At 65.6% G+C, this 54,427-nt stretch carries 49 protein-coding genes and 1 pseudogene; 29 read left to right on the plus strand and 21 right to left on the minus strand.

Annotation, left to right across the window (positions count from 1 at the left end):
* Nucleotides 1-62 precede the first annotated feature (62 nt).
* Nucleotides 63-770, minus strand: a complete 708-nt coding sequence (locus ACEQZD_RS00250; protein WP_370183290.1) for a cation:proton antiporter — start codon at nt 768-770, stop codon at nt 63-65.
* 143 nt (nt 771-913) lie between these two features.
* Here ACEQZD_RS00250 and ACEQZD_RS00255 point away from each other — a divergent pair, with 143 nt between their 5' ends.
* On the plus strand, nt 914-2,107 hold the full coding sequence (locus ACEQZD_RS00255) for a multidrug effflux MFS transporter (RefSeq protein ID WP_194855934.1): 1,194 nt from the start codon (nt 914-916) through the stop codon (nt 2,105-2,107).
* A 3-nt stretch (nt 2,108-2,110) separates the two neighbouring features.
* Here the strand turns inward: ACEQZD_RS00255 and ACEQZD_RS00260 are convergent, their stop codons facing one another.
* Together ACEQZD_RS00260 and ACEQZD_RS00265 are read right to left on the minus strand one after the other, a co-directional pair.
* Complete coding sequence (locus tag ACEQZD_RS00260) at nt 2,111-4,564, minus strand: ABC transporter permease (RefSeq protein ID WP_370183293.1); 2,454 nt, start codon at nt 4,562-4,564, stop codon at nt 2,111-2,113.
* Nucleotides 4,557-5,231, minus strand: a complete 675-nt coding sequence (locus tag ACEQZD_RS00265; RefSeq protein ID WP_370183295.1) for an ABC transporter ATP-binding protein — start codon at nt 5,229-5,231, stop codon at nt 4,557-4,559. The genes ACEQZD_RS00260 and ACEQZD_RS00265 overlap by 8 nt, the downstream gene beginning before the upstream one ends.
* On the opposite strand from ACEQZD_RS00265, the gene ACEQZD_RS00270 reads away from it, so the two are divergent.
* Nucleotides 5,232-5,846, plus strand: a complete 615-nt coding sequence (locus tag ACEQZD_RS00270; RefSeq protein ID WP_335628864.1) for an arylesterase — start codon at nt 5,232-5,234, stop codon at nt 5,844-5,846. It begins immediately after the preceding gene.
* A gap of 12 nt (nt 5,847-5,858) precedes the next feature.
* Entirely contained in the window at nt 5,859-6,494 is a 636-nt protein-coding gene (locus tag ACEQZD_RS00275) for a DUF924 family protein (protein WP_142949740.1), read from the plus strand.
* Nucleotides 6,495-6,648: 154 nt separating this feature from the next.
* Here the strand turns inward: ACEQZD_RS00275 and ACEQZD_RS00280 are convergent, their stop codons facing one another.
* Both ACEQZD_RS00280 and ACEQZD_RS00285 read right to left on the minus strand, forming a co-directional pair.
* Nucleotides 6,649-9,267: a DUF349 domain-containing protein gene (locus ACEQZD_RS00280; RefSeq protein WP_370183297.1), complete on the minus strand. Its 2,619-nt coding sequence runs from the start codon at nt 9,265-9,267 to the stop codon at nt 6,649-6,651.
* 81 nt (nt 9,268-9,348) lie between these two features.
* Nucleotides 9,349-10,233 carry an acyltransferase gene (locus ACEQZD_RS00285; protein WP_335628861.1) on the minus strand — a complete coding sequence of 295 codons (885 nt, stop codon included), beginning with the start codon at nt 10,231-10,233 and terminating at the stop codon, nt 9,349-9,351.
* 153 nt (nt 10,234-10,386) lie between these two features.
* Between ACEQZD_RS00285 and ACEQZD_RS00290 the strand changes: the two genes are divergently transcribed.
* Nucleotides 10,387-11,568: a CaiB/BaiF CoA-transferase family protein gene (locus ACEQZD_RS00290; RefSeq protein WP_335628860.1), complete on the plus strand. Its 1,182-nt coding sequence runs from the start codon at nt 10,387-10,389 to the stop codon at nt 11,566-11,568.
* A gap of 156 nt (nt 11,569-11,724) precedes the next feature.
* Nucleotides 11,725-12,588 (plus strand): hypothetical protein, encoded by an 864-nt coding sequence (locus tag ACEQZD_RS00295; protein ID WP_335628859.1) that lies wholly within the window; start codon nt 11,725-11,727, stop codon nt 12,586-12,588.
* 6 nt (nt 12,589-12,594) lie between these two features.
* Here ACEQZD_RS00295 and ACEQZD_RS00300 read toward each other — a convergent pair whose 3' ends face one another.
* The 3 genes from ACEQZD_RS00300 to ACEQZD_RS00310 all read right to left on the minus strand — a co-directional run bounded on the left by ACEQZD_RS00300 (nt 12,595) and on the right by ACEQZD_RS00310 (nt 14,282).
* Nucleotides 12,595-13,254 (minus strand): TIGR04211 family SH3 domain-containing protein, encoded by a 660-nt coding sequence (locus ACEQZD_RS00300; protein WP_142949735.1) that lies wholly within the window; start codon nt 13,252-13,254, stop codon nt 12,595-12,597.
* A 109-nt stretch (nt 13,255-13,363) separates the two neighbouring features.
* Nucleotides 13,364-13,663 carry a YciI family protein gene (locus tag ACEQZD_RS00305; RefSeq protein WP_142949734.1) on the minus strand — a complete coding sequence of 100 codons (300 nt, stop codon included), beginning with the start codon at nt 13,661-13,663 and terminating at the stop codon, nt 13,364-13,366.
* Nucleotides 13,641-14,282 carry an inner membrane-spanning protein YciB gene (locus tag ACEQZD_RS00310; RefSeq protein WP_335628858.1) on the minus strand — a complete coding sequence of 214 codons (642 nt, stop codon included), beginning with the start codon at nt 14,280-14,282 and terminating at the stop codon, nt 13,641-13,643. The genes ACEQZD_RS00305 and ACEQZD_RS00310 overlap by 23 nt, the downstream gene beginning before the upstream one ends.
* Nucleotides 14,283-14,373: 91 nt before the next feature.
* Here ACEQZD_RS00310 and ACEQZD_RS00315 point away from each other — a divergent pair, with 91 nt between their 5' ends.
* The 6 genes from ACEQZD_RS00315 to rluB all read left to right on the plus strand — a co-directional run bounded on the left by ACEQZD_RS00315 (nt 14,374) and on the right by rluB (nt 19,811).
* Nucleotides 14,374-15,270, plus strand: coding sequence for a PHP domain-containing protein (locus ACEQZD_RS00315; protein ID WP_370183299.1), 897 nt, complete (start codon nt 14,374-14,376; stop codon nt 15,268-15,270).
* A complete protein-coding gene (locus ACEQZD_RS00320; protein ID WP_370183301.1) occupies nt 15,267-15,890 on the plus strand; it encodes an L-threonylcarbamoyladenylate synthase in 624 nt (207 codons plus the stop codon). Before ACEQZD_RS00315 ends, ACEQZD_RS00320 begins: the two co-directional genes overlap by 4 nt.
* A gap of 82 nt (nt 15,891-15,972) precedes the next feature.
* Entirely contained in the window at nt 15,973-17,187 is a 1,215-nt protein-coding gene (locus tag ACEQZD_RS00325) for a tryptophan--tRNA ligase (RefSeq protein WP_335628856.1), read from the plus strand.
* 26 nt (nt 17,188-17,213) lie between these two features.
* Nucleotides 17,214-18,134: a ScpA family protein gene (locus ACEQZD_RS00330; protein ID WP_370183303.1), complete on the plus strand. Its 921-nt coding sequence runs from the start codon at nt 17,214-17,216 to the stop codon at nt 18,132-18,134.
* A 2-nt stretch (nt 18,135-18,136) separates the two neighbouring features.
* Nucleotides 18,137-18,979 (plus strand): SMC-Scp complex subunit ScpB, encoded by an 843-nt coding sequence (gene scpB, locus ACEQZD_RS00335; protein WP_370183304.1) that lies wholly within the window; start codon nt 18,137-18,139, stop codon nt 18,977-18,979.
* Nucleotides 18,972-19,811 (plus strand): 23S rRNA pseudouridine(2605) synthase RluB, encoded by an 840-nt coding sequence (rluB, locus tag ACEQZD_RS00340; protein ID WP_370183306.1) that lies wholly within the window; start codon nt 18,972-18,974, stop codon nt 19,809-19,811. Before scpB ends, rluB begins: the two co-directional genes overlap by 8 nt.
* On the opposite strand, the gene ACEQZD_RS00345 is transcribed toward rluB, so the two are convergent.
* On the minus strand, nt 19,808-20,524 hold the full coding sequence (locus ACEQZD_RS00345) for a 16S rRNA (uracil(1498)-N(3))-methyltransferase (protein WP_370183308.1): 717 nt from the start codon (nt 20,522-20,524) through the stop codon (nt 19,808-19,810). The two genes, rluB and ACEQZD_RS00345, sit on opposite strands and share 4 nt — an antisense overlap.
* 135 nt (nt 20,525-20,659) lie before the next feature.
* Between ACEQZD_RS00345 and ACEQZD_RS00350 the strand changes: the two genes are divergently transcribed.
* A complete protein-coding gene (locus ACEQZD_RS00350) occupies nt 20,660-21,502 on the plus strand; it encodes a MoxR family ATPase (protein WP_142949727.1) in 843 nt (280 codons plus the stop codon).
* A gap of 24 nt (nt 21,503-21,526) precedes the next feature.
* Complete coding sequence (locus tag ACEQZD_RS00355) at nt 21,527-22,705, plus strand: VWA domain-containing protein (protein WP_067612281.1); 1,179 nt, start codon at nt 21,527-21,529, stop codon at nt 22,703-22,705.
* A gap of 35 nt (nt 22,706-22,740) precedes the next feature.
* Here the strand turns inward: ACEQZD_RS00355 and ACEQZD_RS00360 are convergent, their stop codons facing one another.
* Both ACEQZD_RS00360 and ACEQZD_RS00365 read right to left on the minus strand, forming a co-directional pair.
* Nucleotides 22,741-23,490, minus strand: a complete 750-nt coding sequence (locus tag ACEQZD_RS00360; RefSeq protein WP_142949726.1) for a slipin family protein — start codon at nt 23,488-23,490, stop codon at nt 22,741-22,743.
* Entirely contained in the window at nt 23,487-24,926 is a 1,440-nt protein-coding gene (locus ACEQZD_RS00365) for a nodulation protein NfeD (RefSeq protein ID WP_142949725.1), read from the minus strand. Before ACEQZD_RS00365 ends, ACEQZD_RS00360 begins: the two co-directional genes overlap by 4 nt.
* Before the next feature lie 168 nt (nt 24,927-25,094).
* On the opposite strand from ACEQZD_RS00365, the gene ACEQZD_RS00370 reads away from it, so the two are divergent.
* The gene (locus ACEQZD_RS00370; RefSeq protein WP_142949724.1) at nt 25,095-26,006 is read left to right on the plus strand and encodes a hypothetical protein; all 912 of its coding nucleotides are present in this window, start codon (nt 25,095-25,097) and stop codon (nt 26,004-26,006) included.
* Here the strand turns inward: ACEQZD_RS00370 and ACEQZD_RS00375 are convergent.
* Nucleotides 26,003-27,559: a methyl-accepting chemotaxis protein gene (locus ACEQZD_RS00375; protein ID WP_142949723.1), complete on the minus strand. Its 1,557-nt coding sequence runs from the start codon at nt 27,557-27,559 to the stop codon at nt 26,003-26,005. The genes ACEQZD_RS00370 and ACEQZD_RS00375 overlap by 4 nt on opposite strands.
* A gap of 150 nt (nt 27,560-27,709) precedes the next feature.
* Here ACEQZD_RS00375 and bioA point away from each other — a divergent pair, with 150 nt between their 5' ends.
* The 5 genes and pseudogenes from bioA to ACEQZD_RS00400 all read left to right on the plus strand — a co-directional run.
* Nucleotides 27,710-28,981 (plus strand): adenosylmethionine--8-amino-7-oxononanoate transaminase, encoded by a 1,272-nt coding sequence (gene bioA / locus ACEQZD_RS00380; RefSeq protein ID WP_142949722.1) that lies wholly within the window; start codon nt 27,710-27,712, stop codon nt 28,979-28,981.
* Between the two features lie 28 nt (nt 28,982-29,009).
* Entirely contained in the window at nt 29,010-29,915 is a 906-nt protein-coding gene (locus ACEQZD_RS00385; RefSeq protein WP_142949721.1) for an alpha/beta hydrolase, read from the plus strand.
* A 523-nt stretch (nt 29,916-30,438) separates the two neighbouring features.
* A complete protein-coding gene (locus ACEQZD_RS00390) occupies nt 30,439-31,536 on the plus strand; it encodes an efflux RND transporter periplasmic adaptor subunit (RefSeq protein WP_370183315.1) in 1,098 nt (365 codons plus the stop codon).
* A 9-nt stretch (nt 31,537-31,545) separates the two neighbouring features.
* On the plus strand, nt 31,546-34,686 hold the full coding sequence (locus tag ACEQZD_RS00395) for an efflux RND transporter permease subunit (protein WP_370183316.1): 3,141 nt from the start codon (nt 31,546-31,548) through the stop codon (nt 34,684-34,686).
* A gap of 69 nt (nt 34,687-34,755) precedes the next feature.
* Nucleotides 34,756-35,076: pseudogene (locus ACEQZD_RS00400) on the plus strand (cbb3-type cytochrome c oxidase subunit I); the annotation flags it as partial.
* Here ACEQZD_RS00400 and ACEQZD_RS00405 read toward each other — a convergent pair.
* From ACEQZD_RS00405 to ACEQZD_RS00415, 3 genes are all read right to left on the minus strand, one after another.
* Nucleotides 35,077-36,003, minus strand: coding sequence for a DUF1259 domain-containing protein (locus ACEQZD_RS00405; protein ID WP_370183318.1), 927 nt, complete (start codon nt 36,001-36,003; stop codon nt 35,077-35,079).
* Between the two features lie 97 nt (nt 36,004-36,100).
* Entirely contained in the window at nt 36,101-37,555 is a 1,455-nt protein-coding gene (gene chrA / locus ACEQZD_RS00410; protein ID WP_370183320.1) for a chromate efflux transporter, read from the minus strand.
* A gap of 2 nt (nt 37,556-37,557) precedes the next feature.
* Nucleotides 37,558-38,433 carry a chromate resistance protein ChrB domain-containing protein gene (locus ACEQZD_RS00415; RefSeq protein WP_370183321.1) on the minus strand — a complete coding sequence of 292 codons (876 nt, stop codon included), beginning with the start codon at nt 38,431-38,433 and terminating at the stop codon, nt 37,558-37,560.
* Between the two features lie 120 nt (nt 38,434-38,553).
* On the opposite strand from ACEQZD_RS00415, the gene ACEQZD_RS00420 reads away from it, so the two are divergent.
* The gene (locus tag ACEQZD_RS00420; RefSeq protein WP_370183323.1) at nt 38,554-38,766 is read left to right on the plus strand and encodes a hypothetical protein; all 213 of its coding nucleotides are present in this window, start codon (nt 38,554-38,556) and stop codon (nt 38,764-38,766) included.
* Nucleotides 38,767-38,851: 85 nt separating this feature from the next.
* Complete coding sequence (locus ACEQZD_RS00425) at nt 38,852-39,784, plus strand: universal stress protein (protein WP_370183325.1); 933 nt, start codon at nt 38,852-38,854, stop codon at nt 39,782-39,784.
* Between the two features lie 24 nt (nt 39,785-39,808).
* Here the strand turns inward: ACEQZD_RS00425 and yaaA are convergent, their stop codons facing one another.
* The gene (yaaA, locus tag ACEQZD_RS00430; protein ID WP_335628840.1) at nt 39,809-40,588 is read right to left on the minus strand and encodes a peroxide stress protein YaaA; all 780 of its coding nucleotides are present in this window, start codon (nt 40,586-40,588) and stop codon (nt 39,809-39,811) included.
* A 154-nt stretch (nt 40,589-40,742) separates the two neighbouring features.
* Between yaaA and ACEQZD_RS00435 the strand changes: the two genes are divergently transcribed.
* Both ACEQZD_RS00435 and ACEQZD_RS00440 read left to right on the plus strand, forming a co-directional pair.
* Complete coding sequence (locus ACEQZD_RS00435) at nt 40,743-41,195, plus strand: hypothetical protein (protein ID WP_142950198.1); 453 nt, start codon at nt 40,743-40,745, stop codon at nt 41,193-41,195.
* Nucleotides 41,196-41,288: 93 nt separating this feature from the next.
* The gene (locus ACEQZD_RS00440) at nt 41,289-42,122 is read left to right on the plus strand and encodes an MBL fold metallo-hydrolase (protein WP_142950197.1); all 834 of its coding nucleotides are present in this window, start codon (nt 41,289-41,291) and stop codon (nt 42,120-42,122) included.
* Between the two features lie 172 nt (nt 42,123-42,294).
* Here ACEQZD_RS00440 and corA read toward each other — a convergent pair whose 3' ends face one another.
* Nucleotides 42,295-43,245 (minus strand): magnesium/cobalt transporter CorA, encoded by a 951-nt coding sequence (corA, locus tag ACEQZD_RS00445; RefSeq protein ID WP_335628838.1) that lies wholly within the window; start codon nt 43,243-43,245, stop codon nt 42,295-42,297.
* 65 nt (nt 43,246-43,310) lie between these two features.
* Here corA and ACEQZD_RS00450 point away from each other — a divergent pair, with 65 nt between their 5' ends.
* Nucleotides 43,311-43,931 carry an alpha-ketoglutarate-dependent dioxygenase AlkB gene (locus ACEQZD_RS00450; protein WP_335628837.1) on the plus strand — a complete coding sequence of 207 codons (621 nt, stop codon included), beginning with the start codon at nt 43,311-43,313 and terminating at the stop codon, nt 43,929-43,931.
* A gap of 24 nt (nt 43,932-43,955) precedes the next feature.
* On the opposite strand, the gene ACEQZD_RS00455 is transcribed toward ACEQZD_RS00450, so the two are convergent.
* Nucleotides 43,956-45,179, minus strand: a complete 1,224-nt coding sequence (locus ACEQZD_RS00455; RefSeq protein ID WP_370183329.1) for a nucleoside recognition domain-containing protein — start codon at nt 45,177-45,179, stop codon at nt 43,956-43,958.
* Between the two features lie 147 nt (nt 45,180-45,326).
* Here ACEQZD_RS00455 and ACEQZD_RS00460 point away from each other — a divergent pair, with 147 nt between their 5' ends.
* A complete protein-coding gene (locus ACEQZD_RS00460) occupies nt 45,327-47,456 on the plus strand; it encodes a carboxy terminal-processing peptidase (protein WP_370233185.1) in 2,130 nt (709 codons plus the stop codon).
* A gap of 21 nt (nt 47,457-47,477) precedes the next feature.
* Here the strand turns inward: ACEQZD_RS00460 and ACEQZD_RS00465 are convergent, their stop codons facing one another.
* Both ACEQZD_RS00465 and ACEQZD_RS00470 read right to left on the minus strand, forming a co-directional pair.
* Nucleotides 47,478-48,620: an oxygenase MpaB family protein gene (locus tag ACEQZD_RS00465; protein ID WP_142949851.1), complete on the minus strand. Its 1,143-nt coding sequence runs from the start codon at nt 48,618-48,620 to the stop codon at nt 47,478-47,480.
* Nucleotides 48,621-48,693: 73 nt separating this feature from the next.
* The gene (locus ACEQZD_RS00470) at nt 48,694-49,494 is read right to left on the minus strand and encodes an alpha/beta fold hydrolase (RefSeq protein WP_370183333.1); all 801 of its coding nucleotides are present in this window, start codon (nt 49,492-49,494) and stop codon (nt 48,694-48,696) included.
* A gap of 60 nt (nt 49,495-49,554) precedes the next feature.
* On the opposite strand from ACEQZD_RS00470, the gene ACEQZD_RS00475 reads away from it, so the two are divergent.
* From ACEQZD_RS00475 to ACEQZD_RS00490, 4 genes are all read left to right on the plus strand, one after another.
* A complete protein-coding gene (locus tag ACEQZD_RS00475) occupies nt 49,555-50,985 on the plus strand; it encodes an AarF/ABC1/UbiB kinase family protein (RefSeq protein WP_370183336.1) in 1,431 nt (476 codons plus the stop codon).
* Nucleotides 50,986-51,190: 205 nt separating this feature from the next.
* Nucleotides 51,191-52,414 (plus strand): Re/Si-specific NAD(P)(+) transhydrogenase subunit alpha, encoded by a 1,224-nt coding sequence (locus tag ACEQZD_RS00480; RefSeq protein WP_142949889.1) that lies wholly within the window; start codon nt 51,191-51,193, stop codon nt 52,412-52,414.
* The gene (locus tag ACEQZD_RS00485; protein WP_067611132.1) at nt 52,414-52,689 is read left to right on the plus strand and encodes an NAD(P) transhydrogenase subunit alpha; all 276 of its coding nucleotides are present in this window, start codon (nt 52,414-52,416) and stop codon (nt 52,687-52,689) included. The genes ACEQZD_RS00480 and ACEQZD_RS00485 overlap by 1 nt, the downstream gene beginning before the upstream one ends.
* A 3-nt stretch (nt 52,690-52,692) precedes the next feature.
* Entirely contained in the window at nt 52,693-54,075 is a 1,383-nt protein-coding gene (locus ACEQZD_RS00490; protein WP_194855889.1) for an NAD(P)(+) transhydrogenase (Re/Si-specific) subunit beta, read from the plus strand.
* Nucleotides 54,076-54,156: 81 nt separating this feature from the next.
* Here ACEQZD_RS00490 and ACEQZD_RS00495 read toward each other — a convergent pair whose 3' ends face one another.
* Nucleotides 54,157-54,375, minus strand: coding sequence for a hypothetical protein (locus ACEQZD_RS00495; RefSeq protein WP_194855888.1), 219 nt, complete (start codon nt 54,373-54,375; stop codon nt 54,157-54,159).
* Nucleotides 54,376-54,427 lie beyond the last annotated feature (52 nt).

The following is a 54,427-nucleotide window of genomic DNA, read 5'->3' on the forward strand; positions in this document are numbered from 1 at the left end:
ATTGTTCCAGACCCGAGCGTTGATCGGCGGTGAGGGCGGCATCGTCGCCGTTCAGCCATGCGTCAAACGGGGCGGGGGTGATCAACCGAGGACAGCACCAGGAAACTGCGCAGATACTCCGGCACCAGGTGGCGGCTCAGCAGGGCGCTCAGCGCCAGCGCCACGGCGCCGCCCATGGCGGCGCCCACGGCGATCGCCTGGAAGAACAGCCACAGCCCGTGCAGCAGGGCACCCTGCTGGCCGGTGGCCACCACCAGCTCGTAGGCCAGTACCGCCAGGATCGCGCCCAGCGGGTCAATCACGATGCCTTCCCAGCGCAGCAGCCGCGCCACGCTCGCCTTGGGGCGCACGCTGCGCAGCAACGGCACGATCACCGTGGGGCCGGTGACCACCACCAGGGCGCCGAACAGCAGCGCCAGCTCCAAGGGCAGATTCAGCAGGCCCCAGGCGGACAGCGTCACCACGCCCCAGGTGATCAGCGCCCCCCAGGTGACCAGCCGGCGCACGGTTTTTTCCAGGCCGCGGATCTCGCTGAAGCGAAGGGTGAGGGCGCCCTCGAACAGAATGATCGACACCGCCAGGGACACCCCGGGCAGCAGCAGATCTCCGAATAACTGCTTGGGTTGGATCAGACCGGCCACCGAGCCCAACAACAGGCCGGACAGCAGCAACGGTAAAATGGCGGGCAGCTTGATGCGCCAGGAGGCCCACTGGCAGACAAACGCCACCACGGTGATCAGGGCCAACTGCAAAGGTACGGAGAGTTCCATGGGCTTCCTTGTCTGAGAGTGCGGCTATAGTCCCAGCGAACCCGGAGCGTCGCAAGCCCGATTTTTTTCATCCCGCTAACGGCAAAAACGACGGTGATAATGATAGGCTTGCCGACCTCCGTTGTACCGCCCAGGGATTCCCGATGCCTACCGTTTCCCCCGTACGCCTGGCGATCATGCTCGGCACTCTGGTGGCCCTCGGGCCGCTCGCCATCGACACCTACCTGCCGGCGCTGCCGACCATGGCCGACGACTTCGGCGTGGCGGTGCACCGCATTGAACTGTCGGTGAGCGTCTATGTGCTGGGCGTGGCGCTGGGCCAGTGGCTGGGCGGCCCGCTGTCGGATCATTTCGGCCGCAAACCGGTGGCCTATGTGGGCCTGTCCGTTTTTATCGTCGCCAGCCTGGCGATCACGGTGTGCTCGCAGGTGGGCTGGCTGTACGGTCTGCGCGTGCTTCAGGCCCTGGGCGGCGGCGCCACCGTGGTGATCGCCGCCGCCTCGGTGCGCGACCATTTCAACGGTCGCGAAGCGGCCCGGGTGCTCACCAGTGTGGGCCTGGTGCTTCTGTTGGCGCCGCTGGTGGCGCCCGCGGTGGGGGCCTTCCTGCTGCACCTGGCCGGCTGGCAGAGCATCTTCGTGATGTTGGCCGGCTACGCCGTACTGGTGGCGCTGATGCTGCGCTTCGCGATGCCTTCCGTGGCCCCGCAGGTGGCGGAGGAGCCGCTGCGCCACCGCATGTTCGCGGCCTACGGCCGGGTGCTGCGCCAGCGCCGGGCGATGGGCTTCATCCTCGCCAACGGCCTGATCTTTTCCGCCATGTTCACCTTCATCACCGACGCCGCCTTTCTCTATATCGAATACTTCGGCATCGACGAGGCCCGCTTCCCGCTCTATTTCGGCGCCAACGTGGTCGCCATGCTGGGGCTCAACCGCCTTAACGTGTTGCTGCTGCGCCGCTTCGACAGCGCCGCGATCATGGCCGTGGCGGTGGTGCTGCAAAGCCTGGCCGCGCTGACGCTGCTGCTGCTCACCCTGAGCGGCTACCTGACGCTCTGGAGCACGGTGCCGCTGATCATGGTGGTGGCCGGCATGGCGGCGCTGGCGATCCCCAACGCGCTGGCCAGCTTCCTGGCCTTCTTCGAGCGCGACAGCGGCGCCGCCACCGGCCTCAACGGCTGCCTGCAGTTTCTGATGGCGGGGCTGATCGGTTCCGGGCTGGGCCTGATCCACAACGGTACGCCGCTGCCGATGACCGCCCTGATGGCGGCCAGCGCGGTGGGCGGGATGCTCTGCTTCTTCCTGCTGGCGCGGGAAAAGCCGGGCCTCAGGCAGTAGCCGTCAGGACATCAGGCGCGCCAGCGGCGCGCTGTGGCGTCGTGGCTTGAGCCACTGGGTCGCCAGCATCGGCAGGATCAGCACCCAGGGCAGCAGAATCCACCAGGACAGCGGCATATCACCGTCGAACAACTTGGTGCCCAGCGGCCAGAGCGCCACCAGGTGCAGCAGGTGCGCGAACAGGGCGGCGCCGCCGAGCAGCAGGGCCTGTTCGAGCACCGCCACCCGGCGCAGCAGGGCGGAGCGCGCGCCCAGCACCCGCAGCAGCGCCTCGTCGCGGCGCCGCTGCTGGCTGCCCGCCAGCCAGGCGGCGGCCATCACCAGCACGCTGGACGCCAGCAGCAGCACCGCCAGGGCCAGGGCCGCGCGGCTGGCGCGGGCGATCAGGTCCTGGGCCTGGTCGAGCAGGGCGTTGACGTCCAGCAGGGTGATCTGCGGGAACTGACGGATCAGGTCCGGCAGGTCCGCGCCCTGACCTTCGGGCAGGTAGAAGCTGGTCAGCCAGTACCGGTTCAGTGATTCCAGGGTGCCGGGGCTGAACATGAAGTAGAAATTCGGCTCGAAGCTTTCCCATTCCACCTCCCGCAAACCGACCACGGTGGCCGCCACACTGCCCGAGGGCGCGGTGAAGCCGAGCTCGTCGCCCACCTTCAGGCCCAGGGATGCCGCCAGTTCCGATTCCACCGACACTTCGCCGGGGGCACCGGCCACCCAGCGCCCGTCGGTCACCCGGTTGCTCTCCGGCAGGGTGTCGGCCTGGGTCAGCGACAGGTCGCGGTTGAGGGCGCGCTGGCCCTGGTCGTCCTCGTCTTCCTTGGTGACCGCTTCCCGCACCGGCTGGCCGTTCACCTCGGTGAGGCGGGCCCGGACCACCGGGTAAAAGCCGGGTACCTCGGCGTCGTGGGTGTCCAGCCAGCTTCGGAACGCGTCCATATCCTGGTCGAACAGGTTGAGCACGAAATAGTTGGGCGCCTTCTCCGGCAGGCTGGCGCGCCACTGGCCCAGCAGCTGCTGGCCCACCTGGCTGGCCAGGGACATGACCGCCAGGGCCAGTACCATGGCGGCCAGCATCGGCAGGGTGGTCATCGGGCGCCGGGCCAGGCGCCGCAGCGCCAGACGCGGCGCCAGCGGCAGACGGGCACCGCCCTTGTCGGCAAGGCGCAGCGGCCCCCACAGCAGCAGCGGCAGGCCCACCGCCACGGCCACCATCAGCAGCAACAGCTGCCCCAGGGCCACCAGCGAGCCGGACAGCATCATCGCCACCAGCACCGGTGCCAGCAGGGCGCCGAGCAGATTACGGCCGGTGCGCGCCGCCGGGGCCTCCAGGCGGTCGGCGAGGATCAGCCGCGCCGGCAGATCCGCCAGTCGCCACAGCCGCGGCAGGGCGAAGCCGGCCCAGATCACCACCGGCGCCAGGGCCAGCAGCAGCCAGGTGAGCACGGACGGCCGCCAGGTGAGGGCGTCGCCGAGCCATTGCTGCAGCAGCAGAAAGCCGCCGCCGGCCAGCGCCAGGCCCACCAGGATGGACGGCAACAGCGCCGCCAGTTCGCGGCCCAGTATCTGGCCGAGGATAAGGCGGCGGCCGGCGCCGAAGGTTTTCATCACCGCGCAGCGGCGCGCCTGCTCGGCGCTGCGCACGCCGGCGGCCAGGTAGACGGCGCCGCCGCACAGCAGCACCACCATCATCACCGACAGCTGGCCCCACAGGCTGAGTTGCCGCATCGGCCCCATGGAGCGCATCGCGGCGTCCTCGCGGGTGTCGATCTCCTGATGCGGCGCCAGGGTGGGTTCCAGCCGGTCAAGGACGCCGGCCATTTGCTCGCCGGGGGCGGCGATGCGCAGTTCATATTCGACCCGGGTGCCCGGCGCCAGCACGCCGGTGGAGTCCACGTCCTCCAGGTTCATCAGCACCCTGGGGTTCATGCTGTAGAAACCGGCGCCCTGGTCCGGCTCGCGGACCAGCACCTTGCCGATCCGCAACTGGCGCTCGCCCACGGTGACGGTGTCGCCCACGTTCTGTTCCAGACGATCCAGCGCCGGCCCGGCCAGCCACACCTCGCCGGGCGGCGGGCCCTGGTCCACGGTGCCCGGCGTGGCGAAGCGCTGGTCCGCCACGGTGAGCTCGCCGTACAGCGGGTAGGCGTCGTCCACCGCTTTGACGCTGGTGAGTACGAAGGTGTCGCCGTGCACCAGCACGGTGCTGAAGGCGCTGATCCGGGAATGGGGCAGGGCGGCCACCTGCTCGCGCTGGGCCCGGGTGGCCGGCTCGCTGCCTTCCAGCACCAGGTCGCCGCCGATCGCCTCGGCGGTGCGGTTGGCGAAGCGGTGGTCCAGTTCGCCGCGCATCAGCACCACGGCCGCGATCGCCAGGGTGCACACCAGCAGCGCCAGGGCCTGAATGCGGAACGCGGACGAACGCCAGGGACGAAGTAGCGGTCGCGGGGACAAATCAGGCACTCAGGCGGCCCTCCACCAGTTCGTGATGGGTGCCGCAGTGCCGGGCCAGGGCCGGGTCGTGGGTCACCAGCACCAGGGCGGTGCCGTGGTCGCGGTTCAGATCGAACAGCATCTCCGCCACCTGATCGCCGTTGGCCCGGTCCAGGCTGCCGGTGGGCTCATCGGCGAACAGCAGGGCGGGCTCCATGGCGAAGGCGCGGGCCAGGGCCACGCGCTGCTGCTCGCCGCCGGAGAGCTGCGACGGGAAATGCCGTTCGCGTTTGCCCAGGCCGACCCGGGCCAGCCAGTGCCGGGCCTTGTCCCGGGCCCGGTCGGCGCCGGCGATTTCCAGCGGCAGCATGACGTTTTCCAGGGCGGTGAGGTCGGCGACCAGATGAAACGCCTGGAACACGAAGCTGCAGTAACGCCCGCGCAGCGCGGCGCGCGCGTCTTCGTCGAGGCCGCTGAACGGCTCGCCGGCGAGGCGCACGTCGCCGCCGCTGGGCACGTCCAGGCCGGCCAGCAAACCCAGTAAGGTGGATTTTCCGGAACCGGACGGCCCGGTGATGGCCAAAGTGTCTCCCCCTTGGACGGTGAGGTGGATATGCTCCAGGAGGGTCAGCTCGCCTTCCGGGGCGGAGACCGTTTTGCTAAGTTGTCGCGCGACAAGCACGGGAGTCGAGGCCATATGTGGGAACGCCTGATCGTTTTGGTTTTACTGGTAACGCCGTTTTGCGCCCGCGCCGAGGGCGTGCTGGTGCTGGGTGACAGCATCAGCGCGGCCTATGGTATCGAGGAAACGCAGGGATGGGTGCACCTTTTACGACAACGGCTGGAAACGCAATGTTCCGGGCTGCCGGTGAACAACGCGTCGGTGAGCGGCGACACCAGTGACGGCGGTCTGGTGCGGCTGCCGGATCTGCTCGAGCGCCACCAGCCGGACACGGTGGTGATCGAGCTGGGCGGCAACGACGGGCTGCGCGGCCTGCCGCCGCAGCGGCTGGGCGACAACCTGACCCGCATGATCGAACTGAGCGAAGCGGCCGGCGCCGAGCCGGTATTGCTGGGCATGCGTATCCCGCCCAACTACGGCCAGGCCTACACGAGACTGTTCGAGCAGGCCTTCAAAAAGGTGGCCGGGGAAACCGGGGTGCCGTTCGTGCCTTTCCTGCTGGATGGCGTGGTGGAAGCGGGGCAGATGCAGCGCGACGGCATACATCCCACCGCCGAGGCCCAGCCGGGCCTGCTGAAAAACGCCTGGCCGGCGATCAAACCGGCGCTGCCGGACCACTGCGACCTGTAAAGGAAGAGCACCATGGAATTCACCATCCCGTACCGGGATATCCTCGACTTCTGGTTTGGCGACAGCGGCGGCCTGGAAGGGGAGACCGACGATGCCCGGGGCTGGCCGCCGGAATCCTTGCGCCGGCGCTGGTTCAAGAGCAGTGACGCCCAGGACGCGGAAATCGCCGAACGCTTCGGTGACCGGGTGGCGGCGGCGCTGCGGCGCGACCTGGTGGACTGGGAACGGGAGCCGGGTCCCAGGCTGGCGCTGATCCTGCTGCTGGACCAGTTCACGCGCAACATCTATCGCGGCACGGCGGACGCCTTCGCCGGCGACCACCACGCCGCCACGCTGACCCTGGAAGGTTTATCCACCGGCATGGACCGGCGCCTGGGCTGGGCCGGCCAGGTGTTTTTCTATATGCCGCTGATGCACGCCGAGGACGCCGAGCTGCAGGACCGCGCGGTGGCCTGCTACCAGGACCTGCACGCACGGGTGCCGGCGGCGCTCAAGGACGATATCGCCAACAACCTCAAATTCGCCGAGGAGCACCGCGACATCATCCAGCGGTTCGGCCGTTTCCCGCACCGCAACCGGGTGCTGGAGCGCACCGACAGCGCAGAGGAACTCGACTTCTTGCAGCACGCGCGGCGTTACGGGCAATAGCCGGCTTGTAGGAGCGGGCCCAGCCCGCAAAAGGGTGGCTTTAGCCACCCGGCAGGATCCCAGAGACGCTGTTGGTGCTGCCGTTAGAGATGTCTCTGGTATCCTGCCGGGGCTTCGCCCCTTTCGCGGGCGGGGCCCGCTCGCACAGGCTGGATTAGGGGCGCGGTTCCAGGGCTGTCAGGGCGGTTGTCATTCGGGAGGCCAGGTCCGGTTCGAGCGGCGTGCCCACCGGCCGTTCGTCGACCAGCGCCAGGGCCTCTTCCAGCGGCGTGAAGCCGCTCGATTTCATCGCCTTGGGCAGCCGCTCGAGTTGCCAGGCCATGCGTTCCTCGCGGGCGTGGTCGGGGCTGTCGACGCCGGCCAGGGCTTCCAGCGCGGCGGCCAGGGCGCGGTCTTCGGCGCGCTCCTCGCCGGACGGCGCGCCGCTGACACGGTCGCGGGCCGCCTGCCAGCGCTGCCACCGGGGCAGGTCCTTGCGTAGCGCGCGCAATTGCTCCTGCAGCCGTTGCAGCTGTTGCTGCAGACCGCGGCCCAGCGACGCGCCGTCCACCGCCTGCAATTCCTCGGCGAGGGCGGCGAGGGTGGCGCCGTCCTGTTCCGGCAGGGGCCGGGCGGTTTGTTGGGCGGCCCGTTCCAGTACGGTCTGTGCCTGTTCGGCAGCTTCGGCGCGCTGCGCCTGCTTTTGTTCGGTGTCGGCCTGACGCGCGGCGAAGATGGCGTCCATGGTACGGCGGAAACGCTTCTGGAACGGCCGGTGACGGGCCGGCGGCAGCCAGGGCGCGGCGCGCCATTGCTTCTGCAGCGCCTGGGCCTCGCGGGCGGCGCCACGGACGTCGACGGCCTGTTCGCCCTGGTCGGCGGCCACGCTCTCGGCGAGGGCGGCGGCGCGCTCCAGCAGCGCCTGGCGGGGCTGCTCGGCCTGCCGCCAGGCCTCTTCCAGGCGCTCATCGATTTCGCTGAGCAGCGCCGAAAAGCGCTTTTGCACGTCGCGGGCGTCGGTGAAGCGCACCGGCGCGTGGCTCTTCCATTCCTGTGGCGCCTGCCGACGGATTTCCCACACCGCCTGCCAGTCCGCGTTCCCCCAATCCTGGGCGGCGACAAAATCCGCCAGCTGCTGGCACAGTGCCTCGCGGCGCCGCAGGTTTTCCTCGCGCTGGGCGTCGAGCTCGGCGAAGTGCGCGCGGCAGGGTTCATAGGCGCGGTCGGAGGCGGCCTTGAAGCGGTCCCAGAGCGCCTGGTCCTGATCCTGGTCGGAGCTCATCAGCGCGCGCCACTCTTCGTGCAGAGCCTGGACGGCGCTGGCGCGCTCTTCGGCGTCCATGTCCGTTTCGGCGAGCGCTTCCATGCGCTCACAGAGCTGTTCTTTCTTCGGCTGGGCGGCGAACGCGTGCCAGTCGCGTAGCTCTTCCCGGCGTGGCGTGAGACGCTCAAGCTGCTGCTGCAGCCAGGGGTCGTTCTGCTCGGCGAGGACCGCCTCGGCTTTGTGCCAGAGCCGGTTGGCGTGCTTGAGATTGCCCTGTTGCAGCTCCCGGCGCAGCGCCACCACCAGACCGCGGTGCTCGCTGTCGGCGCCGGTCCGCGCCGGCGCCTGCCGGGGCTTCTGTTGCTGCTTCGGCTCTTCCTGCTGTTCGGGAGGCTCGGGCGGGCGGGCCGCCGCCAGGGCGGAAGGCGCGGCCACCTCGGCGGGCCACTGTTCGGCCAGCTCGCGGCGCTGGTCGTCGTCCTCGGCGTCCAGGGCCGCTTCCGCCAGGGCGATCAGCCGGCGCCATTCGCTCAACCGCGAGTGGAACATCAGGTCGGACTCGTCGTCCGCCTCGAGCAGTTCGCCGGCGGCCTGCCAGCGTCGCTCCTGGGTGGCCACCGCCGAGCGCAGCTCGCCGAGCTGCTGGTCCCAGGTCTCCGCGCTCAGGTCGCGATACAGAGAGCGCAGGGTGTCCAGGGCGGCGCGGCGCTCGTGGGCGGCGGATTCCAGCGCTTCCTGGCGGGCCGCCGCTTGCTGCTGCTCGCGCCGATGCGCGTGGCACTGCGCCAGGGCGCTTTCCACGCGGGCGGAGCGGGCGTCATCGGCCTGTTCGGCCAGTGCCCGCCAGCGTTGTTCCAGTTGCTGCAGGCGGCCTTCGAACAGCGGGTCGGCGCTGTGTTGGGCCAGTTGTTCCAGGGCGTCGATCAGGGCGTCGAGCTGTTCCTCGTGGCGGCGCGCCTCGGCGTCCCGGGCCTGCAGGGCCTTGACGCGGTCGCGGGCGACGCGCACCACCTTTTTGTCGCGGCCTTCGCGGCCCAGCTGACGCAGCAGGGTGGCGTCCTCCAGACGTTCGGCGGCGGCCAGACGCAACGCGGCGTCGGCGCCTTCCAGGGCCAGGCGGTAGAGCGCGTCCGGATCGTCGATGGCGGCCAGGGCCGCCTCCCGGCACGCCTGGTCGGGGCTGTGGCGGGCCACATGCAGCAGCACCCGGGCATTGCCGGTGTGCTGGATCAGCCGCAGCCGGGTGTCCACCGCCGGGGCGCCGTCCACGGTGCCGGCCAGCAGCGCCACGAAGCGGTCCGAGGCGGCGTCACGCACGCCGGCGTCGCCGTCCGCTTCGATCAGCCGGTCCAGCAGGTGCAGGTCCAGCAGGGCCGACACGGCGGCGGCGCGCACCCTGGCGCTGTCGTCGTCGCGGGCGAGTTTCGACAAAGTTTCCTGATCCTGGCGCGGATCCAGGGTCGCGACCGCCTGGGCGCGAACCTCGGCGTCGCGGTGTTGCCACCGGGGTTTGAACAGTTTGCCTAGCATGGCCATCCCATTGGATTTGCTTTGTATTTATGCGGCGCCAGGGGGCGCCGGGCCACTACTATAGGCAACCCTCGGATAGGATCACAGACGTGACTCGATAAGAGCGTCTTTTTCCGCCCAGATTTCGCTCACCCACTCCTGAATGCGGCGCCGGAACTCCGGGTCGTTCTCGTAATCGCCCTGCGCCGCCCAGTCCGGGATCGGCCGACGCCGGGCGATCACTTCCACCCGGTCCATGTCGCCGCCCAGGAAGCCGAGCAGGGAACGGCTGGTGCCGGGAGGATAGACAATGGTGAAGTCGAGCAGGCAGTGCAGCTGGCCGCCCATGGCTTTAAGGGTAAAGGCGGCGCCCCCGGCCTTGGGTTTGAGCAGGTGCCGGTAGGGCGAATCCTGCTGGCGGTGTTTTTCCTCCGTGAAGCGGGTGCCTTCGAAGAAGTTCATCACCGACACCGGATAGTGCGCGTACTTCTCGCAGGCCTTGCGGGTGGTCTCCATGTCCTTGCCTTTGAGCTCCGGACGTTTTTCCAGCTGGGCGCGGCTGTAGCGCTTCATGAACGGAAAATCCAGCGCCCACCAGGCCAGCCCCAGCAGCGGCACCCAGATCAGCTCCTGTTTGAGGAAGAACTTCAGCGACGGCACCCGGCGGTTGGTGACTTTCTGCAACACCAGAATGTCCGCCCAGGACTGGTGGTTGGAGGTCATCAGATACCACTCATGGCGGGCCAGGCCGTCCATGCCTTCCACCCGCCATTCCACCTGACTGAACAGATCAATGATCGCGTTGTTGATCGCCATCCAGGTTTCGGCGATCACCACCAGCACCCGGGACAACCGAACCTGGGCGGCGTGGAACGGCAGCAGCAGCCGGAGCAGGGCGAACAGATACAGGGGGGTGACCAGCAACAGGGTGTTGATAAAGATCCCCACCAGCGCCAGCACGCCGCGGATTTTTGTTGAAACGGTCATCAGCGTTACACGGTTGCGGAGTAAGCGCGCATGCTAGCGCAGATGGCGTGCCGGCCCCATGTCAGTTTCGGTCACTCGGGCGACCAGGGTTGCCATTGGCGAGGCTACCGCGAGCGGGTAGGGTCGGGTTTTCGAATTGAAGGAGCGGTGTTCATGAGTGGTCCCCTGGCGTCTTTGAAAGTTCTGGATTTTTCCACCCTGTTGCCCGGTCCGTTCGCGACCCTGATGCTGGCCGACATGGGGGCCGAGGTGCTGCGCGTGGAATCACCCACCCGTCCGGACATGGTGCGGCTGCTGCCGCCGTCCGAGGACGGCGTGTCGGCGGTGCACGGCTATATCAACCGCTCCAAGCGGTCGATCGCCGTGGATCTGAAGAAGCCGGAAGGCAAGGAGATCATCCGGCGTCTGGTGGCCGAGTACGACATTATCGTCGAGCAGTTCCGGCCCGGGGTCATGGACCGCCTGGGCGTGGGCTACGAAGACCTTAAGGCGATCAACCCGGGGCTGATCTACTGCTCGATCACCGGCTACGGCCAGGACGGGCCCTACCGGGACCGGGCCGGCCACGATCTGAACTATCTGTCGATCGCCGGCATGACCGCCTACAACGGCCGCAAGGCCTCCGGCCCGGCGCCGATGGCGTTCCAGGTGGCGGACATCGCCGGCGGTTCCTGCCATGCGGTGATGGGCGTGCTGGCGGCGGTGATCCACCGCCAGAGCACCGGCGAGGGCCAGCACGTGGACATCTCCATGACCGACGCCGCCTTCAGCCTGCACGGCCTGGCCGCGCCGCCGGCCCTGGTGGGCGGGCAGGATCCGGACCTGGAGACCACCCAGCTCAACGGCGGCGGCTTCTATGACTGCTACCGCACCCGCGACGGACGCTTTATGTCCGTGGCCGGCCTGGAGCCGCAGTTTTTCACCCAGTTCTGCCAGGCCATCGGCAAGCCGGAACTGACCAGTAAGGGCATGACCCTGGACCCGACCGTGGTGGCGGAAGTGAAAGCGGAGATCGCCGAGGTGATCGGCGGCCAGGACTACGACCACTGGTGCCGGGTGTTCGCCGATCTGGATTGCTGCGTGGAGCCGGTGCTGAGTTTCTCCGAAGCCACCGAGCATCCGCAGCTGAAGGCCCGCGACATGGTGGTGGAGGTGCCGCGCCACGACGGCGGCAAGCAGCGCCAGGTGGCGTCGCCGTTCAAGTTCTCCGCCACGCCGGTGGGCTACCGTTTCAGCGGTGCCCGTCTCGGTCAGCACAGCGACGAAGTGCTGTCCGACCACGGCTTCAGCGACGAGGATATCCAGGCCTTCAAGGATTCCGGCGCGGTGGGTTGATCGGTAATTCCCGCCGCCTCCGGGCGGCGCTATGCTGTCGTCATGAGGCGACTTTCCGGGCTGTTGATACTTTGCATGATGGGGCTTCCGTTACCCGGGACGGCGGCCCCGGCGACCTCCACGGATCCCTGTACCCAGGGACCGCGCTCCCTCTGGGTGGACCGCACCCACGACTGGCTGTCCCGCGGCCTGTGCTGGCCGAGCCGCTGGGTGGACGGCTTTTTCGCAGACCCGCTCAGCACCAGCAACGAGCCCGCCGCCAGCCTGGTGCGCATCACCGGCGAGCGCATCTGGCGGGACGACGGTCTGGACGACCGCGACCTGGATGTGGACGCCCGGGTGTGGCTGCCGAGCGCCGAGCGGCGGCTGTCCCTGCTGTTTCGCAGCAACGAGGACGACACCGTGGCGGACGGCCCGCAGGCTTCCGAAGTCACCGGCATCGGCGAGGACGACAGCGGCTTTCGCGGCGCGCTGCGCTGGGTGATCAACCGCACCGAGGCCATGGACCTGGACCTGGACACCGGCGTGCGCTCCGACCTGACCACCTTTACCCGGCTGCGTTACCGCAGCGTCCATCCCCTGTTCAACGAATCGGCCTGGCTGCGGTTCACCGAGCGGGTCGAATGGCGTGACCCCAAAGGCTGGCGCAGCCGCTCCCTGTTCGAGGTCGACCGCGCCTTGAGCGATACCGCCAGCGTGCGCCTGGCCAGCGAGATTCAGTACAGCGAGGAATTGAACGAGGACGGGCGCGGGCTGGGGCTGTTCCAGGGCGCCAATCTGTTCCTGCGCCAGAGCGACAAGGCGGCCTGGAATCTGGGTGCCGGGGCCGCCGGCTTCACCAAGCCGGAGGCGCGGGTGGACAGCTACCGCTGTTACGTGCGCTACCGGCGCCAGGTGTGGCGGCCGTGGCTGTTCGTGGAAGTGGAGCCGTTCGTCCTGTGGCCCCGGGACCAGGGCTATCAGGGGGTGAACGGCGTTACCGTGCGGCTGGAGACGCTGTTCGGCCGCCTGGACGGCTGACGCCGCTCAGTTGGCCCAGGTGCTGCGGCGGCGGCCCGACTTGGATTTCAGCAGCAGGCCGGCGATGGCGCCGAGAATCAGAATGCCGACCCCGGTGATCCATTGCTGGGAGGTGTTATTACCGCGCAGCATGGCGTTTTCCGCTTTCACCTGGTCGAGCTCCGAGCGCAGCATGCTGAGCTCTTCGTTGAGCCGGCGGTTGGCCTGATCCAGGCGGATCGGATCGGCGGCCACGTCGCGCAGGTTTTCCAGCTCGTCGCTGCGGCTGCTCAGCGACCCCTTAAGCTCTTCGTTTTCGGCACTCAGGCGGTCGCGCTCCGCTTCCACGCTGCTCAGGCGCTCGCGCATTTCGGTCATGCGGCTTTCCATTTGCTTGCGGTCGCCGCTGATCTGTTCCAGACGAATGGCGGCGGTGGGGGAACGGCTGATGTACTGCTTGCCGATATAACCCTCGGTGTCGCCGAAGCGGATGTGCGCCCAGTCACCGTCTTCCCCCAGAAATTCCACCCGGGTGCCGCTTTTCAGGCCGCGATGGACGATGCGGTAGCCGGACCCGGCGCCGGAGCGCACCGGCACGTAGATTTCATCGTCGATCCAGGCGGTGGCGGCCAGGGCCGGTGTGGACAACAGGGCAATCAGCACGAAGCAGAGCCAGCGAACGAGCATTAACAGGTACTCCTTAGAATTCAAGGCGCGAAGTTTAGGCAACCCTCGGCGGCAATGGCGCCGAAATAGTCACATTTTCCGGCGCTTCGCGGGTCGATTTTGTAAAAACTCAGGGCAGGACGGCCTTGAAGGGCTTCACCTGGACGTGCGCGTAGACGCCGGCGGCCACATAGGGGTCGGCGTCGGCCCAGTCACGGGCGGCTTGCAGCGATTCGAACTCCGCCACCACCAGCGAGCCGCTGAAGCCGGCGTCGCCGGGGTCCTCGCTGTCCACCGCCGGCAGCGGCCCGGCCAGAATCAGGCGGCCCTGATCACGCAGCCGCTCCAGGCGGGCGATATGGTCGGGGCGGGCGGTCTTGCGCAGCGGCAGGGAGTCGGCCACGTCTTCACTGATTATCGCGTACAGCATCGTCGTCCTTTTTCTTCGGTTCCTCGGCGGATTTTTCCTGATGGAACAGTTGTTTGCGGTCTTCCTCGGAAATGTGCCGGTAGAAATACAGGAACACCGCCACGTAGAACACCATCTGGATGGCGGTGAAGCCGAACAGTTTGAAATTGACCCAGAAGTCGGTGCTGAACGTATAGGCAATGAACAGATTGAGCCCGCCCAGGGCCATGAAATAGAGCACGAAGGCCAGGTTGAGGCGGGTCCACTGGGCGGCGCCCAGCGCCACCACGCGGCCGAAGCCGCTGATCATCAGTTTTTCGCACAGCCGCTGCAGCAGGTTGCGCTCGCGCAGGAAATGCCCGCCCAGCAGCACCGCCGCCAGCACGAAGCTGATGATCGACGGCCGCCACTTGATGAACACATCGTCGCGCAGCAGCAGGGTGAGGCCGCCGAACACCAGAGTGACGGCCAGCACCATCAGGTGCAGGCGGTGCCAGCGCCTCCAGATCAGGCGGCCGGCGACCACCTGAAAGCTGGTGGCGGCGATGATGCCCCAGGTGGCGAGCATGATGTCGCGGCCACTGAGAAAATAGAGGCCGAAAAACACCACCACGGGGAGATAATCAAACAATTGCTTCATGGACACGCATCCTTACCGGGACCGCCGATGGTAGCGGGAACGGCGGCGCAAATCATCCCGCCGGGGCAGGTTGTGTGATACCTTGCCCGCCATGACCGATACCACCCGTTTCCAGCGCCCCGATTTCCACAGCCACAGCCTGGCCTCGGACGGCGTGCTGTCGCCCGCCGATCTGGTGGCCCGCGCCGCCGATCACGGCGTCGACGCCCTGGCGCTCACCGACCACGATACCCTGGCCGGCCTGCCCGAGGCGCGCCGCGCCGCGGACCGGCACGGCATCACCCTGGTGCCGGGCATCGAGCTGTCGGTGCTGTGCGGCAGCCGGGAAATCCACGTGCTCGGCCTGTGGGTGGACCCGGACGCGCCGGTGCTGGTGGAGCGGGTCAACCGTCAACTGGAGGCCCGCCGCGAGCGGGCGGTGCGCATCGGCGCCCGCCTGGACAAGGCGGCCCGGCTGGAACACAGCTACCGCAAGGCCTGCGAGCTGGCCGACAGCGACACCCCGGGGCGGCCCTGGTTTGCGAAAATGCTGGTGGAAGCCGGCGTGGTGCGCGATCAGCGCCACGCGTTCAACCGTTTCCTTAAGAAAGGCCAGTCCGGCTTCGTGTCGACCCCCTGGGTGAGCCTGGAGGAGGGCGTCTCGGAACTGCTGGCCGCCGGCGGCATTCCGGTGCTGGCCCATCCCCAGGCCTACGGCCTGACCCGCAAGCGGCTGCGAGAGCTGGTGCGCGATTTCCGCAATGCCGGCGGCCTGGCCCTGGAGGCGATGATGCCCGGGCTCAGCCCGCAGCAGGCGGCGCTGCTCGAGGAGTGCTGGCGGCATTTCGACCTGGCGGTGTCCGGCGGCAGCGATTTCCATTCCCCCCAGCAGAAATGGCTGGCGCTGGGCGGCCTGCCGCCGTTTCCGGCGGACGGCACGCCGGTCTGGGCGCTGCCCCAGGCCGGTGTTGCGCCGGCCCGGGCGCGGATGGAGAATGCGGCCCCATGACCGATGTATTGCATATTCACCCCGAAACACCCCAGCCGCGTCTGATCCGCCAGGCCGTGGACGTGATCCGTGGCGGCGGGCTGATCGCCTATCCCACCGACACCACCTACGCCCTGGGTTGCGGAATCGGTGAGAAGGACGCCCTGGACCGCCTGATCCGCCTGCGCCGGCTGGACAATAAACACCAGTTCACTTTGCTGTGCCCGGACCTGTCGGTACTGGCCACCTACGCCAAGGTGGACAACCCGGACTACCGGCTGCTCAAGGCGCACACGCCGGGGCCCTACACCTTCATTCTCAGCGCCACCAGCGAGGTGCCGCGGCGGTTGATGCATCCCAAGAAGCGCACCATCGGCATCCGCGTGCCGGATCATCCGATCTGCCAGGCGCTGCTCAACGAGCATGGCGGGCCGATCATGACCTCCACCGCCCATCTGCCCGACGACGAGTTCCCGCTCACCGATCCACAGGACGTGCGTGACTTCCTGCAGGGCCAGGTGGATCTGGTGATCGACGGCGGCTTCTGCGGGGTCACCGAGACCACCGTGATTTCGCTCGCCGACGGCAGCGGCCCGGAAGTGGTCCGCGAAGGCGCCGGCCCGCTGGACGCTATCTTCTGAGCGGGTTGCGCCCAGCCCTGTCTTTACACCGTCTCTTCCCTTTATAATCGCCGCTTTCCGCCGTTACGACAGGAGTCGGCTTTTGAGTTCCGTGGTTCCCTCCCAAAGAGTGGTATCGGGCATGCGCGCCACCGGGCGCCTGCATTTGGGGCATTACCATGGCGTGCTTAAGAATTGGGTGCGCTTGCAGCATGAGTACGAGTGTTTCTTTTTCGTCGCGGACTGGCACGGTCTGACCACTGAATACGAGGATCCGCACGGTATTCAGGGCCACGTCTGGGACCTGGTGACCGACTGGCTGGCCGCCGGGGTGAACCCCGGGTCCGCCACGCTGTTCATCCAGAGCCAGGTGCCCGAGCACGCCGAGCTGCATCTGCTGCTGTCGATGATGACGCCGCTGTCCTGGCTGGAACGGGTGCCGACCTACAAGGATCAGCAGGAAAAGCTGCGCGAGAAAGACCTGAGCACTTACGGCTTTCTCGGCTACCCGCTGCTGCAGGCGGCGGACATCCTGATCTACCGGGCCGGCCAGGTGCCGGTGGGCGCCGACCAGGTGGCCCATGTCGAGCTGACCCGGGAAGTGGCGCGGCGCTTCAACCACCTCTACGGCCGCGAGCCCGGCTTCGAGGAGGCGGTGACCGCGGCGATCAAGAAGATGGGCAAGAAGCAGGCGCGCATCTACGCCGATAACCGCCGCAAGTACCAGGAGCAGGGCGACGAGTCGGCCCTGGAAGCGGCCCGTGCGCTGGTGCAGAACCAGCAGAACATCACGCTCGGCGACAAAGAACGCCTGAACGGGGACCTGGAAGGCGGCGGCAAGGTGATCCTGCCGGAGCCGCAGTCGCTGCTTACGCCGGCCTCGAAGATGCCCGGCCTGGACGGTCAGAAAATGTCCAAGTCCTACGGCAACTTCATCAGCCTGCGCGAGGAGCCGGACGACGTGGACGCCAAGATCCGCCGCATGCCCACGGACCCGGCGCGGGTGCGCCGCAGCGATCCCGGCACGCCGGAGAAGTGCCCGGTGTGGGAGTTCCACAAGGTGTATTCCGACGAGCGCACCCGCCAGTGGGTGCAGGAAGGCTGCACCTCCGCCGGCATCGGCTGCCTGGAGTGCAAAAAGCCGGTGATCGAAGCGGTGCAGGCGGAGCTGGAGCCGATCCGGCGCCGCGCCGAGGACCATTTGCGTAATCCGGATCTGGTGCGCACGATTGTTTCCGAAGGGTGTGAAGAGGCCCGCGAAGTGGCCCGCGCCACCCTCGACGAAGTGCGCTCGGTAATGGGCCTTCAATACCGGTAACGGTGAACCATGGGACGCCAGGGCAGATGAACGAAGTGGTCAAGCAACAGGTCTCGAAGGCCGGTAACCCGCTGGCGCCGCCGGCGCCGCACCAGGCGGAGATGCCGTTCGGCCTGATGTACGGCCAGGCGATCACCAAGCTGCCCGACGATCTCTACATACCGCCGGACGCCCTGGAAGTGTTCCTGGAGGCGTTCGAAGGCCCGCTGGATCTGCTGCTGTACCTGATCAAACGGCAGAACCTGGATATTCTCGACATCCCCGTGGCCCAGATCACGACTCAGTACATGGAGTACGTGGAGCTGATGAAGGCCATGAACCTGGAGCTGGCCGCGGAATATCTGGTGATGGCGGCGATGCTGGGCGAGATTAAATCGCGCACCCTGCTGCCGCGACCGGTGCACGACGAAGAGGACGAGGCGGAGGACCCGCGCGCCGAGCTGATCCGCCGCCTGCAGGAATACGAGCGCTTCAAGCAGGCCGCCGAGGACATCGACAACCTGCCGCGCCAGGAGCGGGATTTTCAGATCGCCGCCGCGCGCCGCCCCGAGTACGTGCGCGAAAAGGCGCAGCCGGACGTGGACCTGCGCGAGCTGCTGCTGGCCTTCAAGGAAGTGCTGTACCGGGCGGACATGTTCGAAAACCATCAGGTGTCGCGGGAGAAACTGTCCACCCGGGAGCGCATGGCGAACGTGCTGGACCGCCTGAAAGGCCGGGAATTCGTGCCCTTCGTGGAATTGTTCGAAGCCAGCGAAGGGCGCCTCGGCGTGGTGGTCAGCTTCCTGGCGATTCTTGAACTGGTCAAAGGGTCGCTGATCGAGCTGGTGCAGAGCGGGCCCTTCAGCCCCATCCATGTGAAGGCCAGAACCCTGGTGTTGGAAGAATCGGAAGCCCTGGCGGCGCTGGAACTGGATGACGAACCTTACGAGGCTGACGAGGATGAGTAACCGTGGAGCCGGATAAGATAAAACAGATCGTCGAAGCGGCGATCTTCGCCGCCGACGGCCCGCTGGACCGGGACGCGCTGTTGTTGCTGTTCGATGAGCAGGAGCGCCCGGAGAAAGCCGATCTGTCCCGGTCACTGGAACAGATCAGCGAGGACTACGCGGAGCGCGGCATCGAGCTCAAGGAAGTGGCGTCCGGGTTCCGCTTCCAGGTGCGCAAGGATCTGGGGCCCTGGGTGAGCCGCCTGTGGCAGGAAAAGCCGCCGCGCTACAGCCGCGCGATCCTCGAGACCCTGGCGCTGGTGGCCTACCGGCAGCCGATCACGCGGGGCGAGATCGAGGAGATCCGCGGCGTGTCGGTGAGCTCGCACATCATCAAGAGCCTGCTGGAGCGCAACTGGGTGCGGGTGGTCGGTCACCGGGACGTGCCGGGGCGGCCGGCGATGTTCGCCACCACCCGGCAGTTTCTCGACTATTTCGATCTGAAAAGTCTGGAAGATTTGCCGCCGTTGTCGGAAATCAAGGACCTGGACAAGCTCAACGAGGAACTGGCGCTCAGCGACGCGCCGGATCCGGACAGCGGCGACCGCGCCGATGACGACAACGACGCCACGGCCGCCTTCGGTGCGCGCCCCGAAGGGGAGCGCGAAGCCCGTAACGAGGAAATTTTCGCCGCCCTGGACGAAGAACCGGAACTGGACGACTCCACCCTGATGAGCATCGACAAGGTGGATTCCGTCAACGCCGGCTTCGAAGAGGAATTTCGCCGCAAACCGGCCCCCGCCGAGGGGACCGGCGAGCAAGCCGCCAAGGCGGCCGACGAGGACGAGCAATCGCCCCATGAGTGAAAAGTTACAGAAAGTTCTGGCCCGCACCGGGCTGGGATCACGCCGTGAGCTGGAAACCTGGATCGCCGATGGGCGGGTTTCCGTGAACGGCCAGGTGGCAACGCTGGGAGACCGGGCGGAGCCGGAAGACACCATCAGAGTCGACGGCAGGATCATTCGAGTGAAGGCGGAAGAAGACATAGTTCGGCGCGTGATCATTTATCACAAGCCGGTCGGGGAAGTGTGCTCGCGGAACGATCCGCAGGGCCGCCCCACCGTGTTCGATAACCTCCCCAAGCTGCAGGGCATGCGCTGGGTGCAGGTGGGCCGTCTGGACATCAACACCACCGGGCTGATGCTGTTCACCACCGACGGTGAGCTGGCCCACCGGCTGATGCACCCGTCCAACGGCTTTATCCGCGAATACGCGGTGCGCGTCCACGGCACCCTCAGCGAGGACAAGCGCAAGGCGATGCTGGACGGCGTGTTGCTCGAGGACGGCGTGTCCAAGTTCGACAGCATCGAGGACGCCGGCGGCGCCGACGAGGGCGCCAACCACTGGTACAAGGTGCGACTGACCGGCGGCAAGTACCGGGAAGTGCGCCGCCTGTTCCAGTCCCAGGACCTGGAAGTGGCGCGGCTGATCCGCATCCGCTTCGGCGACCTGACGCTGCCGTCGTCGCTGCGCACCGGGCGCTGGCAGGAACTCAGCGAGCAGGAGATCAAACCGCTCACCGATCGCGTGGATCTGAAAGGCAAGAAATACACCGGCCTCTACGGCCGCGCCCGGCTGCGCCACCAGCGCGGCGACAAGCCGCCGCGCAAGCCGCGCCGCAACCCCTACCGCCGTTAAGGCAGCCGCATCAGCGCGCCCACCAGGGCGGGCAGGGCGGTCTCCACACGCAGGATCCGGCTGCCGAAACGGTGGCAGCCGAAGCCCTGCTGCTCCAGCAGCGCCACTTCAAAGGGCGTCCAGCCGCCCTCCGGGCCGATCGCCAGGGTGGCGGGCTCATCCAGGCCCCGCGGCAGCTCCGGAAACGGACCCGGGTGCGCCACCAAACGCCGCCCTGGACCCGCCCACTGATCCAGCTCATCCTCGACGAAGGGCCGGAAGCGCGGCGCCAGCCGCAAGCTCGGCATCACCGGGTCGCCGGCCTGTTCCAGCCCCAGCAGCAATTTTTCCCGCAGCAGCTCGCCCTTGAGATTGGGCGTCTGCCAGTAGCTCTTGTCGACCTTGGCGGCGTTCACCAGCACGATGTTCTTGATGCCCAGGCTGGCGGCGTCCACCAGCAACCGCTTGAGCATCTTGGGGCGGGGCAGGGCCAGCAGCAGATTCAGGGGCAGGGCGGAGACCGGCTTCGAATCCACTTTAAAAGATATCTCTATCTCATTGTTTTTAATGGATTCAATCACTGCCTGCCCGGTGCCTTTGTCGAGCAGGCCGGCGCGGCAATGGTCGCCCTCCGCGAGCTTGAGCACGGAGCGCACATGGGTGGCCTGGCGGTCGTCAAGACGCCAGCGGTCGCCGTCGAGGCGCTGGTCGGGGTGCAGCAATAACAGATTCATGGCGGCGGATTATGCCACACCCGGGGCGGCCGGCTGACGCAAACCGACTGCAACATGGCCATTCTGGCCCTTTGCCCGGGGTGCGCGGGTTGCTAGAGTGCGCAGCGTTATTCTCGCTGATGTGGAGAAACTCGCATGCAGTTTCAGGGCACTGAACAGTACGTTGCCACGGAAGATCTCAAAATGGCCGTTAACGCGGCCATCGCTTTGCAGCGTCCGCTGCTGATCAAGGGTGAGCCGGGCACCGGTAAAACCCTGCTCGCCGAACAGGTGGCCGAATCACTGGGCATGCCGCTGCTGGCCTGGCATATCAAGTCCACCACCAAGGCCCAGCAGGGCCTGTACGAGTACGACGCGGTCTCCCGCCTGCGCGACTCCCAGCTCGGCGCCGAGGGCGTCGAGGACGTGTCCAACTACATCAAGAAGGGCAAGCTGTGGGAGGCCTTCCAGGCCGACGACCAGGTGGTGCTGCTGATCGACGAGATCGACAAGGCGGACATCGAATTCCCCAACGATCTGCTCCAGGAGCTGGATCGCATGGAATTCTTCGTCTACGAAACCGGCGAGACCATTCGCGCCGAGAAGCGCCCGATCGTGATCATCACCTCCAACAATGAGAAAGAGCTGCCCGACGCCTTCCTGCGCCGCTGCTTCTTCCACTACATCAATTTCCCCGATGCCAAGACCATGATGCAGATCGTGGACGTGCACTTCCCGGAAATTAAGAAGGAGCTGGTCACCGAGGCGCTGGAAATCTTCTTCGACCTGCGCAAAGTGCCGGGCATGAAGAAGAAGCCCTCCACCAGCGAGCTGATCGACTGGCTCAAGCTGCTGATGGCCGACGACATTCCCCAGGACATTCTGCGCAACCGCGACACCAAGACCGCGGTCCCGCCGCTGTACGGCGCCCTGGTCAAGAACGAAGCGGACGTACAGCTGCTGGAACGGCTGGCTTTCATGAGCCGCCGGGAACGGTAGATCCTTTAACCGATAGAGGTTTCTATGCTGATCGGTTTTTTCGAGGACCTGCGCGCCCATAAGGTGCCGGTGACGCTGCGCGAGCTGCTGGACCTGTTCGGCGCGCTCAAGCACCACGTGGCGTTCGGGTCCATCGAGGACTTCTACATGCTGTCGCGGACGGTGATGGTCAAGGACGAAAAGTACTATGACCGTTTCGACCGCGCCTTCGCGCACTATTTCGAGGGCCTGGAAAGCATCGAGCCGGGCTGGCTGAGCCAGACCATTCCCGAGGAATGGCTGCGCAAGCAGATGGAAAAGACCCTGTCCGCGGAAGAGCGGGAAAAATTGCAGGGGCTGGGCAGCCTGGAAAAGATCCTCGAGGAGCTGAAAAAGCGCCTGGAAGAGCAGGAAAAACGCCACCAGGGCGGCAACAAATGGGTCGGCACCGGCGGCACCAGCCCGTTCGGCGGCTACGGCGAGAACCCGGAAGGGGTGCGCATGACCGGCCCGTCGCGCAACAAGAGCGCGGTGAAGGTCTGGGAAAAGCGGGAATTCCGCAACCTGGACGACTCCGTGGAGCTGGGCATCCGCAACATCAAGCTGGCCCTGCGCCGGCTGCGCCAGTTCGCCCGCACCGGCCGCGACGAAGAGCTGGACATGGACGACACCATCCGCTCCACCGCGCGCAACGCGGGGCTGCTCGACATCAAGATGCGCCCGGAGCGGGAAAACCGCGTCAAGGTGCTGCTGTTCTTTGATATCGGCGGGTCCATGGACCCCTATATCAAGCTCTGCGAGGAGCTGTTCTCCGCCGCCCGGCTGGAGTTCAAGCATCTCGAGTATTTCTACTTCCACAACTTCGTCTACGAGTACGTGTGGAAGGACAACCGGCGCCGTTGGGACGAGAAGTTCTCCACCTGGGACGTGCTGCACAAGTACGGCAGCGACTACAAGGTGATCTTCATCGGCGACGCCGCCATGAGCCCCTACGAAGTGAACTCGGTGGGCGGCTCCGTGGAGCACTGGAACGACGAGCCCGGCGCGGTCTGGTTCCAGCGCATCAAGGAGACCTACGAGAAGGTGGTGTGGATCAACCCGGAGCCGGAAAAGGCCTGGCAAATGACCACCTCCACCCAGTGGATCAAGCAGCTCAACGACCACCACATGTACCCGCTCACCCTGGACGGGATTGAGCGGGCGATGCGTTACTTGAGCAAATAAGAGCTAAGTAAATAAGAGCTGAGTAACCAGGTCCGTCAGTCCTTCTTCAAAAAGCTGTCGATCATATCCATCGGCAGCGGGAAGACCACCGTGGTGGTGCGCTCGTTGGCCACCTCGGTGAGGGTCTGCAGATAGCGCAGTTGCAGCGCCTGGGGCTGTGACGACAGGGTGCGTGCCGCGTCCAGCAGGACTTCCGAGGCCTCTTTCTCGCCGTTGGCGTGAATCACCTTGGCGCGCCGCACCCGTTCCGCTTCCGCCTGGCGGGCGATCACCCGCACCATGTCCTCGTCCAGGTCCACGTGCTTGATCTCCACGTTGGCCACCTTGATGCCCCAGGGATCGGTCTGCTCGTCGAGGATTTCCTGGATGTCCCGGTTCAACTCGTCCCGGGAGGCGAGCATTTCATCCAGCTCGTGCTTGCCCAGCACCGAGCGCAGGGTGGTTTGCGAGAGCTGGCTGGTGGCGTCGTAGAAGTCCTCCACGTTGATCACCGCCCGTTCCGGGTCGACCACGCGGAAGTAGAGCACCGCGTTGACCTTCACCGAGACGTTGTCGCGGGAGATCACGTCCTGGCTGGGGACGTCCAGCACCCGCACCCGCAGGTCCACCTTCACCATCTGCTGAATCACCGGGATCACCAGAATCAGCCCCGGCCCCTTCACCTTGTGATAGCGGCCCAGCATGAAGATCACGCCGCGCTCGTACTCGCGGAGAATGCGGAACATGCTGACCACGAAGCCGACGACCAGAATCGCCAGCGCAATCCAGAAATATTGGAAGATCATGGTTTGTCTCCTTTGCGGGACACATGAAGAGTGAGGCCGTCCCGGCGGCGGATGGTCACCGTTTCGCCCTCAAGGACCGCCTCGTCAGTGGTGGCGCGCCACAGTTCGCCGGCGGCGCGCACCTGGCCGTTGCCGTCCGGCCCGAAATCGTTTGCCGCCACGGCATCCTGGCCGATCAGCGTGTCGCCGCCGGTGACCACCGGGCGGCCGTGGGCCTTGAACGCCAGCCGCACCGTCAGGCCGGTGAGCGCCAGGCTGCCCACGCCCACCGCCGCAATCACCGGCACCGCGACCCGGAAGGCGGGCAGGTCCGTGTCCATCAGCATGATCGAGCCGATCACCAGGGCCACGGCGCCGCCCACGCCCAGGACGCCGAAGCTGGGCGACAGCCCCTCCGCCACCATCAAGCCGATGCCGAGCAGGATCAATCCCAGGCCCACATAGCTCACCGGCAGCATCTGCAGCGCATACAGTGCCAGCAACAGGCAGATGGCGCCGAGCACGCCGGGGATGCCGAAACCGGGGTTGGAGAATTCCAGAATCAGCCCGTAGATGCCCACCAGCATCAGAATGTAGGCGATGCTGGGGTTGGTGATCACCGCCAGGAAGCGGGTGCGCCAGTCCGGCTCCAGCTCCACCAGCCGGTAGTCGGTGAGCGCCAGGGTGCGCTCGGCGTCCCCGTCACGGACGGTAAAGCCGTGGAGACGGGCGAGCAGGGCGTCCAGATCCGGCGCCACCAGGTCGATCACCCGTTGCGCCTGGGCCTCGGTGGCGGTCAGGCTGACCGCCTCGCGCACCGCGCGCTCGGCCCAGTCCGCGTTGCGCCCGCGCAATTCCGCCAGGCCGCGAATATAGGCCACGGCGTCGTTGACCTGCTTGCGGCGCAGCGCGGAGGCATTGTCTTCGACTTTGTCATCGGCTTGCGGCTCGGCGCCGTCGCCGGCCGGGGAGGGCGCGCCGCCACCGCCCAGCTGCACCGGCGTGGCGGCCCCCAGGTTGGTGGCCGGGGCCATGGCGGCCACGTGGGAGGCGTAGAGCAGGTAGGTACCGGCGCTGGCCGCGCGGCTGCCGGACGGTGACACATAGGTGGCCACCGGCACCCGGGAATCAAGAATCGCCTGGATCATAACGCGCATCGACTTATCCAGACCGCCCGGCGTGTCCAGGCGCACCACGAACAGCGCCGCCCCGGCGCGGTTGGCGTCCTCCAGGGCACGCACGAAACCGTCGCTGACCGCCGGGCCGATGGCGCCGCGGAGGTCCATGACCCGCACCTCGGGCCGGTCTTCGCTGGACGGCTGGGAAGGGGTTTGCGCCTGGCCGGTGGCGGCGAGCAGCCAGAGGGCGGCGAGGGCGATAAGGCCTCCGCCCAGGCGGCGCCCAAGGGGCCGCTTCCCGGGTGAAAGGTGTCGATCGCTGCCGGCTACAGAGGTCATGCGCGTCTCTTCGCTGCTTTCGCTGCTTGGTGGCTGCTGTTTCCATGAAAACGCAGTTCGCCGGTCCCGGCAATGGAAACCGGCGGTGCCCCCCTTTTCGCCCTGCGCGCCATGCTGCATAGTACGGCGAAGTTCCGCCCCGCCATGCATCGGCCCTGAAGTACCGCGATGACCGCCTCCAACATCCGCCAATATCTGATCCGGACCCTGATGCTGGCCGTGCTGGTCCAGCCGGCCACCGCCGCGGGCCTGTTCCAGGGGCTCACCAGCGTGGAAGCCGGCCCCCGGCTGGACGACGACGGCGTGATCCGCCAGCAGGTGGAGCAGGACGAGATGTTTCTGGAGGCGGGCTCCGGCGCGCGTATCCAGCTGCCCACGCAGTGCGTGTCCTCGGCGCTGGTGGCGCGCAGCCACAGCCGCTTCAACGCCCTGTTTCCGGACACCGAGGGCATGGTGGGCAGCGGCACCATCACCAACGAAGCCGGCCTTACCGTGGAGCGTCTGTTCGGGGCGCCCGGCGGCGCCTACCGTCTGGAGACCGCGTTCAAGGCCCACCGCATCGACCTTTACAGCTACGAGCTCAGCCATCAGGAGGCGTTCGGCTCGGCCTTCGACAGCCCGGTGACGGTGAGCGAGCAGCAGGGCTTTAACGTGGATACCCGGCTGAGCCGGTCGTTCGGCGAGCTGGACCTGGCCCTTCGGGTGGAGAACCTGTTCCCGGACCGGCGGCCGGGCATGGTGGCCAGCCCCTATACCATGAAGGCCCACGCGGAACTGGCCACCGGCTTTCAGTACGCCGGCCTGCCGACCCGCCTGAACCTCAACCTGGACCGCTTCGAGGCCCTGGAGCGCGACCTGGACGCCCGTTACGCCGGCGCCCGCCTGCAGTGGGGCGCCGCCGACCGCACCCGGCTACGGCTGGGCTACCGCCACGACCTGGTCGCCAATCTGGATTCGGTGGCCACCCTGGGGCTGGTGTTCCCGCTGTTCCATGTCTTCGATCTGGACATCTCGGGCACCAAGAACCCCGGCGACGCCTACGGCGTGCTGGCGCGGCTGGCCGCGCCGTTCCCGTTCTAGGCCTCTGGAATGCGGAATGAAGTCACCAGCGACTTCAGATGGCTGGCCTGGTCCTCCAGCGAGCCGGCCGCGCTGCTGGATTGCTGCACCAGTGCCGCGTTCTGCTGGGTGACCGCGTCCATCTGCGTCACGGCGGTGCTGATCTGCTGAATGCCGCCGATCTGCTCGGTGGTGGCGGACGCCACGCCTCGCATCAGTTCGGCCAGCTTTTTGATCGACTCCACGGTTCCGTTGAGCGTTTCACCACTGCGCTGGGTCTGATCCGCGCAGGTGGCGATCTGCGCGCCGGTGCTTTCCAGCAGGGCACGGATCTCGCCGGCGGAATCCCCGGCGCGGCTGGCCAGCAGCCGCACTTCGCTGGCCACCACCGCGAAACCGCGGCCTTTTTCGCCGGCCCGGGCCGCTTCCACGGAGGCGTTCAGTGCCAGGATATTGGTCTGGAAGGCGATATCGTCGATGGTGGCGATAATGCCGTTCATCTTCTTGGAACTGGCCACCACCTTTTCCATAAGGTCGATGTTGGCGCGCATCTCCTCACCGCCGTGCTGGGCACTGCGCGACGCCGCGTCGGCGAGCCGGTCGGCCTCGCGGGTGTTCTTTTCGTTGTGCTCCGAGGTGGCGCTGATCTCCTCCATGCTGGCGGCGGTCTCCTGCAGCGCGGCGGCCTGCTCCTCGGTGCGGGAGGAGAGGTCCTGGGCGCCCAGGGCGATCTCGTTGGCGCCGATATAGACGGTCTCACTGGCGCCGCGCAACGCGGACACCAGCTTGACCAGGGAGTCGCTCATTTCCGCCATGGCGGCCAGCAATTGCGCCGGCTCGTCGCGCCCGCGGGCGACGATGCGCTCGCGCAGGTCCCCTTGAGCAATGCGGCGGGCCACGCCCAGGGCGTCGGCGAGGGGCAGGGTGATGCTGCGGGTGATCACCACCGCCAGGACCGCCGACACCAGCAGCGCCACGGCGGCGAACACCACCAGACCGAGCAGCGCCTGGGTGACCAGCGCCTGCAGCGTGGGGCCCAAGCCGCCGAGATTCTCCATGGCGATGTCATGGATGCCCTGGGCGGCGTCCTCAAGCTGGTAGATGCCCTGCTTGTTCTCGGAAAAGGCCGCGTTGGCGGCGGCGGTGTCCTGGTAGGTGCCGTCCATGATCGCGCCGTAGATGCGGGTGAAATCCGACTCGTAGGCGCCCAGCCCCTCGCGGGCGTCCCGGTAGCGCTGTTGCAGCGCCGGCGCCACCGCCAGTGCCTCACCTTCATCAAGCACGCTTTTCAGCCGGGTGACGGTGTCGCTCCATTTGCCGAAATAGCCGTTCAGGGCCTGGAAATCCGCCAGATTGATAAAGACGTCCTTTTCATAACGGCGCAGCTCCAGTGCCAGACGCCGCACCACGCCGGCATTGGACGCCAGGGCGCCGTCGGTCTCCAGCGCCTCGCGGGTGGTGTCCGCGATCCGGGTGACCGAGAACAGGCCGGTGCCCGAGGCGGCCAGCAGAAGCAGCAAAATAACAGCGAAGGCGCCGCCGAGACGGGCGCCGATCTTGAATTGACTAAGCATGAGGGGATACCAGGAATGGCTGTGACAAGGTTTGGGGGTTGTCGGCCCGGCGGGGAAAATCTTTAGCCTTAAAAGAGCGACGTGACCCGGGCTTGAGTCCCGGCCCGGGAATTGGCATGGTTCGTCCACCTAACCGGCCCCGAGCACCCTATGTCCATTGATCTCGATTTCGACCGTGACCACCTCTGGCACCCCTATACCTCCACCTCCAAGCCGCTGCCCACCTACCCGGTGGCGCGCGCCGACGGAGTCCGCCTGGAGCTGGAAGACGGCCGCACGCTGATCGACGGCATGTCGTCCTGGTGGGCGGCGATCCACGGCTACAACCATCCGCGTCTGAACCAGGCGGCCAAGGACCAGATCGACAAAATGGCCCACGTGATGTTCGGTGGCATCACCCACGAGCCGGCGGTGGAGCTGGGCAAGCGCCTGGTGCGGATGACGCCGGAACCGCTCAACAAGGTGTTCCTGGCCGACAGCGGCTCGGTGTCCGTGGAGGTGGCGATCAAGATGGCGCTGCAGTACTGGCTCAGCCAGGGGCAGCCCGAGAAGCACCGTCTGATCGCGCTGCGCAACGGCTACCACGGTGACACCTTCGGGGCCATGGCCACCTGCGACCCGGTCAACGGCATGCACCATCTGTTCAGCAAGGTGCTGCCCAAGCACCTGTTCGCGGACGCGCCGGCGGTGGGCTACCACGACGACTGGGACGAGCGGGATCTGGATTCCCTGCGCGGCCTGCTGGAACAGCACGGCCACGAAGTGGCGGCAGTGATTCTGGAACCGATCGTGCAGGGCGCCGGCGGCATGCGCTTTTACCACCCGGAGTACCTGCGCGGCGCACGCCGTCTTTGCGACGAGCACGGCGTACTGCTGATTTTCGACGAAATCGCCACCGGCTTCGGCCGCTCCGGCGAACTGTTCGCCATGGACCACGCCGATGTCTGCCCGGACATTCTCTGCCTGGGCAAGGCGCTCACCGGCGGCTACATGACCCTGGCGGCGACCCTGTGCAACGACCGCGTGGCCGCCGGCATCTGCGACGGCGAGGCCGGCGTGCTGATGCACGGGCCCACCTTCATGGGCAACCCGCTGGCCTGCGCGGTGGCCAACGCCAGCATCGATGAACTGCTGGAGAACGACTGGCGCGGCCGCGTGACGGCGATCCAGTCGCAGCTGCGCCGCGAGCTGGAACCGCTGCGCGGCGCCTCCGGCGTCGCCGACGTGCGTGCCCTGGGCGCCATCGGCGTGCTGGAGCTGGAAGAACCCTGCGACGTGGCCGCCACCCAGAAGCTGCTGGTGGAGCAGGGCGTGTGGATCCGACCGTTCGGCAAGCTGGTCTATATCATGCCGCCGTACGGCATGGAGCCGGACGACCTGAGCCAGCTGACCCGTGCCATGGCGGCGGTGGCCGAACTTTAGGCGTTGACACTTTAAGGGGGGCAGGGCGATGACGTCCGTAACAGCGATCCAATTCCGATCCGCGGGTGTAACCTGTCGAGGCGACCTCTACCTGCCCGATACTGCCGGCCGCGCACCGATCATGGTCATGGCCCACGGCCTGGGCGGCACCCGCAACATGCGGCTGCCGGCCTTCGCCGAGCGGTTCGTGGCCGAGGGCTACGCCTGCCTGCTGTTCGACTATCGTCATTTCGGCGACAGCGACGGCGAACCCCGCCAATTGCTGGACATCAAAAAGCAGCTTCAGGACTGGAAGGCGGCCATCGAGCACGCCCGTGGCCTCGCGCAGGTGGACCCGGATCGGGTGATCCTGTGGGGCACGTCCTTTTCCGGTGGCCATGTGCTGGCCACCGCCGCCGACGATCCGCGCATCGCGGCGGTGATCTCCCAATGTCCGTTCACCGACGGGCTGGCGTCGACCCTGGCCACGGAACCGCTGGTCTCCGCGAAACTGACGGCCAAGGCACTGCGCGATCGCCTTAGCGCCTTGGTGGGCGCCGCCCCGGTGATGGTCGCCGTGGCCGGGCGCCCCGGCGACACCGCGCTGATGACGGCACCGGACGTCTGGGACGGGTACATGAACCTGGTTCCCGAGGGCGCCCGGATTCGCAATGAAGCCGCCGCGCGCTTCGCCCTGGACATTATCCGCTATTATCCGGGCCGCAAGGCCGCCGGCATAAGGGCGCCGGTGTTCTTCTGCGTGTGTGACAACGACACCGTGGCGCCGGCCAAACAGACGCTCCGCCACGCGAGCCGCGTGCCGCGCCATGAGATCAGGCGGTATCAGGCGGGGCATTTCGAGATCTATGTGGGCGAGGCGTTCGAGCAGGTGGTGGCGGACCAGATCGAGTTTCTGAAAGCGCATTGCCCGCCACGGGAAACACCGGAAGCCTGAGCGAGCCCGACGAACGAAGCCCCGGATGCAAAGGGAAGCCCCGGGGCTTGGATTCATACCTGTTCGATTCGTTATCTTCTATTTAACATAATATACATTACACGTAGTCATAAATCTGGGCCGGTGGGACGAAGCGCTCTCAGAATCCCTGTCCTTTCGGCGGTTCCAGCTTGTCCCCGGGACCGCCCCCAAGCCGGTGCCGGGTCTGCACTGCGAGCGTTCCGCTCGACAGGTTCCGGACTTCATATGACGAAACTTAAGGTCGCACCATTAGGCGGCGATTCCATATAAATCATTGGCTTGGAAAGCATACCTGAGGTCGTTTCTATTTTATTGGCGGGTGATATTCGCCGGCCTTCGCGGGTCTTTCATGGCAAACCATTAGGCTTGGGCTGTCCGCTTGACCTGTTTCCGGCGGGCTGCGTTAATGCGGCCGCCGCCGATAAAGGGAATCATTGTCGTTTATGATGGTCCACTCCCTGGGCGACTCACCACACCGAAATCATTGGGGGTAACGGTACGGATGCGCGATTGCGATACTGCAGGGCTGGCCGGCGTTCTGGACGCCCGGCGTCTATTTTTCGGGCTGGCCGGGTTGCTGGCGCTGCTCGCATTCGAGCCGGCGGCCGCCCGGGAGCCGGTTTCCCTGGTGACGGTGGAATCCCGCGAGCTTGAGGAGCGCCTGCCGCTCACCGGTACCCTGACGGCCAAGCGCGCCGCCCTGCTTTCCACCTCGGTGTCCGGCCTGGTGACCGCCCTTAATGTGGACCTGGGCGACCGCATGGAACAGGGCGACGTGCTGCTGGAGCTGGATTCGGAGCTGAACCGCCTGGCCCTGGAAGGCGCCCGCGCCGCCGCCGCCGAGGCGGAAGCCACCCTGGCGGACGCCCGCCGGCGCCTGGAGGAAGCCAGCACCCTGGCGGCCCGCCAGAGCATCGCCGCCACCCAGGTGCGCGGCCTGGAATCCGAGGTGGAGGTGGCCCGTTCCTCCCTGGCCGGTGCCCGCGCCGAGGCGCGCCGGCAAAGCGCCCTGCTCGCCCGCCATTCCTTGAAAGCCCCGTTCGACGGCGTGATCAGCCAGAAGCAGACCGAAGTCGGTGAGTGGGTGACGCCGGGCACCTCGGTGCTGGAGCTGGTCAGCCTGGAGGATCTGCGCGCCGATCTGTCGGTGCCGCAGGAGTATTTCCCGCGGGTGTCCAAGGACGACCGGTTGGAAGTGCGGCTGGGCGGCGACAGCGGCCCGGCCTACCCGGCCACCATTTCCGCCATCGTGCCGGTGAACGATCCCAGCGCCCGGACCTTCCTGGTGCGCGCGCAGCTGGAGTCGCCGCCGGCGATGACGTCGGGCATGTCGGTGCGCGCCACCCTCTTCCTGCAGGGCGATGAGGCCAGCCTGGCGGTGCCCCGGGACGCTCTGGTGCGCTACCCGGACGGCCGGGTGTCGGTGTGGCTGGCGGAGGAAGGCGACGACGGCCTGGTGGCGCGCGAGCAGCGCATCCGCATTGGCGACGGGCTGGCCGACCTGGTCACCGTGAAGGAAGGGTTGTCCGCCGGCGACCGGGTGGTGGTGCGCGGCAACGAAAGCCTGACCGACGGCCGCCCGCTGCGGGTGTCCGAATGAGGTTTCGCCGTGTTTGAAAAGATTGTACGCAACGGCACCCTGATGACCGTGGTGGTGCTGATCATCACCATTCTCGGCGTGCTGGCGGCGCTGCGCATTCCGGTGCAGATGATCCCCGACCTGGAAGTGCGCACCATCACGGTCCAGACCAGCTGGCCCGGCGCCACGCCCCAGGACGTGGAAAAAGAGATTCTGATCGAGCAGGAAGAATACCTGCGCAATATCCCCAATCTGCGCCGTCTCACCGCCACCGCGCGCAGCGGCGACGCGGAGATCGAGCTGGAATTTCCGTTCGGCGTGGACATCACCGAGACGCTGATCCGCGTTAATAACGCGCTCAGCCAGGTGCCCTCCTACCCGGATAACGTGGACCAGCCGCGCATTCTGTCCACCTCGTTTTCCGCCAACGCGTTCATGTACTACCGGGTCTCGCCCCAGGAGGGCAATCCCAAGGACCTGGACATGGACATGATGCGGGACTTCATCGACGACAACGTGCGCACCCGCATGGAGAGCGTCGACGGCGTCTCCCAGGTGGAGCTGCGCGGCGGCGCCGAGCGGCAGATCCGCGTGCTGCTGGACCCGCAAAAGCTGGCGGAGCGCGGCTTCACGGTGACCCAGGTGCGCGAGGCGCTGCTGAGCCGCAACCAGGATGTGTCCGGCGGTGAAGTGGACAGCGGCAAACGGCGCTATCTGCTGCGCACCGTGGGGCGTTTCGACCAGGTGCCGCAGTTGCTGGACCTGATTCTGGAGCGTCACGAGGACAGCGTCACCCGCCTGCGCGACGTGGCCACCGTGGAGCTGGACCATTTCCCGGTGCGCGCCGAGTCGTTCGTCAACGGCGAGCCGGTGATCAGCCTGGCGGTGCGCCGCGAGACCGGCTCCAACGTAATCGACATCAAGTACGCCATGTTCGATCAGGTGGACCTGATCAATAAGGAGGTGCTGGAACCCGCCGGCATGCGCATGTCGCTGATCTCCGACGACGTGCGCTATGTGGAAGCCTCGGTGGCCAATGTCTGGACCAACCTGGCGATCGGCGCGGCCTTCGCCACCCTGGTGATGTTCCTGTTCCTGCGTTCGGTGCGGGTCACCGCCGTGGGCGTGGTGGGCATTCCGATCTGTACCATCGCCGCCTTCCTGGGCCTGTTGCTGGCCGGGCGCACCATCAATGTGATCTCCCTGGCCGGGGTGGCGTTCGCCATCGGCATGACGCTGGATAATTCCATCGTCGTGCTGGAGAGCATCGAGATCGAGCGGCGCAAGGGGCTGGACCGGTTCCGCGCCTCGGTGGAGGGCATCCGCAAGGTGTGGCCGGCGGTGTTCGCCTCCACCATGACCACGGTGCTGGTGTTCCTGCCGGTGGTGTTCATCTCCCAGGAAGCCGGGCAGCTCTATTCCGACATCGCCATCGCCGTGTCCGCGTCGATCCTGATCTCCATGCTGGTGGCGATGACGGTGATCCCGACCCTGGCGGCGCGCCTTGATTTCGGCGCCGTGTTCGACCACGACGGCCAGGACAGCGGCTGGCTGCGGCGCGTGCACGGCGTCTCCCACTGGCTCAGCGCCACCGCGCCCCGGCGCCTGGCCACCATCGCCGCCACGGTCACCGGCGGCGCCCTGGTGCTGGTGCTGCTCACCCCGCCGGCGGAGTACCTGCCCGAAGGCGAAGAAGCCAAAACCTTCGCCTCCATGAACGCGCCGCCGGGCTACAACCTGAACGCCATGGTGGAGATCGGCAAGGAGGTCCAGGCCCATTTCCTGCCGCTGGTGGACGCCGACCCGGCCGCCTGGGAGCGCGGTGAGCTGCCGGCGCCGCCGATCCGCTACCTGAACCTGTCCATTGAGGCCCAGAGCCTGCGCATCATCGCCGAGCCGGTGGATCCGGATCATATGGAAGCGCTGATGGACTCGCTCACCGAATACTACGAGCGCTACCCGGGCATGCGCGCCTTCGCCGCGCGCGGCTCGATCATTTCCAGCAACGACGGCGGCACCCGCAGCGTCAATCTGGATATCTCCGGCAACGACCTGGCCACTCTTTATGAGGTGGCGCAAACCGCCTACCGGCGCGCCGAAGAGGTGTTCGACAACCCGCGCATCCAGAGCCAGCCGGCCAGCCTGTCCCTGGCCCAGCCGCTGCTCGAGGTGCGCCCGGACTGGGAGAGAGCCGCCGAGCTGGGCATGGGCGCCGGCGACATCGGCTTCACCGTGGCGGCGCTCACCGACGGCGCCTTCATGGACGAGTTCTTCCTCGGCGACGACAAGGTCGACATCTACGCCTACAGCAACGCCGGCGTGGATCCGGACCTGGCCGCCCTGCCCTCGCTGCCGGTGCACACGCCGCAGGGCGCCACCGTGCCGCTGTCGTCGGTGGCGCGGCTGGTGGAAACCGTGGATACCAGCAGCGTGCGCCGGGTCAACGGCCGCCGAACCGTGACCCTGAACATTATTCCGCCGCGCTCCGTGGCGCTGGAGACCGGCGTCGCCATGGTCCGCAACGATGTGATCGGCGCCCTGCGCGAGGCCGGCGAGATCCCGGCGGAGGTCAACGTGGATATCTCCGGCGCCAGCGACCAGCTGCAGGCCACCCAGGAGGCCCTGGGCGGCAACTATGTGGTGGCGGTGTTGCTGGTCTATTTGCTGCTGGTGGCGATCTTCACCCACTGGGGCTACCCGCTGCTGATCATGACCACCATTCCGGTGGGCATCGCCAGCGGCATCCTGGGTCTGGCGCTGTTGAACGGCCTGGGTGAACTGATGCCATTGCTGGGCCTGCCCGGGTTCAGCCAGCCGTTCGACATGATCTCCATGCTCGGCTTTTTGATCCTGATGGGCACGGTGGTCAACAACCCGATTCTGATCGTGCACGAGGCGCTCACCAACCGGCGCGGCGGCATGGCGGTGGCCGAGTCGGTCAGCGAGGCGGTGCGCTCGCGGCTGCGGCCGATCGCCATGACCACCATCACCACGGTGTGCGGGCTGGCGCCGCTGGTGCTGATCCCCGGCGAAGGCACCGAGCTGTACCGCGGCGTCGGCGCCATCGTGCTGTTCGGCCTGCTGGGCACCGCCATCGTCACCGTCACCTTCCTGCCCGCGCTCACCGCCACGGTGTTGCGCCTCACCGAGCGCCGCGCCGCCTCATCTTGATGCAGGTCAATAGACCGCCCCTTCCGCGCTGCTACCTTTGCAGCCGCCTGAAACCGGAAGGGAAACATCATGCGAGATGGCAACGGCACGCCGTACCACTACCGAGTGGTACGGCAATTCACGGTGGCCACCGTGGTCTGGGGAGTGGTGGGGATGCTGGTCGGCGTGTGGATCGCCGCGCAGCTTGCCTGGCCCGCCCTTAATTTCAATCTGCCCTGGTTGAGCTTCGGCCGCCTGCGGCCGCTACACACCAATGCGGTGATCTTCGCCTTCGGCGGCTGCGCGCTGATCGGCACCTCGCTGTACGTGGTGCAGCGCACCTGTGAAACCCGCCTCGCCTTCCCGCGCCTGGCCGCCTTCGTGTTCTGGGGCTACCAGGCGGTGATCGTGCTAATGTTGAGTTTCTAAGTTTTCCTGGGCGTCCAACGCGGAACGAATCCCATGTGCCAGTTTCTCAGGATCGCCGTTGCCCCAGTAGTGCAGAAAATAATAGGGCGGTGTCTCGCCTACCATGTGGTTATGCAGGGCGACGATATGGATGCCCGCGCGCCGTAAAGCATGCATTACAGGCTGCACTTCCTTCGCCGTCATGGCGAAATCCCCATCGACAACAGCTTGATCCTCATTCCCCGAGAACGCCGCCCATGTGGCCAGTCCCATTGATGCACCGAATTCTGTTCCGTGCATCGTGCTGTTACGTCCAAAGGTAAATTTCAGCACCTGACCATTGAGACTGCCTTCGACATCCAAAATGGCTTCCAGTGACTCGGTGTCATACTCTCCAGTGATTTCGGGCGAACTTCCGGGAAAGTGTTCTGCTGGGGTGGGGTGCTCCTTCCGCTGTGCCTTGATAGCGTCCCACATAGCTTTGACGCCTTGAGCAAGCTTTCCGGCACTCTGCCCATGGCCGCCGATGTGCATAAAGTAAACAGGTGGGCGGTCGAACACGAAATGGTTGTGCAAGGCCGTGATTTCCAGGCCATGGGCGAAAGCAGCGTCCATCGCCGGAGTGATTTCATCCTCGAACACCACCGTGTCCCCCATCAGCATTACACCGCCGTCCGACATAGACTTGAAACCAGCCCAGCTCCCCAAACCTGCAGGGGGCGGGAGTGTCACCCCGTCTACCATGACCGGCACGTCATCGCGTTGCCAGCCGACGCGTACGACACCGTCCGGTTTAACTGTCGCCGGTGTGTCCATAGCCTCGCTAATGATATCAGGATTGAGACCACTGGAGGCATCCGCGAGGGCCATCGGCGCCTGCCCCAGTAGGACGTACGAGATGATGAGTAACTTAAACAAGAGGGTTTTCATAGCTATCCTCTATTTTCTGAATGTCAATTTGGGGGTTAGCCCAGATTGTTTGTAGTTCAAATTGACGAGCCACGCCCTTGTCTTCTTAACTCGCTGCTCACAGGGCGGGAGCGCCTCCGAATAGCAAGTAGTAAGCAATACCTAGCATCGCGCTGACAAAAATCACCGGCAGCATGCCCACCTTGAAGCGCAACATAGCAATGAAGGCGCCCAGAGCCAGCACGACACTGGCGATTTGGATACTGCTCCATGTCGGCACAAGCAACTGCATGCCAAAGGTCCGAACCGTATCCACCTCACCGAAGGCGACATGTACGGCGAACCAGATGGCCAGATTCAGCATGACGCCCACGACGGCGGCGGTTACCGCCGATAGCGCCGCGCTCACCGCTTGGTTCCCACGCAACCTTTCTACGTAGGGCGCGCCCAGGAATATCCACAAAAAACAGGGAATAAAGGTAACCCAAGTCGCCAGAATCGACGCAAGAACACCTGCTACAAAGGGATTGAGCAGGCCTGCGTCTCGGAAGGCCCCCATAAATCCCACGAACTGTACCACCTGAATCAGAGGGCCTGGCGTGGTTTCTGCCATACCAAGACCATCCAGCATTTCACCCGGCGCAAGCCAGCCGTAATTTTGCACTGCTTCCTGGGCCATGTAGGCCAGTACCGAGTAAGCACCACCAAACGTAACCACCGCCAGCTTGCTGAAGAAAAGTCCGATCTGGGTGAAGATATCATCAAAGCCTAGCAAGGCCGCCAATACGACTAATGGTGTAAACCACAGCGGCACCCAGACCGCAAGCACCTTGAGCGCCCGTTTGCGTGTTGCCTTAGTATGGTGTGCGGCGCCGCCATTCATCATGGCGTCAATCGTCCGTTCAGCATCATCGGGCGTGTCATGCCCCTTGATGACCACGAAACGCTCCGGGTCCACACGCCATCCCAATAGGCCAATGAAAGCGGCAGTCAGAATCACTACCGGAAATGGGACAGCAAAGAAGAAGATCGCAATGAAGGCCACACTGGCCAGTGCGTACATGTAGACATTCTTGAGAGCGCGTTTGCCGATGCGGATGACCGCCTGAATCACGACCGCCAATACTGCCGCCTTAATCCCAAAAAATAGCGCCTGCACCAGGGTCGCTTCCTGGAAGCCAGCATAGAGCACACTCAACACCAGGATGCTCAAAAAACCCGGTAACACAAATAGCCCACCGGCAATGAGTCCACCCTTGACGCCATGCAGTAGCCAGCCGATGTATGTGGCCAGCTGCTGAGCTTCAGGCCCGGGCAGCACCATGCAGTAATTCAGGGCGTGCAGAAACCGGCTTTCACTGACCCACCGCTTTTCATCCACTAGAATCCTGTGCATAACGGCAATCTGACCAGCAGGGCCACCGAAGCTCAATATCGCGACCCGCAGCCAGACTCGCACCGCTTCCCCGAACGAAATTTGGTGGCCGAATTCATTGAGATTGCTGTCCGACGATACTGCTGTGTCCTGTTGGAGTCTGTTGGGTCGAGTGGCCGAGTGGGAGGGCTCCGGCATGATTACTTCCCCTTTGCGTAGGTTGTGTACAGGCTGTCAAACACCTGGTTGGCAGCCAGCAATAGTTGGTTATCATCACTATGAGATTCGCGGAGCCCCATCAATACGCACTCAACTCCAGAGGCCTCCGGTGGTTGATGGCCGCCCACATCGAGGTAGTGCACCAGTTCCCCGATCCGTTGCAGCGCCACCTCACGCAGGTCAAAGCTCGCTAGCAAAGTCTCGAAGGTTACTTTCTCATTCACGTGGGTGAAGGCCGCCCCATCGAAATCGAAACCCAGCGCATCATCGGGGCAATCAGCAGGTGACCTCAACCACAGAAATCGCGCTCTGGGATCAATAAATCGCTTAATTAACCAAGCGCTGGCCAAGCGGTCCACCCAGGGCTGGCGACGTGTTGCCCAGATCCTGCTCTTGTAATTGGCATGTTCTAATCGAGGAACTGAGCCCGAAGAAGGTAGTGGCTCATCTGGCGACAGAACCCGATTGGTATCGGTTTCGAGTGCCTGCAACGCCGAATCGACCCGTCCACGGGCAGCACCTGGAAAAAAATCAATCTCTGACAGTCGTGAAAAGCGCTTGCGCAGCTTACGGGCCTCCTTCATGACCTCCATTGCCAATTCGGGCGCCAGCGTTGCGCGGAGTTCTGCGATGTCCGAGTACAACGCCTCATAGTCGTCTGAGCGATCAAACAAGACCGGAAACCCGTGGGCTTCCGGGCCGTCAGTGGGCACAACATAGGCGACCCCTCCGGCCTCACGTACGTCGCGGGCTACTGCCTCCAACTTTTTGACATGATCAGGGTGAGCTGGCAGCAGATAGACGCCGTCGCGTAGCGAAGCCGCGCCCCATCCTTTGATAGAGCGCCAGGCCCGCATGCGTACCGTGGCGTTCTCGGTTGGGAGAGACAGAATCAACAATAGCCATGACATAATGTAGAGGTTACGACCTTATTGTAGTAAGCGCTACCAATATATCGATGACAGCCGGATATTCCGATGACCTCACTCGGCCTTGATAAAATCAATCTGCACGGAACCGCCGAGCCGGCGCGGGCGTTTGAGCATGCGCTGGCGGTCCCGCTAAGCATTTCCGACGGGCGCGGCGTGGGGGCCTTCGTGCTGTTCGGCCTGCTGGGCACCGCGATCGTCGCCATTACCTTCCTGCCCGCGCTCACCGTCACGGTGTTGCGTCTCACCGAGCGCCGCTAGGCGGCTCTGGCATCAGCGGCCGCCCCTGTAGCATGATGGACAGCGCGGTGGCCGTTTTGGCCGCACCGGTACGGAGGTGTTCCCCATGAGCGAGCAAACAGACGCCACCCACGGCAATCGCGGTATTCTGGTTTTTCTCGACCGCGATCTGAAAGCACCGCAGCCGGCGCTGACCAAGGGCCTGAAGCTGGCGCGCGCCGCCGGCCTGCCGTTGACGGTGATGGTCAACAGCGACTCGGCGGCGATGCGCCGGGCGGTGGGCCTGGACGAGGAACGGCGGCAGGCGGCGGAGAAACAGATTCGAAAGGCCTGGGACAAACGCATCGACGCGCTGTGCGGCGACCACCAGGTGGACAAGCGCATCTTCTCCTCCCGGGACAGCGAACAGGCGCTGCGGGACACGGTCCGCGACTGCCGCCCGGTGCTCAGCGTGGTGCACACCAGCGAGGAAGGCCGGCTGCGCCGCCATTTGTTCACGCCTCGCGACTGGCTGCTGATTCGCCATGCCCCCGGCGCGGTGCTGTGCGTGCATTCCGACCCCTGGAACGACACGCCCCGGTTCACCGCGGCGGTGGAGCCGGAACAGTATGAAGGCGGTCTGGACGACCGGGTGATCGGCGCCGCCGGTTATTGGTGCGAGCAGATGCACGGCGAGCTGGAGGCGGTGCATGTTCTGGAGCACCCGGACGAAACCCTGCTGCTGGTGGCCGGCGAAGCCCTGCCGGAATACGCCGCCAGCGCCGCCAACATTCGCGATTACCACCAGAAAGCGCTGGACGCCTTCGCCGAGCGCCACGCCCTGCCCAAGGACCGCGCCACCCTGCTGGAAGGGCCGGTGTCACGGACCCTGGCGGGCTACTGCGAGGAACAGGGCAGCGACTGCCTGGTGGTGGGCACGGTGCGCCGCAACCCGGTGGAGCGGTTACTGCTGGGCGCCACCGCCGAAGGGCTTCTTACCCGTGCCGGCTGTGACGTGATGGTGGTCAAGCCGGACGACTTCGAGTCCGACTGGTTGTAACCCTCCGGCGGCCAAGGGAGGGGCTCAGGCGGCCCCTTCCGCGCGCCGGAACACCGGCTTGGTGTCGGTGGAAGCCGCCTTGTCGTAGCGGTAGCCGGCGACCCGGAACTTGTTCAATTGCGCCGGCGTTTCAATCCCTTCCTGCAGAATCCAGGCGGCCATCAGCCCGCGCGCCTTCTTGGCGTAGAAACTGATCACCTTGTATTTGCCGTTCTTCTCGTCCTGAAACACCGGTTCGATCACCGGCCCGGGCAGGTGGTCGGTGCGCACTGATTTGAAGTACTCATTGGACGCCAGATTCACCAGCACCTCGGTGCCGGCCGCCTTCATGTCTTTTTTCAGCTGTGCGGTGATAATGTCGCCCCAGAACTGGTAGAGATCCTTGCCGCGCTCATTGTCCAGGCGGGTGCCCATTTCCAGCCGGTAGGGCTGCATCAGATCCAGGGGGCGCAGCACGCCGTACAGGCCGCTGAGGATGCGCAGGCGGCTTTGCGCGGCTTTCAAATCGTCGCCGTCGAAGCGGCTCACGTCGAGGCCGGTGTACACATCGCCCTTGAACGCGAACAATGCGGGCCGGGCGTTGTGTTTATCAAAGGGGCGCGACCATTGCGCGAACCGTTCCACGTTCAGGTGGGCGATCTTGTCGCTGACCTTCATCAGGCTGGCCAGATCCGCCGGTGACAGCTTGCGGGCACGCTCCACCAGTTCGGCGCTGTGTTCCAGAAGGCGCGGCTGGGTGGCGCGCAGCGACGGCAGCGGCGAGTCGTAATCCAGCGTTTTGGCCGGCGATACCACGATCAACATGCGGTTCTCCTTTACAAGATGCAGACCCGATTATAAGAACACCGTCGAGAGAAGAAACAGGCTTTATACTATGGGCCCCTTGGCGAGATGCTATCGTAACCTCAACCGAACCGGGGAGTGATCCAGTCCGATGCGCTTTTTGTTGGTGTTAACCGTGACCGTCGCCGTTGTCGTGCTGCTTTGGGGCAGCTGGCAAGCGGGCCGCAAGCCTTTTTACCTGGTCCTCGCCGGCGTCGCGCTGGCCGGCTCCATTTTCCTCGGCGCCATGCTGCTCACCGACCAGGAACGCCGTGTGCCCACCGACCCGGAGACCGTGGAGACCAGCATCTCCAGCGTGCACGAAACCGAAACCACCTATCGCCTGCGCGGTGAAATCATCAATCGCGGCGAGAACGCGGTGGCGCGCACCGAAATCATGGCGGAAGCGCTCAGCTGCCCGCCGGCCAAAGCCTGCGAGGTGTTGTACGGCGAGCGCATGACGCTGTCCATGCACATCCCCGCCGGCGGACGCTACCCGCTCAATCTTTCCGTGCCCCGCCCCGACCGGGAAATCCAGGCCGAACGCTGGCGCGCCCGGGTGTTGCGGGTGGAAGCCTACGACCGCTGATCACCGGGCCGTGGCATGGACCACTAGGCAATCGCCGACTAAATGGTCACAATGCCGGCTCCTCGAAGCACAGCAACGGCTGTAGGAGAGATAATGGCAGCGCTCATTCCTGGCCACCCTACCCCAATCGCACCCAACGCCTGGCGGGTACTCGGCCGCAACCCGGGAATGATGACCGGGCCCGGCACCAACTCCTATCTGGTCGGTGACCGCGCGCTCACGGTCATCGACCCGGGCCCGGTGGACCACGAACACACCCAGGCGCTGCTGCACGCGGCGGAAAAGATCGGCCGCCCGATCGAACAGATTCTGGTCACCCATACCCACCGCGACCACTCCCCCGGCGCCCGCGAACTGGCCGAGGCCAGCGGCGCGCGCCTGCTCGGCCCCGACGTGCCCGACGACGGCCTGCAGGACGAAACCTGGGCCCCGGAACGGCGCCTGCGTCACGGCGAACGGGTGGATTGCGGCGGCACCGAACTGGAAGTGATCGCCACGCCCGGGCATGTCGGCAATCACCTGTGTTATCTGATGGTGGACCAGAACCTGCTGTTCACCGGCGACCACCTGATTCAAGGCTCCACCGTGGTCATCGCCCCGCCGTCCGGCTCCATGGCGGCCTATATGGACTCCCTGGCCCTGCTGCGCGACTACCGCATCGACCTGATGGCGCCGGGCCACGGCGACGTGATCGACGACCCCATGGCCACCGTGGACAAGACCCTCGCCCACCGCCGCGACCGCGAACGCAAGGTCGTGGAAGCGCTGGACTCGGACCCGATCACCGTCCAGGAACTGGTCACCCGGGTCTACGAAGACGTCCCCGCCTTCCTGCACGGCGTCGCCTGCCTCTCCCTGGAAGCCCACCTGATCAAACTCCGCGACGAAGGCCGCGTTAGCCACACCGGCGGGAAATGGGCAGTCTGAAACTGCAGTTAAGAGTTAACAGTTAATAGTTAACAGCTAAAAGACGCGCCCCGGGGTCTCCTTGATCCGCGAGGCCGTGCCCGCGAAGTGGTGACGCGGGCACGGCCTCGCCGTTTATCCGGACCCCGATCGCGCAACTATTAACTGTTCACTATTAACTATTAACTGCTCTTCACAGCCATCCTTTGCGTTTGAAGTACCAGTACGGGGCCATGCCGGAGAGGACCATCAGGCCGAGCACCGCCGGGTAGCCGAACGCCCATTGCAGTTCGGGCATGACTTCGAAGTTCATGCCGTAGATGCTGGCGATCATAGTCGGAGGCAGGAACACCACCGCGGCGATGGAGAAGATCTTGATGATCTGGTTCTGTTCGATATTGATGAAGCCCTGGGTGGAGTCCATCAGGAAGTTGATCTTCTCGAACAGGAAGGTGGCGTGGGACATCAGGGTGTCCAGGTCGTGCTGGATTTCCGAGCAGGTGCGGCGGCGGTCCTTGTCGGTGCGCACGTAGCGCTGGATAAAGGAGATCGAGCGCTGAGTGTCCATCAGGCAGAGCCGGATCTTGCCGTTGCTGTCCTCCAGGTGGGCCAGCTTTTCGATGCCGTCTTCCAGCTCCGCCTCTTCGTCTTCCAGCACCAGGTAGCTGACTTCCTCCAGGTTGCGGTGGATGTCCTCCAGGCTGTCCGCCATGTTTTCCACTTTCTGCTCGAGAATGCTGAGCAGAATGTCCAGCGGCGCCTGGGCCTGTACCCAGCCGCGGCGCACGCGCAGGCGCATGAGGCGGAAATCCGGCAGCCGTGAATCGCGGAAGGTGAGCAGCCGGCCCGGCTGCAGCACGAACGCCACGGTCGAGGTGCGGTGGCGGCCTTCGGCCTGGTAGACGAACAGCGAGTGCACATGCAGGCCGTATTCGTCGTGGAAGAAGCGGGCCGAGGCCTCGATCTCCTCCACGTCGTCGGATTCGGGCAGGTTCTGGCGAAACAGGTGCTGCAGCTGCTCACGTTCCTCGTCGGACGCGTCGACCAGATCGATCCAACTGGCCGCGTCCGAGGTGCCGGGGGTCAGCTCGGCCACGTCCCTTTCGCGGAGCACTCCTTTTTCGATGTCGTAAACGTGCAGCATGCTAAGCTCCTCGCGAACAAGATGGGCCGGCGTCAGGTATCAACCCGGCTTAGATAGAGCAGCGCATGATGACTGTCAACTCCACGATAACACGGCTGAACCAGCACACCGCGCCCATCGACCTGGGGCATGAGGCGCGCCTGTGGCTGATTCCGGGCATTCTCGGTGACGCGGCGACCGCTCTCTTTCACACGCTTTGTAACCAATTGCCCTGGGACCGGCCCCGGGTGCGGGTGTTCGGCCGGGAGCATCCTGTGCCCAGGCTGACCTGCTGGGTGGCGGACCAGGGTGTCTCTTATCGGTATTCGGGGCTGACCCATGAGGGCCGGGGCTGGCCGCCGGCGCTCGACGCGCTGCGGCGGCGGGTCACCGAACTCACCGGCCGCACCCCCAACGGGGCCCTGGCCAACCTCTACCGCAACGGTGACGACAGCATGGGCTGGCACCGCGACAACGAGCCGGAGCTGGGCGCCCACCCCTGGGTGCTCTCCTATAATCTCGGCGCCGCCCGCGACTTCGCCTTCCGCCCCTACGGCAGCGGCCGCCAGAGCCGGGTGATCGCGCTGGAACACGACAGCCTGCTGATCATGTCACCGGAGGTGCAGACCCACTTCGAGCACGCCCTGCCCCGCCGGCGCCGGGTGCGGGAAGCCCGCCTTAACCTGACCTTCCGCGAGATTGTGTAGGAGCGGGCCCAGCCCGCTCCCACATTAGCCGAAGAAAACGTAGCTCAGGAGGATCGCCGCCAACAGCCCGGCGGCGTCGGCGGCCAGGCCGCACCATAACGCATAGCGGACATCGCGGATGCCGACGCTGCCGAAGTACACCGCGAGCACGTAGAAGGTGGTTTCCGTGGAGCCCTGCATCACCGCCGCCATGCGCCCGGCCAGGGAATCCACCCCGTGGGTCTGCATTACGTCCAGCATGGCGGCGCGGGCGCCGGAGCCGCTCAGCGGTTTCAGGAAGGCCACCGGCAAGGCGTCCACGAAGCGGGTGTCCCAGCCCAGGGCGGCGGCGCCGAGGCGGATCGCCGACAGCACCGCTTCGAGCACGCCGCTGGCGCGCAGCATGGCGATGGCGGCGAGCATGGCCACCAGATAGGGAATCAGCTTCACCGCCAGGGTGAAGCCTTCCTTGGCGCCTTCCACGAAGCAGTCGTAGCTGTCGATGCGGGCGCGCCAGGCGGCGAAGAAGAACAGCCCGATCACCGCCAGAAGAATGCCGTTGCCGAACAACCCGGACAGGGTGTTGCCCAGGTCCGGCGGCGCCAGATAAACGCCCAGCGCCAGCACCGCAAGCAGCGCCAGCCAGCCCAGCGCCACCGTGATCAGCAGCGGGTCGCGCAGCGGAATGCGCTGCAGCCGGGCGGTGAGTATCACGCCGATAAAGGTGGAGATCGTGGTGGCCATCAGCATCGGCAGGTAGACCGCCGCCGGGTCGGCGGCGCCCTGCTGGGCCCGGTACAGCAGCACCGTCACCGGCACCAGGGTCACCGATGAGGTGTTCAGCACCAGGAACATGATCTGGCTGTCGGTGGCCCGGCGCGGCTCCGGATTATGTTCCTGGAGCCATTCCATCGCCTTGAGGCCCAGCGGCGTGGCGGCGTTGTCCAGGCCGAGCATATTGGCGGCCAGGTTCATGGACACCCCGGCGCCGGCGGCCGGGTCCCGCCGCAGCGACGGCATCAGCCGCGCCAGCACCGGGCGCACGCCGGCGGCCATGCGGTCGGCCAGGCGGCTTTGCTCGGCGAGGCGGAACAGGCCGCTCCACAGCGCCAGCACGCCGATCAACCCGAGGCTCACTTCCACCGCCAGGTCCGCCGCCTCCCAGAGCGCCGACACCACACGGGCCGGGGCCTGCAGGTCGCCGCCCAGCAGCTGCACCAGGGCGCCGAGTATCCCGATCAGAAAAAAGGCGGTAAAAAGACGATGCACGGGGGCCTCATGAAGTCCGGCAAAGCGCTCAGTATGTCGATGATCGGCGCCTTTGCCTATCCATCCGCGCTTGCCCCCGCCCGGTGATTTGGGCGACCCTGTTCCAGGCGGTGGTTTCCTTTATACTGCCCTGGAACCCTTTAAAAAATGCAGCCGAGTAAGTTCATGTCCGTATTCCGCAAGCTGTTTGGCGTGCTCCTGGCGGCCCTGTTGTTGGGCGGCGCCCTGAAAGTGGGCGGCGACCTGGGCAACGACCCCGCCATCGAAGGATCGCTCAAGCCCGAGAAGGTCCACCGTGAAGCCGCCGAGGAAATCGTCGAGCGCCTGGAGCTGCACTACCGGCGCCTGAAGTTCGACGACGCGCTTTCCGCGCAGGTGCTTGAGCAGTATTTGCAGGATCTTGACCCCAACCGGCTGTATTTCACCCAGCAGGACGTGGACGACTTCCAGCCCTACCGCGATCAGCTCGACAACCAGTTGCGCGACGGCGTCCTGGAGGCCGGTTACTCCATCTTCAACCGCTTCCAGAGCCGTCTGGAAGACCGCCTCACCGAGATCCTCGCCACCCTGGAAGGCGGCTTCGAGGACTGGGACTTCGACGGTGACGGCAAGGTGCTGGTGGACCGCAGCGAAGCGGACTGGGCCGAGGACCAGGACGCCCTGGACGCGATCTGGCGCGGCCAGCTGCGCAACGCGGTGCTGTCCATGCGCCTCAACGGCACCAGCGACGAGGAAATCAGCAAACGGCTCACCAACCGCTATGAAAGCCAGCTCAGCCGGGTTCGTCAGAACACCCCCGAGGACGTGTTCCAGACCTACATGAACGCCCTCGCCCAGACCTTTGATCCGCACACCAACTATTTCACGCCGCATAATTCCGAGAACTTCGACATCAGCATGAGCCGGTCGCTGGAAGGCATCGGCGCGGTGCTGCAGTACGAGGACGGCTACACCAAGGTGGTGCGCCTGGTGCCCGGCGGCCCGGCCGCCAAACAGGGGCAGCTGAGCCCCGCCGACCGGGTGATCGCTGTGGCCCAGGGCGACGAGGAGATGGTCAACGTCATCGGCATGCGCCTGGACGAAGTGGTCGACAAGATTCGCGGGCCGAAGGGCTCCAAGGTGCGCCTGGAAGTGATTCCCGCCGGCCGCGCCAGCGAGCACGACACCCGCACCATCGCGATTACCCGCAACAAGGTGGTGCTGGAGGAACAGGCCGCCAAGAAGGAAGTGATCGAGGTGGAGCACGGCGGCGACACCATGAAGCTGGGCATCATCGAGATTCCCGCCTTCTACATGGATTTCAACGCCTTCCACCGTGGCGATCCGGATTACACCAGCACCACCCGCGACGTGGCGGAGTTGCTGGTGGAACTGCGCAAAGAGAATGTCGACGGCCTGGTGGTGGATCTGCGCAATAACGGCGGCGGTTCGCTGCTGGAGGTGAACAAACTGGTCAGCCTGTTCATCAACCGTGGCCCCACCGTGCAGGTGCGCGAGGCCGGCGGTCGCGTCAGCGTGGAAAACGATCAGTATCCCGGCATGCTCTATTCCGGGCCGCTGGCGGTGCTGGTCAACCGCTACAGCGCCTCGGCGTCGGAGATTTTCGCCGGCGCCATGCAGGACTACGGCCGCGCCCTGATCGTCGGCGACCAGACCTACGGCAAAGGCACCGTGCAGACCCTGCTGGACCTGAACCACGGCAAGCTCAAGATGACCAACGCCAAGTTCTACCGGGTGTCCGGTTCCAGCAACCAGAACATGGGCATCGTGCCGGACGTCACCATGCCGTCGCTGGTGGACAAGGAATCGATCGGCGAAAGCAGCCTGCCCAACGCCCTGCCCTGGGATGAGATCGACCCGGCCAAGTACCAGCGTTATCAGGACCTGGTGCCGCTGCTGCCGGGGCTGCGCGAGCGGCACGACGCGCGCATCGGCGACAATCCGGAATTCGTTTACGTGAACCAGCTGCGCGATCTGCTCAACCGCGCCAACGAACGCCAGGAACTGTCCCTCAACGCCAAGCAGCGCAAGGCCTGGCAGGAGGATTTCGACCAGCGCCGCCTGGACATCGAGAACGCCCTGCGCAAGCACCGTGGTGAAAAGCCGATTGAGAAGATGGAAGATCTGCGCGCCCTGGAAGAACAGCGGGCGCTGGACCCGGACAGCAACGACGAACCGCTGGACGAAGACCCCTACCTGCGGGAAACCGGGCACATCCTCGCCGACATGGTGTCGCTGCTCCGCGAGCAGCGGGTGGCCGGCGAACGCGCCTCCTGAGCGCCCCGCCCGGCGCGGGGGTCAGGCCATCGCCTTGAACCCCCAGCGCGCCGGGTCCTTCCCCAGACCCAGTTTCAAGGTGCGACGCCCCAGGTCGTGGTTGAAGTCCTCCAACCGCCGCTTGGCGGCCTCCGGCAGGAGCCGCTGGCCGAGGCTGGCGGCGCCGAACCCGGCCCGGGCCAGGCGCACCGCCGCGGCGGACGACACCCGGCTGTGCAGGTTCAGGTCGTCGGCCATGGCGTCGCCGATCAGAAAACGGCTCACCGCCACCAGCACGTCATAGGAAAGATGGAACGGCGGCTTGCCCGCCATGCCGGCCAGCAGCGACTTGGCCAGCTTTTCGCTGTCCTCGGTGGGGTCGTAGAGATGGGAGGTGAGCTGCAGCGCCAGCACTTTCTGCTCTTCCACGGTGGCGGTGAGCAAGGCCTCGTCCACGCCCAGCAGGTAGCCGGCGTAGCGCCAGAAATAGTGCATCGCCTCGTGCTCTTGATGGCTGATATAGAGGCCCATCCGGCGCAGCCCCCGCACCACCATGTAATCGAACTCAAGCACCGTGCCGGCCATGTCCTCCTGATTGATCGGCAGGTCGAAGCGGTCGCTGTCCCAGCGCCCGCTTTCGCTGAGAAAGCGGCGCACCGCCGCGTGCAGCAGCCGTACCTCCATCAGCGTCCGGTGGCCCAGGCCGCCGGGACGCAGGCCGTCGGTGGCGGCGATGTTGTGCAGCATCTGGCCGGTTTCATAAATCCGCCGCGACACATCCTTCTGCAGGCGGCCGGTGGCGACCAGCACCTGGGACGGTTTGTTGTGGGCGTAGCCCTCCACCAGGCTGGAGCACATCAGCACCAGGCCCTGCAGCGCGCCGTGCCGGCGGTACATGCGCCGCCCCAATTCCATGCGCTCGAAGTCCACCCAGCCGGGCACCGTGTGGCAGTGGTCCAGGAACGCCTGGTACACCCCGCCCTCTTCGGCCGCGCGCCGCTCCACTTCGTCGAGCAGGCCGGAGGGCCGTTGAAACGCGATGTTTTCCAGACAGCGGTCGGCCAGCGGATCCTGGACCCGGCGCCAGGCTTCAAGCCGGTGGTGGGCGTAGCGGTCGAACCAGATCTGCTCCCGCGGCGTGCGCGGGCCGTCGCGTAGCTGGTTTAATTCCTGCGGTGTGGCCATCAACGTCTCCAACATGGGCTCGGCACAGAACCCGTGAGTTCTGCGTTCAAGCTAGAGCGTCGTGCCACGGGGGTCAATCGTCAAAAGCCGCGGTTTTATTTAGTCCCGGGGTCGGCCCGGCCCAGTCCGCCAGGGTGTCGGCGAGCCAGCCCGGGTCGTCCAGGGACAGATCGTGGCCGCCGTCCGGGTGGACCGCCCGTTGCGCCGACCACCGTCGGGCCAGCGCCGCGGAGCAGCGCGGGTCCACCAGCCGGTCGCCGGCGGCGCTGATCACCAACACCGGACGCCCTTCGGGCAGCGTCTTCGGCGCGCGAAACCGCGCCGCCGCCCACAACTGCCGCACGGTATTGGCGGCGGACACCGGGCGGGCCTCGTCGATCCGCTGGAATTGCCGGGCGATGCGGTCCTTGTCGGCGTCCGACAGCCGGTTGGTGGTGATCTCCAGAATCATGCGCTCGCGCTTGAGGCGGTCGCGGCCAAGCAGGCCGTGGCGGACAATGGCGCCATAGTTGGCCGGTTTGAGGCGGTCCCAGAACGGGCTCACCGGCGCGGCGCTGGAATTGATCAAGGCGGCGGCGGCCACCTGCCGCGGATGGCGTTGCAGCCAATCCATCGCCACCATGCCGCCCAGGGACAGCGCCACCAGGTGGATCGGCCCGTCCACGCCGCGCCCGGCCAGGTCTTCGCGGGCCGCGTCCACCATGGCGGCGATGCGGGTCGGGCTGCGGTCCCGGTGGCGGACGCCGTTGCCGGGCAAATCCATGCACATCACCCGATGGTCCGCGCCCAGAGCCCCGGCCAGGCGGTCGGCGAAACCGTTCCAATGTGCTTGTTCACGAACCAGTCCGCGCAACAGGATCCAGGTCGTTGGCATATATCTGTGCTTCCTTAATCAGCTAGAATGCGAGGCTGCAGTTGGCCCGCGCGAGGAACTATGGCACGAAAAACCGTAAAACGGGTGAAAACAGGCTCCCTGGAACGCCGCTTTTCCATGGCCCGGGCCGGCTTCCTGGCCGGTGCCCGCTACGCCACGGCCAGCGCCGGCGGTCTGTTCACGGCGCCGGACCAGCGCGAGGCGCGGCGCCGGCGCAACCTCTCGCAACGGGCGGAAGAGCTGGTCGAGGAACTCGGCCAGTTAAAGGGCTCGGTGGTGAAAATCGGCCAGATGATGGCCCTGTTCGGCGAGCACTTCCTCCCCGAGGAGGTCACCGAGGCGCTGCACACCCTGGAAAACAGCACCACCGCCCTGGAATGGCCGGCGGTGGAGAAGCACCTCCGGCAGCAGCTGGGCAGCGTCAAACTGGCCGAGCTGGAGGTGGACCCGCAGCCCCTGGGCGCGGCCAGCCTGGGCCAGGTGCACCGCGCCCGGCGCAAGAGCGACGGCGCCGAGCTGGCCCTCAAGATTCAGTACCCGGGCGTCGCCAACGCCATCGATTCGGACATGCGCGCGCTGGTGCGGCTGCTCAAGCTGAGCCGCCTGGTACCGATCACCGAGCAGTTTAACCAATGGCTGGATGAAGTGCGCGACATGCTCGGCCGTGAGGTGGACTATGACCTGGAAGCGCACACCACCCGCCATTTCCGCGAAGCGCTGGCCGACGACCCGCGTTTCGTGGTGCCGGAAGTGTACGGCGACTACTCCACCCACAACATCCTTTGCCTGTCCTATGAGGAAGGCGTGCACATCAGCGATCCGTCGGTGGTGTCGCTGAGCCAGGAGCGCCGCAACTTTCTGGGGCGCGCCATCATGGAGCTGTGCTGCCGGGAAGTGTTCGAGTGGAACAAGATGCAGACCGACCCGAACTTCGGCAACTATCTGATGCGCGTCGGCGACGACGGCAAGGACAAGATCGTGTTGCTGGATTTCGGCGCCATCCGCGATTTCGACGATGAGGTGCTGGGCCCCGGCCGCGAGATGATCCGCGCCGCCTGGCTGCACGACAGCGAGCGTCTGTTCGGCGCCATGCGCGCGCTGGAATTTCTCGACGGCGAGGTGCCGCGCCGGCTGCTGGATGATTTCGCCGCGCTGTGCTTCGAGGCCATCGAGGCGCTGCAGGACCCGGACCGCTTTCCGCCGCCCAAGTCCGTGGTCAACGACAAAGGTGAATACCTGTGGGGCGAGAGCAACCTGCCCAACCGGGTGATGAACCGTGCCAGCCGCACCGCCCTGTCGGTACATTTCGACGTGCCGCCCAAGGAATTCATTTTCCTGTTCCGCAAGCTGCTCGGGGCTTACACTTTTTTACACGTGATCAAGGCCCAGGTGCGCGGAAATACCATTCTCGAGCCGTTTATCCACATGCGTGAAGACGAGGATCGCGAGCGTGTTGCTCAAAAAATAAACGGGCAGGCGGCGGATAGTTGACCTTTCCGGTCAATTATTGACCGTTTATGGGCGCAATAACCATTTCTTATTTGCCAAGCTGTCGACTGCACAATAAGGTTAGCAGCCTGCTCAGCGGCCGGTTTGAATAAACCGGCCGTTTTTCGAGGTTCCCCTGAAAACCCGTCATCCCGACCGGCTTTCAGATGGACCTGTTTTTACGAACCATAAAATGGGGGTAACGCAGGTGATTATCGGTGTACCCAAGGAAATTTGCCCCGGCGAAGAGCGCGTCGCACTGACGCCCGCCAACGTCGGTGCATTGCTCAAGAAAAACGGTGTCGAGATCCGCATCGAACGCGGCGCTGGCGAGGCGGCCGGGTTTACCGACGGCGATTATGAAAACGCCGGCGCGAAACTCACCGACCGGGACGACATCTTTTCCAACGCTCAGGCAATCCTGCAAGTTCAGACTCCGGGCAGCAATACGACCAATGGCCAGGAAGATCTGGACAAGCTGAAAGCCGGTCAGTTCCTTATCGGCATGACCGACCCGCTGGCCAACGCGCAGTTCGCGCAGGCTCTCGCGGAGCGCAAGGTCACCGGCCTGGCCCTGGAACTGATTCCGCGCATCACCCGGGCTCAGTCCATGGATGTGCTCTCTTCCATGGCCATGATCGCCGGCTATAAATGTGTACTGCTGGCGGCGAACGCCTCTCACCGCATGTTCCCCATGAACATGACCGCGGCGGGCACCATGAACGCGTCGCGCGTGTTCGTTATGGGCGCCGGCGTGGCGGGCCTGCAGGCCTGTGCCACCGCCAAGCGGCTCGGTGCCATCGTGGAAGCCTACGACGTGCGCCCCGCCGCCCGTGAACAGATTCTGTCCGTTGGCGCCAAGCCGGTGGAACTGGACCTGGACACCGGCGAAGCGGAAGGCTCCGGCGGTTACGCCAAGGCCCAGGGCGAGGACTTCCTCAAGCGTCAGCGCGAGCTGATGAAGGAAGTGATCAAGGAAATGGACGTGGTGATCACCACCGCCGCGGTCCCCGGCGCCAAGAGCCCGATCCTGGTCACCGAGGAGATGGTCAAGGCGATGAAGCCCGGCTCCGTGATCGTGGACCTGGCGGCGGAACGCGGTGGTAACTGCGACCTCACCAAGGCCGGTGAAACGGTGGTGGAAAACGGTGTGCTGATCATCGGCCCCACCAACGTGCCCTCCTCCGTGCCGTTCCATGCCAGCCAGATGTTCGGTAAGAACATTGAGAACCTTCTTAACCTGCTGCTCGACGACAACGGCGACCTGCAGTTGGATTTCGAAGACCAGATCGTCACCGACACCGTGATCAGTCACGACGGTGATGTGCCCCACGCTCGCCTGCGCGAGATGCTGGGCCTGCCGGAACTGAAGAAAGCCGAACCCGAAGCGCCCGCCGATAACGGCGACGACAACGGGCAGGAGGAAAAGTAATGGACTTCGTATCTCAGCTTACCCTCTTCGTGTTGGCGATTTTCCTGGGTGTGGAACTGATCACCAAGGTACCGCCGACGCTGCACACCCCTTTGATGTCCGGCTCCAACGCGATTTCCGGCATTACCCTGGTGGGCGCGCTGATCGCCGCCGGCTCCGACGCCGGTCTGCTGATCAATGTCCTCGGCTTTATCGCCGTGGTACTGGCGACCATCAACGTGATTGGCGGCTTCATGGTCACCAATCGAATGCTGGCGATGTTCAAGAGGAAGTAACCCATGCAGATTTCCGATAACTGGATTGATATCGCCTATCTGATCTCGGCCGTACTCTTCGTCCTGGGCATCAAGGGTCTGACCAAGCCGAAGACCGCCGTGCGGGGCAACCTGCTGGCCGCCTCCGGTATGGGCGTGGCCTGTGTGGTGACCCTGCTGCACCGCGATATCGTGACCTACGAGATCATCATCGGCGGCGTGATCGTCGGTGGCATCATTGGCGCCATCCTGGCCAAGAAAGTACAAATGACCGCCATGCCGCAGCTGGTGGCCCTGCTCAACGGTTTCGGTGGCGGCGCCTCCTTCGCCGTGGCCGGCGCGGAGTTTTTCCGTGGCGGGCACCCGGACACCGTGGGCATCATCGCCACCGGTATCGCGGTTCTGATTGGCGCGGTGACCCTCACCGGTTCCTTCGTGGCGTTCGCCAAGCTGCAGGAACTGATCGACGGCAAGCCGATGGGCTTCCCGGGCATGAAGCTGGTCAACGCCATCCTGCTGCTCGGTTCCGTGGCCGCCATCGCCTACCTGGTGATGAACCCGGGCGTGGAGCCGGTGTTCTGGGGCCTGGCCATCGCCGCCGCGATTCTCGGTATTCTGCTGGTGTCCCCCATTGGTGGCGCCGACATGCCGGTGGTGATCGCGCTGCTGAACTCCTACTCCGGTATCGCCGCTTCCGCCGCCGGCTTCGTGATGGGCAACAGCGCCCTGATCGTCACCGGTTCCCTGGTGGGCGCCTCCGGTCTGATTCTGACGCAGATCATGTGTAAGGCGATGAACCGCTCCCTCACCAACGTGCTGTTCGGTGTGATGGCGGAAGCCGGCGAAGCGATGGATCAGGACGAGGTCTACGAAGGCAAGATCAAGTCCACCTCCGCCGAGGAAGTGGCGATGGTGCTGGAAACCGCGCAGCGCGTGGTGATCGTGCCCGGCTTCGGTCTCGCCATGGCGCAGGCGCAGCACGCCGTGCGTGAAATGGCCGACACCCTGGAAGGCATGGGCGTCGAGGTGGAATACGCGATCCACCCGGTCGCCGGCCGTATGCCCGGCCACATGAACGTGCTGCTGGCCGAGGCGGAAGTGTCCTACGACAAGCTCAAGGACATGGACACCATCAACCCGACCTTCGAGCAGACCGACGTGGCCATCGTGCTGGGCGCCAACGACGTGACCAACCCGATGGCGCGCGAGGACAAGGGCAGCCCGATCTACGGCATGCCGATCCTCAACGTGGACAAGGCCAAGACCGTGGTGGTGGTAAAGCGTTCGCTGAGCCCCGGTTTCGCCGGCCTGCCCAACCCGCTGTTCGCCAAGGACAACACCCTGATGTTGTTCGGCGACGGCAAGGGCGCGGTGGTGGACATCACCACTGCTCTCAAGGAAGGCTGATCGCCCGCGATCACCGACCCATAAAAAAGCCCGGCTTCGTGCCGGGCTTTTTTGTTGCGGGTCTGCTTAACCCGAACGGCGTTACTCGGAGTAGCCGCCGCCCTCGCCGGGCGAGGATTGCTCCTGCTGCATGGAGCCGCCGCCCTGTTGCATGGAGTCCTGCATGCCGCCCGGCTGCTGACCGTCGCCGCCCTCGGGCGGTTCGACCGGATCACAGGCGGCCAGGGCCGCGCCGCCGGCGACCAGAGACACCAGGCCGGTGGCCAGTAACAAGCCTTTGCGTACGTCCTCTACAGACATTCGATCCTCCTGTTTCGTACCGTTTCGAAAGTCAGCGGGCCTCGCCCGCTAT

The organism is Alloalcanivorax sp. (assembly GCF_964221125.1).
In the GTDB taxonomy this organism is placed as follows: Bacteria; Pseudomonadota; Gammaproteobacteria; order Pseudomonadales; family Alcanivoracaceae; genus Alloalcanivorax; species Alloalcanivorax venustensis.

Coding starts and splice junctions, on each gene's coding strand:
- ACEQZD_RS00365 (WP_142949725.1), bottom strand. CDS start 24,926: ATGACCTCTGTAGCCGGCAGCGATCGACACCTTTCACCCGGGAAGCGG.
- ACEQZD_RS00420 (WP_370183323.1), top strand. CDS start 38,554: ATGACCTCACTCGGCCTTGATAAAATCAATCTGCACGGAACCGCCGAG.
- ACEQZD_RS00315 (WP_370183299.1), top strand. CDS start 14,374: ATGACCGATACCACCCGTTTCCAGCGCCCCGATTTCCACAGCCACAGC.
- ACEQZD_RS00460 (WP_370233185.1), top strand. CDS start 45,327: ATGCAGCCGAGTAAGTTCATGTCCGTATTCCGCAAGCTGTTTGGCGTG.
- ACEQZD_RS00355 (WP_067612281.1), top strand. CDS start 21,527: ATGCTGATCGGTTTTTTCGAGGACCTGCGCGCCCATAAGGTGCCGGTG.
- ACEQZD_RS00405 (WP_370183318.1), bottom strand. CDS start 36,003: ATGAAAACCCTCTTGTTTAAGTTACTCATCATCTCGTACGTCCTACTG.
- ACEQZD_RS00290 (WP_335628860.1), top strand. CDS start 10,387: ATGAGTGGTCCCCTGGCGTCTTTGAAAGTTCTGGATTTTTCCACCCTG.
- ACEQZD_RS00485 (WP_067611132.1), top strand. CDS start 52,414: ATGGACTTCGTATCTCAGCTTACCCTCTTCGTGTTGGCGATTTTCCTG.
- bioA (WP_142949722.1), top strand. CDS start 27,710: ATGTCCATTGATCTCGATTTCGACCGTGACCACCTCTGGCACCCCTAT.
- ACEQZD_RS00450 (WP_335628837.1), top strand. CDS start 43,311: ATGATGACTGTCAACTCCACGATAACACGGCTGAACCAGCACACCGCG.
- ACEQZD_RS00390 (WP_370183315.1), top strand. CDS start 30,439: ATGCGCGATTGCGATACTGCAGGGCTGGCCGGCGTTCTGGACGCCCGG.
- ACEQZD_RS00475 (WP_370183336.1), top strand. CDS start 49,555: ATGGCACGAAAAACCGTAAAACGGGTGAAAACAGGCTCCCTGGAACGC.
- ACEQZD_RS00330 (WP_370183303.1), top strand. CDS start 17,214: ATGAACGAAGTGGTCAAGCAACAGGTCTCGAAGGCCGGTAACCCGCTG.
- ACEQZD_RS00305 (WP_142949734.1), bottom strand. CDS start 13,663: ATGCTGTACGCGATAATCAGTGAAGACGTGGCCGACTCCCTGCCGCTG.
- ACEQZD_RS00265 (WP_370183295.1), bottom strand. CDS start 5,231: ATGGCCTCGACTCCCGTGCTTGTCGCGCGACAACTTAGCAAAACGGTC.
- ACEQZD_RS00300 (WP_142949735.1), bottom strand. CDS start 13,254: ATGCTCGTTCGCTGGCTCTGCTTCGTGCTGATTGCCCTGTTGTCCACA.
- ACEQZD_RS00310 (WP_335628858.1), bottom strand. CDS start 14,282: ATGAAGCAATTGTTTGATTATCTCCCCGTGGTGGTGTTTTTCGGCCTC.
- ACEQZD_RS00250 (WP_370183290.1), bottom strand. CDS start 770: ATGGAACTCTCCGTACCTTTGCAGTTGGCCCTGATCACCGTGGTGGCG.
- ACEQZD_RS00465 (WP_142949851.1), bottom strand. CDS start 48,620: ATGGCCACACCGCAGGAATTAAACCAGCTACGCGACGGCCCGCGCACG.
- ACEQZD_RS00385 (WP_142949721.1), top strand. CDS start 29,010: ATGACGTCCGTAACAGCGATCCAATTCCGATCCGCGGGTGTAACCTGT.
- ACEQZD_RS00470 (WP_370183333.1), bottom strand. CDS start 49,494: ATGCCAACGACCTGGATCCTGTTGCGCGGACTGGTTCGTGAACAAGCA.
- ACEQZD_RS00495 (WP_194855888.1), bottom strand. CDS start 54,375: ATGTCTGTAGAGGACGTACGCAAAGGCTTGTTACTGGCCACCGGCCTG.
- ACEQZD_RS00375 (WP_142949723.1), bottom strand. CDS start 27,559: ATGCTTAGTCAATTCAAGATCGGCGCCCGTCTCGGCGGCGCCTTCGCT.
- ACEQZD_RS00370 (WP_142949724.1), top strand. CDS start 25,095: ATGACCGCCTCCAACATCCGCCAATATCTGATCCGGACCCTGATGCTG.
- ACEQZD_RS00415 (WP_370183321.1), bottom strand. CDS start 38,433: ATGCGGGCCTGGCGCTCTATCAAAGGATGGGGCGCGGCTTCGCTACGC.
- ACEQZD_RS00360 (WP_142949726.1), bottom strand. CDS start 23,490: ATGATCTTCCAATATTTCTGGATTGCGCTGGCGATTCTGGTCGTCGGC.
- ACEQZD_RS00425 (WP_370183325.1), top strand. CDS start 38,852: ATGAGCGAGCAAACAGACGCCACCCACGGCAATCGCGGTATTCTGGTT.
- chrA (WP_370183320.1), bottom strand. CDS start 37,555: ATGCCGGAGCCCTCCCACTCGGCCACTCGACCCAACAGACTCCAACAG.
- ACEQZD_RS00440 (WP_142950197.1), top strand. CDS start 41,289: ATGGCAGCGCTCATTCCTGGCCACCCTACCCCAATCGCACCCAACGCC.
- ACEQZD_RS00275 (WP_142949740.1), top strand. CDS start 5,859: ATGGAATTCACCATCCCGTACCGGGATATCCTCGACTTCTGGTTTGGC.
- corA (WP_335628838.1), bottom strand. CDS start 43,245: ATGCTGCACGTTTACGACATCGAAAAAGGAGTGCTCCGCGAAAGGGAC.
- ACEQZD_RS00350 (WP_142949727.1), top strand. CDS start 20,660: ATGCAGTTTCAGGGCACTGAACAGTACGTTGCCACGGAAGATCTCAAA.
- ACEQZD_RS00270 (WP_335628864.1), top strand. CDS start 5,232: ATGTGGGAACGCCTGATCGTTTTGGTTTTACTGGTAACGCCGTTTTGC.
- ACEQZD_RS00345 (WP_370183308.1), bottom strand. CDS start 20,524: ATGAATCTGTTATTGCTGCACCCCGACCAGCGCCTCGACGGCGACCGC.
- ACEQZD_RS00285 (WP_335628861.1), bottom strand. CDS start 10,233: ATGACCGTTTCAACAAAAATCCGCGGCGTGCTGGCGCTGGTGGGGATC.
- ACEQZD_RS00320 (WP_370183301.1), top strand. CDS start 15,267: ATGACCGATGTATTGCATATTCACCCCGAAACACCCCAGCCGCGTCTG.
- ACEQZD_RS00255 (WP_194855934.1), top strand. CDS start 914: ATGCCTACCGTTTCCCCCGTACGCCTGGCGATCATGCTCGGCACTCTG.
- ACEQZD_RS00280 (WP_370183297.1), bottom strand. CDS start 9,267: ATGCTAGGCAAACTGTTCAAACCCCGGTGGCAACACCGCGACGCCGAG.
- ACEQZD_RS00490 (WP_194855889.1), top strand. CDS start 52,693: ATGCAGATTTCCGATAACTGGATTGATATCGCCTATCTGATCTCGGCC.
- yaaA (WP_335628840.1), bottom strand. CDS start 40,588: ATGTTGATCGTGGTATCGCCGGCCAAAACGCTGGATTACGACTCGCCG.
- rluB (WP_370183306.1), top strand. CDS start 18,972: ATGAGTGAAAAGTTACAGAAAGTTCTGGCCCGCACCGGGCTGGGATCA.